The sequence below is a fragment of the Chitinophaga sp. CF418 genome (genome assembly GCF_900142925.1).
GTDB lineage: Bacteria > Bacteroidota > Bacteroidia > Chitinophagales > Chitinophagaceae > Chitinophaga.
Window position 1 is genome coordinate 115,344 of the sequence record NZ_FRCN01000002.1, and the last position, 57,671, is coordinate 173,014.

General features: G+C 45.7%; 55 protein-coding genes (2 of these 55 cut by a window edge). 27 read left to right on the forward strand and 28 right to left on the reverse strand.

Annotation, left to right across the window (positions count from 1 at the left end; all coding sequences use genetic code 11):
• The 5 genes from F3I09_RS04990 to F3I09_RS05010 all read right to left on the reverse strand — a co-directional run.
• A protein-coding gene (locus F3I09_RS04990; protein WP_149693953.1) for a pitrilysin family protein crosses the window boundary here: on the reverse strand, nucleotides 1-1,738 show its 5' portion. The gene continues 1,208 nt to the left of window position 1, outside the view; only the first 1,738 of its 2,946 coding nucleotides appear in the window; it begins with the start codon at nucleotides 1,736-1,738; the stop codon falls past the left edge of the window.
• Nucleotides 1,739-1,842: 104 nt separating this feature from the next.
• Nucleotides 1,843-2,088 carry a hypothetical protein gene (locus F3I09_RS04995; RefSeq protein ID WP_149693954.1) on the reverse strand — a complete coding sequence of 82 codons (246 nt, stop codon included), beginning with the start codon at nucleotides 2,086-2,088 and terminating at the stop codon, nucleotides 1,843-1,845.
• Nucleotides 2,089-2,121: 33 nt separating this feature from the next.
• On the reverse strand, nucleotides 2,122-3,036 hold the full coding sequence (locus tag F3I09_RS05000; RefSeq protein WP_188133695.1) for an outer membrane beta-barrel protein: 915 nt from the start codon (nucleotides 3,034-3,036) through the stop codon (nucleotides 2,122-2,124).
• Between the two features lie 23 nt (nucleotides 3,037-3,059).
• Nucleotides 3,060-4,202 (reverse strand): hypothetical protein, encoded by a 1,143-nt coding sequence (locus F3I09_RS05005; RefSeq protein ID WP_149693956.1) that lies wholly within the window; start codon nucleotides 4,200-4,202, stop codon nucleotides 3,060-3,062.
• A 51-nt stretch (nucleotides 4,203-4,253) separates the two neighbouring features.
• On the reverse strand, nucleotides 4,254-4,739 hold the full coding sequence (locus F3I09_RS05010) for an RNA polymerase sigma factor (RefSeq protein WP_149693957.1): 486 nt from the start codon (nucleotides 4,737-4,739) through the stop codon (nucleotides 4,254-4,256).
• Between the two features lie 371 nt (nucleotides 4,740-5,110).
• Between F3I09_RS05010 and kbl the strand changes: the two genes are divergently transcribed.
• The 7 genes from kbl to F3I09_RS05045 all read left to right on the forward strand — a co-directional run bounded on the left by kbl (nucleotide 5,111) and on the right by F3I09_RS05045 (nucleotide 13,661).
• Complete coding sequence (kbl, locus tag F3I09_RS05015) at nucleotides 5,111-6,307, forward strand: glycine C-acetyltransferase (RefSeq protein ID WP_149693958.1); 1,197 nt, start codon at nucleotides 5,111-5,113, stop codon at nucleotides 6,305-6,307.
• A 391-nt stretch (nucleotides 6,308-6,698) separates the two neighbouring features.
• Nucleotides 6,699-7,502, forward strand: coding sequence for a class D beta-lactamase (blaOXA, locus tag F3I09_RS05020; protein ID WP_149693959.1), 804 nt, complete (start codon nucleotides 6,699-6,701; stop codon nucleotides 7,500-7,502).
• Between the two features lie 430 nt (nucleotides 7,503-7,932).
• Nucleotides 7,933-8,970, forward strand: coding sequence for a VWA domain-containing protein (locus tag F3I09_RS05025; protein ID WP_149693960.1), 1,038 nt, complete (start codon nucleotides 7,933-7,935; stop codon nucleotides 8,968-8,970).
• The gene (locus tag F3I09_RS05030) at nucleotides 8,967-9,740 is read left to right on the forward strand and encodes a tetratricopeptide repeat protein (RefSeq protein WP_149693961.1); all 774 of its coding nucleotides are present in this window, start codon (nucleotides 8,967-8,969) and stop codon (nucleotides 9,738-9,740) included. The genes F3I09_RS05025 and F3I09_RS05030 overlap by 4 nt, the downstream gene beginning before the upstream one ends.
• A 76-nt stretch (nucleotides 9,741-9,816) precedes the next feature.
• Nucleotides 9,817-11,760, forward strand: coding sequence for a (E)-4-hydroxy-3-methylbut-2-enyl-diphosphate synthase (gene ispG / locus F3I09_RS05035; RefSeq protein ID WP_149693962.1), 1,944 nt, complete (start codon nucleotides 9,817-9,819; stop codon nucleotides 11,758-11,760).
• A gap of 511 nt (nucleotides 11,761-12,271) precedes the next feature.
• Nucleotides 12,272-12,652 (forward strand): hypothetical protein, encoded by a 381-nt coding sequence (locus tag F3I09_RS05040; RefSeq protein WP_223233138.1) that lies wholly within the window; start codon nucleotides 12,272-12,274, stop codon nucleotides 12,650-12,652.
• Between the two features lie 76 nt (nucleotides 12,653-12,728).
• The gene (locus F3I09_RS05045) at nucleotides 12,729-13,661 is read left to right on the forward strand and encodes a LysR substrate-binding domain-containing protein (protein WP_149693963.1); all 933 of its coding nucleotides are present in this window, start codon (nucleotides 12,729-12,731) and stop codon (nucleotides 13,659-13,661) included.
• 67 nt (nucleotides 13,662-13,728) lie between these two features.
• Here F3I09_RS05045 and F3I09_RS05050 read toward each other — a convergent pair whose 3' ends face one another.
• From F3I09_RS05050 to F3I09_RS34345, 5 genes are all read right to left on the reverse strand, one after another.
• Complete coding sequence (locus F3I09_RS05050; protein WP_149693964.1) at nucleotides 13,729-14,226, reverse strand: lipocalin family protein; 498 nt, start codon at nucleotides 14,224-14,226, stop codon at nucleotides 13,729-13,731.
• Nucleotides 14,227-14,313: 87 nt separating this feature from the next.
• A complete protein-coding gene (locus F3I09_RS05055) occupies nucleotides 14,314-14,700 on the reverse strand; it encodes a hypothetical protein (protein WP_188133696.1) in 387 nt (128 codons plus the stop codon).
• 291 nt (nucleotides 14,701-14,991) lie between these two features.
• Entirely contained in the window at nucleotides 14,992-15,450 is a 459-nt protein-coding gene (locus F3I09_RS05060; protein WP_149693966.1) for a hypothetical protein, read from the reverse strand.
• Nucleotides 15,451-15,960, reverse strand: a complete 510-nt coding sequence (locus F3I09_RS05065) for an RNA polymerase sigma factor (RefSeq protein WP_149693967.1) — start codon at nucleotides 15,958-15,960, stop codon at nucleotides 15,451-15,453.
• Between the two features lie 269 nt (nucleotides 15,961-16,229).
• Nucleotides 16,230-16,508 carry an SRPBCC family protein gene (locus F3I09_RS34345; RefSeq protein WP_223233139.1) on the reverse strand — a complete coding sequence of 93 codons (279 nt, stop codon included), beginning with the start codon at nucleotides 16,506-16,508 and terminating at the stop codon, nucleotides 16,230-16,232.
• A gap of 48 nt (nucleotides 16,509-16,556) precedes the next feature.
• On the opposite strand from F3I09_RS34345, the gene F3I09_RS05075 reads away from it, so the two are divergent.
• The 3 genes from F3I09_RS05075 (at nucleotide 16,557) to recR (ending at nucleotide 21,926) form a co-directional block, all read left to right on the forward strand.
• Nucleotides 16,557-19,730 carry an ATP-dependent DNA helicase gene (locus tag F3I09_RS05075; RefSeq protein ID WP_149693968.1) on the forward strand — a complete coding sequence of 1,058 codons (3,174 nt, stop codon included), beginning with the start codon at nucleotides 16,557-16,559 and terminating at the stop codon, nucleotides 19,728-19,730.
• A gap of 83 nt (nucleotides 19,731-19,813) precedes the next feature.
• Nucleotides 19,814-21,292: an Ig-like domain-containing protein gene (locus F3I09_RS05080; RefSeq protein ID WP_149693969.1), complete on the forward strand. Its 1,479-nt coding sequence runs from the start codon at nucleotides 19,814-19,816 to the stop codon at nucleotides 21,290-21,292.
• A gap of 16 nt (nucleotides 21,293-21,308) precedes the next feature.
• Nucleotides 21,309-21,926, forward strand: coding sequence for a recombination mediator RecR (gene recR / locus F3I09_RS05085; protein ID WP_149693970.1), 618 nt, complete (start codon nucleotides 21,309-21,311; stop codon nucleotides 21,924-21,926).
• A gap of 190 nt (nucleotides 21,927-22,116) precedes the next feature.
• Here recR and F3I09_RS05090 read toward each other — a convergent pair whose 3' ends face one another.
• Together F3I09_RS05090 and F3I09_RS05095 are read right to left on the reverse strand one after the other, a co-directional pair.
• A complete protein-coding gene (locus tag F3I09_RS05090; protein WP_149693971.1) occupies nucleotides 22,117-22,308 on the reverse strand; it encodes a hypothetical protein in 192 nt (63 codons plus the stop codon).
• Nucleotides 22,309-22,589: 281 nt separating this feature from the next.
• Nucleotides 22,590-22,892, reverse strand: coding sequence for a hypothetical protein (locus tag F3I09_RS05095; protein ID WP_149693972.1), 303 nt, complete (start codon nucleotides 22,890-22,892; stop codon nucleotides 22,590-22,592).
• 655 nt (nucleotides 22,893-23,547) lie between these two features.
• Between F3I09_RS05095 and F3I09_RS05100 the strand changes: the two genes are divergently transcribed.
• The 6 genes from F3I09_RS05100 (at nucleotide 23,548) to F3I09_RS05125 (ending at nucleotide 29,388) form a co-directional block, all read left to right on the forward strand.
• Nucleotides 23,548-24,564, forward strand: coding sequence for a homocysteine S-methyltransferase family protein (locus tag F3I09_RS05100; protein WP_149693973.1), 1,017 nt, complete (start codon nucleotides 23,548-23,550; stop codon nucleotides 24,562-24,564).
• Between the two features lie 44 nt (nucleotides 24,565-24,608).
• The gene (gene metH / locus F3I09_RS05105) at nucleotides 24,609-27,359 is read left to right on the forward strand and encodes a methionine synthase (protein ID WP_149693974.1); all 2,751 of its coding nucleotides are present in this window, start codon (nucleotides 24,609-24,611) and stop codon (nucleotides 27,357-27,359) included.
• Between the two features lie 101 nt (nucleotides 27,360-27,460).
• A complete protein-coding gene (locus tag F3I09_RS05110) occupies nucleotides 27,461-28,225 on the forward strand; it encodes an exodeoxyribonuclease III (RefSeq protein ID WP_149693975.1) in 765 nt (254 codons plus the stop codon).
• A 15-nt stretch (nucleotides 28,226-28,240) separates the two neighbouring features.
• Nucleotides 28,241-28,543: a DUF4286 family protein gene (locus F3I09_RS05115; RefSeq protein ID WP_149693976.1), complete on the forward strand. Its 303-nt coding sequence runs from the start codon at nucleotides 28,241-28,243 to the stop codon at nucleotides 28,541-28,543.
• Nucleotides 28,544-28,849: 306 nt separating this feature from the next.
• Nucleotides 28,850-29,119, forward strand: a complete 270-nt coding sequence (locus tag F3I09_RS05120) for an HU family DNA-binding protein (RefSeq protein ID WP_029465307.1) — start codon at nucleotides 28,850-28,852, stop codon at nucleotides 29,117-29,119.
• 152 nt (nucleotides 29,120-29,271) lie between these two features.
• Nucleotides 29,272-29,388 (forward strand): 30S ribosomal protein THX, encoded by a 117-nt coding sequence (locus tag F3I09_RS05125; protein WP_089829760.1) that lies wholly within the window; start codon nucleotides 29,272-29,274, stop codon nucleotides 29,386-29,388.
• A gap of 77 nt (nucleotides 29,389-29,465) precedes the next feature.
• On the opposite strand, the gene pdxH is transcribed toward F3I09_RS05125, so the two are convergent.
• The gene (pdxH, locus tag F3I09_RS05130; protein WP_223233140.1) at nucleotides 29,466-30,110 is read right to left on the reverse strand and encodes a pyridoxamine 5'-phosphate oxidase; all 645 of its coding nucleotides are present in this window, start codon (nucleotides 30,108-30,110) and stop codon (nucleotides 29,466-29,468) included.
• 107 nt (nucleotides 30,111-30,217) lie between these two features.
• Between pdxH and F3I09_RS05135 the strand changes: the two genes are divergently transcribed.
• Nucleotides 30,218-31,300: a DUF3298 and DUF4163 domain-containing protein gene (locus F3I09_RS05135; RefSeq protein ID WP_149693977.1), complete on the forward strand. Its 1,083-nt coding sequence runs from the start codon at nucleotides 30,218-30,220 to the stop codon at nucleotides 31,298-31,300.
• Between the two features lie 81 nt (nucleotides 31,301-31,381).
• On the opposite strand, the gene pyrH is transcribed toward F3I09_RS05135, so the two are convergent.
• From pyrH to F3I09_RS05165, 6 genes are all read right to left on the reverse strand, one after another.
• Nucleotides 31,382-32,095 (reverse strand): UMP kinase, encoded by a 714-nt coding sequence (gene pyrH / locus F3I09_RS05140; RefSeq protein ID WP_110053295.1) that lies wholly within the window; start codon nucleotides 32,093-32,095, stop codon nucleotides 31,382-31,384.
• A 197-nt stretch (nucleotides 32,096-32,292) separates the two neighbouring features.
• Complete coding sequence (gene tsf / locus F3I09_RS05145; RefSeq protein WP_149693978.1) at nucleotides 32,293-33,120, reverse strand: translation elongation factor Ts; 828 nt, start codon at nucleotides 33,118-33,120, stop codon at nucleotides 32,293-32,295.
• A gap of 130 nt (nucleotides 33,121-33,250) precedes the next feature.
• A complete protein-coding gene (gene rpsB, locus F3I09_RS05150; protein ID WP_149693979.1) occupies nucleotides 33,251-34,279 on the reverse strand; it encodes a 30S ribosomal protein S2 in 1,029 nt (342 codons plus the stop codon).
• A 74-nt stretch (nucleotides 34,280-34,353) separates the two neighbouring features.
• The gene (gene rpsI / locus F3I09_RS05155) at nucleotides 34,354-34,743 is read right to left on the reverse strand and encodes a 30S ribosomal protein S9 (protein WP_149693980.1); all 390 of its coding nucleotides are present in this window, start codon (nucleotides 34,741-34,743) and stop codon (nucleotides 34,354-34,356) included.
• A 14-nt stretch (nucleotides 34,744-34,757) separates the two neighbouring features.
• Nucleotides 34,758-35,201, reverse strand: a complete 444-nt coding sequence (rplM, locus tag F3I09_RS05160; protein WP_110053299.1) for a 50S ribosomal protein L13 — start codon at nucleotides 35,199-35,201, stop codon at nucleotides 34,758-34,760.
• Nucleotides 35,202-35,650: 449 nt separating this feature from the next.
• Nucleotides 35,651-36,346 carry a zinc metallopeptidase gene (locus tag F3I09_RS05165; protein WP_223233141.1) on the reverse strand — a complete coding sequence of 232 codons (696 nt, stop codon included), beginning with the start codon at nucleotides 36,344-36,346 and terminating at the stop codon, nucleotides 35,651-35,653.
• A 627-nt stretch (nucleotides 36,347-36,973) separates the two neighbouring features.
• On the opposite strand from F3I09_RS05165, the gene radA reads away from it, so the two are divergent.
• From radA to F3I09_RS05190, 5 genes are all read left to right on the forward strand, one after another.
• Nucleotides 36,974-38,344, forward strand: a complete 1,371-nt coding sequence (radA, locus tag F3I09_RS05170) for a DNA repair protein RadA (protein ID WP_149693981.1) — start codon at nucleotides 36,974-36,976, stop codon at nucleotides 38,342-38,344.
• A gap of 56 nt (nucleotides 38,345-38,400) precedes the next feature.
• A complete protein-coding gene (locus F3I09_RS05175; protein WP_149693982.1) occupies nucleotides 38,401-39,090 on the forward strand; it encodes a ComF family protein in 690 nt (229 codons plus the stop codon).
• Nucleotides 39,091-39,228: 138 nt separating this feature from the next.
• Nucleotides 39,229-39,720 carry a glutathione peroxidase gene (locus tag F3I09_RS05180; protein WP_223233142.1) on the forward strand — a complete coding sequence of 164 codons (492 nt, stop codon included), beginning with the start codon at nucleotides 39,229-39,231 and terminating at the stop codon, nucleotides 39,718-39,720.
• A gap of 9 nt (nucleotides 39,721-39,729) precedes the next feature.
• Nucleotides 39,730-40,869: a DNA polymerase III subunit delta' gene (locus tag F3I09_RS05185; RefSeq protein WP_149693984.1), complete on the forward strand. Its 1,140-nt coding sequence runs from the start codon at nucleotides 39,730-39,732 to the stop codon at nucleotides 40,867-40,869.
• 127 nt (nucleotides 40,870-40,996) lie between these two features.
• Nucleotides 40,997-42,454 carry a stage 0 sporulation family protein gene (locus F3I09_RS05190; RefSeq protein ID WP_149693985.1) on the forward strand — a complete coding sequence of 486 codons (1,458 nt, stop codon included), beginning with the start codon at nucleotides 40,997-40,999 and terminating at the stop codon, nucleotides 42,452-42,454.
• Nucleotides 42,455-42,629: 175 nt separating this feature from the next.
• Here the strand turns inward: F3I09_RS05190 and F3I09_RS05195 are convergent, their stop codons facing one another.
• Together F3I09_RS05195 and F3I09_RS05200 are read right to left on the reverse strand one after the other, a co-directional pair.
• Entirely contained in the window at nucleotides 42,630-43,682 is a 1,053-nt protein-coding gene (locus tag F3I09_RS05195; protein ID WP_149693986.1) for a nucleoid-associated protein, read from the reverse strand.
• 22 nt (nucleotides 43,683-43,704) lie between these two features.
• Nucleotides 43,705-45,174: a hypothetical protein gene (locus F3I09_RS05200; RefSeq protein WP_149693987.1), complete on the reverse strand. Its 1,470-nt coding sequence runs from the start codon at nucleotides 45,172-45,174 to the stop codon at nucleotides 43,705-43,707.
• A gap of 204 nt (nucleotides 45,175-45,378) precedes the next feature.
• Between F3I09_RS05200 and F3I09_RS05205 the strand changes: the two genes are divergently transcribed.
• Nucleotides 45,379-46,269, forward strand: coding sequence for an SMP-30/gluconolactonase/LRE family protein (locus tag F3I09_RS05205; RefSeq protein WP_149693988.1), 891 nt, complete (start codon nucleotides 45,379-45,381; stop codon nucleotides 46,267-46,269).
• Nucleotides 46,270-46,342: 73 nt separating this feature from the next.
• Here the strand turns inward: F3I09_RS05205 and fabG are convergent, their stop codons facing one another.
• From fabG to lptB, 3 genes are read right to left on the reverse strand one after another with little or no spacing between them, the layout of a single operon-like run.
• Nucleotides 46,343-47,092, reverse strand: coding sequence for a 3-oxoacyl-[acyl-carrier-protein] reductase (gene fabG / locus F3I09_RS05210; protein ID WP_149693989.1), 750 nt, complete (start codon nucleotides 47,090-47,092; stop codon nucleotides 46,343-46,345).
• Nucleotides 47,093-47,122: 30 nt separating this feature from the next.
• A complete protein-coding gene (locus F3I09_RS05215) occupies nucleotides 47,123-48,655 on the reverse strand; it encodes a GH3 auxin-responsive promoter family protein (RefSeq protein WP_149693990.1) in 1,533 nt (510 codons plus the stop codon).
• A gap of 24 nt (nucleotides 48,656-48,679) precedes the next feature.
• Nucleotides 48,680-49,444 carry an LPS export ABC transporter ATP-binding protein gene (gene lptB, locus F3I09_RS05220; protein WP_149693991.1) on the reverse strand — a complete coding sequence of 255 codons (765 nt, stop codon included), beginning with the start codon at nucleotides 49,442-49,444 and terminating at the stop codon, nucleotides 48,680-48,682.
• Between the two features lie 213 nt (nucleotides 49,445-49,657).
• Between lptB and metF the strand changes: the two genes are divergently transcribed.
• Nucleotides 49,658-50,611: a methylenetetrahydrofolate reductase [NAD(P)H] gene (metF, locus tag F3I09_RS05225; protein WP_149693992.1), complete on the forward strand. Its 954-nt coding sequence runs from the start codon at nucleotides 49,658-49,660 to the stop codon at nucleotides 50,609-50,611.
• 292 nt (nucleotides 50,612-50,903) lie between these two features.
• Here the strand turns inward: metF and F3I09_RS05230 are convergent, their stop codons facing one another.
• From F3I09_RS05230 to F3I09_RS05245, 4 genes are all read right to left on the reverse strand, one after another.
• Complete coding sequence (locus F3I09_RS05230; RefSeq protein WP_149693993.1) at nucleotides 50,904-51,605, reverse strand: outer membrane beta-barrel protein; 702 nt, start codon at nucleotides 51,603-51,605, stop codon at nucleotides 50,904-50,906.
• A 233-nt stretch (nucleotides 51,606-51,838) separates the two neighbouring features.
• Entirely contained in the window at nucleotides 51,839-52,453 is a 615-nt protein-coding gene (locus F3I09_RS05235; protein WP_188133697.1) for a porin family protein, read from the reverse strand.
• A 134-nt stretch (nucleotides 52,454-52,587) separates the two neighbouring features.
• Nucleotides 52,588-53,283 (reverse strand): porin family protein, encoded by a 696-nt coding sequence (locus tag F3I09_RS05240; RefSeq protein WP_149693995.1) that lies wholly within the window; start codon nucleotides 53,281-53,283, stop codon nucleotides 52,588-52,590.
• Between the two features lie 117 nt (nucleotides 53,284-53,400).
• Nucleotides 53,401-54,807, reverse strand: a complete 1,407-nt coding sequence (locus tag F3I09_RS05245; protein WP_149693996.1) for a redoxin domain-containing protein — start codon at nucleotides 54,805-54,807, stop codon at nucleotides 53,401-53,403.
• An 82-nt stretch (nucleotides 54,808-54,889) separates the two neighbouring features.
• On the opposite strand from F3I09_RS05245, the gene rlmD reads away from it, so the two are divergent.
• The 3 genes in view from rlmD to F3I09_RS05260 are tightly spaced (at most 19 nt apart) and all read left to right on the forward strand, a layout consistent with a single transcriptional unit that may run on beyond the window.
• Nucleotides 54,890-56,302, forward strand: coding sequence for a 23S rRNA (uracil(1939)-C(5))-methyltransferase RlmD (gene rlmD, locus F3I09_RS05250; RefSeq protein WP_149693997.1), 1,413 nt, complete (start codon nucleotides 54,890-54,892; stop codon nucleotides 56,300-56,302).
• 13 nt (nucleotides 56,303-56,315) lie between these two features.
• Nucleotides 56,316-57,146 (forward strand): rhomboid family intramembrane serine protease, encoded by an 831-nt coding sequence (locus F3I09_RS05255; protein WP_149693998.1) that lies wholly within the window; start codon nucleotides 56,316-56,318, stop codon nucleotides 57,144-57,146.
• Nucleotides 57,147-57,165: 19 nt separating this feature from the next.
• Nucleotides 57,166-57,671, forward strand: partial view of a rhomboid family intramembrane serine protease gene (locus tag F3I09_RS05260; protein ID WP_149693999.1) — the 5' portion only. The gene runs 247 nt beyond the window's last position; the window shows 506 of its 753 coding nt (coding positions 1-506); its start codon is at nucleotides 57,166-57,168; its stop codon lies off the right edge, out of view.

Consider the following 57,671-nt stretch of genomic DNA (forward strand, 5'->3'; position numbering starts at 1 on the left):
AGTACAGACGGAACAGGCCGTTGTCTTTATTCTGTACATACAGCACGTCTGCAGCGCCCAGTTTGCCCTTCTGGATATCTTTATTGAAGTCCAGCCACAGCGGTTGGATCTTAGCCGCAGGCATTTCGTTGATCTCTTTCAGGAAGGTGGATTGTGCTTCACGGTTTACTTCCACCGGTGTAATAGCTGGTTTCTCTACCTTCTGAATATTTTTGTCTTCCCCTTTGCGTTTATAAATTAACACATAGTTGTTGGCCAGGTATTTATTGGCGAAATCAACGATCTGTTGTTTCGTCACCTTACCCATATCATCTACAAAAGAAACATCCGTCAGCCAGTTCTTCCCCCTGTGTTTGATAAAGCCATCCATCAATGAATTGGCACGGGTGTCATTACTTTCCAGTCCCTGTAGTTCAGACAGCTTGGCGTTATTCACAATGGCTTTTACCATTGTCTCGTCAAACTCTCCTTTCTTCAGGATTTCCAGCTGTCCCAGTAACAGGTCTTTTACCTCTTCCAGGGTCTGTCCCTGTTTGGCGGTACCGCTCAGGCTAAATACAGAGTAGTCTTTCCAGGGCATTACACCTGCACTTGACCTCAGCACTTTCTGCTGTTTATTGATGTTCAGGTCAAGCAATCCGGCTTTACCGTTGTTCATTACTTCGGATACTACTGACAGGAGTACATTGGACTTTACATCCAGTGCTCCGGGCATACGGAATGCAATCATGACATTTTCCGCATCAGGACCGAATACTTCCTTTACAATAGGTGCTGTAATTGGTTTCTCTACCGGAGCTTTGTACTCATTAACCGGTTTTGGGCGCATGTAAGAGAAGTTCTTCTCTACCTGTTTGATCACCTGGTCAGGATCGAGATCACCCGCCATTACGATGGCCATGTTATCCGGCACATAGTAGGCGTTATAGAAATCGCGGATCGCTTTCAGCGAAGGATTCTTCAGATGCTCTATCGTACCAATGGTACTCTGCTGACCATAGTTGTGTGTTGGGAACAGGGAAGACAGCATCAGTTCATAAGACTTACGGGCGTCATTATCCAGGCCCCTGTTCTTTTCCTCATATACTGCTTCCAGCTCGGTATGGAACAAGCGGAAAACCGGATCTTTGAATCTTTCCGCCTGAACCGCCAGGAATTTGTCTACCACATTGGAAGGAATATCTTCCTGATAGATCGTTTCTTCCACCCAGGTATGCGCATTGGTACCCTGTGCGCCCATACCTGCCATCAGTTTGTCATACTCGTTGGCAATAGCATACCTTGCCGCCATTCCGGATACGCTGTCTATCTGATGGTATACCGCTTTACGGGCGGTCGCGTCGCTGGTATGATTGTAGGCATCATACAGCCCCTCGATCTTATCGAGATAAGGTTTCTCCTTTGACCAGTCCAGTGAACCGAACTGCTGGGTACCTTTAAAGAGAAGGTGCTCCAGGTAGTGGGCCAGACCGGTGTGATCATGCGGGTCGTTGTTACTACCAGCACGGGTACCGATCAGGGTCTGAATACGTGGATCCTTCTTGTTAACGCTGAGAATAACGGTCAACCCGTTTTTCAGGGTGTAGAAGCGTGCCTTCATCGGATCGTTGGTGATATACTTATAAGTATATCCTCCGGATGTGCCCTCCTTCCATTCATACTTTTGTTGTGCACCTGCAATATTAGAAATAGCACAGGCTACAAGCAATGAAGAGATTGCTTTTTTAATGAGGTTCATGTATTGGTTTTTGAAAATAAAAAAAACATTACCAAATATAATGGTAATGCCCGGATGTGAGGCAACAGGAATTTGTTAAATGGAACTAAAAGATGAGCAATGGCCTATCTTTTCCAGTCGCGCTCGGGGTTAGGTCCGTACTCGATATTAACAAACAGCGCATCAATGGCCACTGGGGCTTCCGTATTAGCTAAAAACAATGGGCGCTCATAAGAGAGGCCGTTAAATGATAATCCAACATTCTGTCCCGGCTGATGGGCATAAACTTTCACACCTACTATTCTCTTCTCACATGAATGTGCCCATACAATAAATCCGGTACAGGCCAGAAAAGCAATAAAAGAACGCATACTTAAAATAGATTTTGATCCCCCAAAAAAACGTTAAAAGCTATTAAAACGTATCCCTATTGAAAATGGATACTGTTCCAGGCCATAATCATGTAAAGGAGTTAACGCAAAATTACCATAAAGTTTGAAAGGTCCATAACCGACATCTCCTGTCAGGCTTAATTTCCATTTGTTGAGGTTGAATTCATCCACTTTCTTCTCCTTTCCCCGCTCCCTGCTGATTTGTTTTGTCCTGGCCTTTACCAGGTATCCTCCCATCACTCCCATTCCCATTTTGAATGCTCTGGAAGGGCGGGCCGGATTACTATTAAAATTCAGCATTAATGGTACGCTCAGGTACTCGGCGAACAACTTGTTCTTGGAAAAATTCACATTATCACGTATGATCTGGGTGGGGTATCCTGGTACATAGGTAATATTTCTCGCAAAACGGTAGTTATTCATTTCAACTCCTAAGGCATAGATCAGGTTCAATTTGTGTTTATAAATGTTCAACCGTTGCTGGAAAAGCCAGATATTGACATTGATCGACTTTCCGGTAATCAGTTTAAACTCAGATGGCGTAAGTGGTGCGCTTCCTCCACGTGGGGCCAGGGTATTCAAGCCGGCTGCAGAATAAGTAAATGACTTATTATAGACATCAGACACTCCATTAGGCGCATAATAAGATAAAGCAACAGCCCCGCTATAATCACTGCGGTCTATATAATTATTAAACCCAAGATCCACAACAAACCACCTGGTCTGCAGGTTCTTTTTCAACCGCTCCCTCGCATATGCAGTATCGTTATAGACCTTGAAGATGCGCTTACCCTTTGTGTCTTTTCCCTTCATGATGATCAGCCCTTTGATCTGGATAGTCTCCACCAGGCTGTCGGCGATCTGGGCTTTTGCACCAACGCTTACAATAAGTAGTAACAATAAATAGCGTAAAACTTTACACTTCATATCAAAAAAGTTCATTCATCGGATTATTTCTTTTTACGGGACAGGAACCTGGCTACGTTGGCCACTCCATTGAGCAGTTTGCTGTCTCCGTTCATTGTCACGGCCACCACCAGTTCACCATTCGCCGGCGCCGCAGGTACAGGGGGCGCATCATTGATCTTCTCTGCATTTGCCATAACGGCTGTTTTTTCCGGTACAGCTGTGACATTTTGCGCCAATATCTTTTCCTGTTGTGTTGTCTTGTCCTGTAGCTGCTGCACCACTTCTCCGGAAGTAGACGCTGGTTGCGGTATCTTGGCCAGTACCGGCAGGCGGCTGTCTGGCAGATGGTCAATACCGTTTTCCTGTTTCTGCTCACTCACAGTTACGTCAGATACGGCATTTTTATTTATCCTGTTATCTATACCATTCTGAGCGATGACATTACCCTGAGAAATTTTGCCAGGGGTATTGCCTGCTGTATGGGCAACCATTTCTGCTTCCTTTTTTTCTTCAGCGGCAGCGGCTACCGACATTTCTTCGGCTGCATTGCCACCTGGCCTACCCACATCCGCAAGAGATGAAGTATTCGCCTGTTCCTTAGCCGGCTGCTCTGCTTCTGCCACAGGTGAATTACCCTTAGTGGATGACTGATTAACAGCCACTTGTGGTTTTTCTCCTGAACGCTGACCAGGAAGAAGCCAGACGCTAAGTCCGACTACCACAGCGGCGGCAGCACTCCACCACCACAATGGACGTACGGTGGTACCTTCCCTTCTTCTATATAGCGATGCTTTATTACCAAATGTTACAGAAAGATCAGGAGTTAATCTGGCCGCCTGTAAGAGCGACAGGTCCTTTTGCATATGAGGGTGCTGGCTGATCAATGCCTCCAGCTCTCTTTTCCCGGATACACTCAGTTCATTATCAACATAATCCAGGAGGAAACGCTCATAATTTGTGGCAGACAGTACGCCTGTGTTCTTATAGAGCATTTCTTTGGCATCAAACTTCATTCCCTCTTCGGGGCGCAGCTTTGTGGCCTCCAGCAGCGCCAGTTCCTTCCGGACCTCTGGATGTTGCTGCATAAAAGCTTCCAATGCGGCCATTTCCTCCCCGTTCAGCTCACCATCAATGGCGCTGAGCAGGAATTCCTCGTAGTTCGATATGTTTATATTAACGACCAAATCAAAAACATATAATTAATATGCAATATTACTCGATTCCCTCCAGCTGTGCTAGATCACATTTTCCATCTTCACCAGGTACTGTTTCAGGTGTAGCCTCGCTCTGTGCAGATAAACCTTTACCTGTGAGGGGTTTAGCTGCATAATGTCTCCTATTTCCTCATAGCTGTAGCCTTCGTAGTCCTTCAATAGTATCAGTGAACGCTGAACATCCGTGAGTTTGTCCAATGCTTTCTCCAATACCTTTTTTGCGTCATGGATCCTTTGCTCCGAGATCTTCGTCTCTTCTTTAAACTCGTCTACCAGTGTAATACGCTTCACCTTACGGACATGATCTATCATATTGTGGTAGGCAACAGTAAACAGGTATGACTTGCCTTTCTCAAAAGGCACATCGTTACAGTGCTTCCACAATATTTCAAACGCATTCTGTACAACATCTCTGGCGTCCTCGGTATGGTCTAAATTTTTAACAATAAACCGGAAGAGATTGTCCGCGTACAGGTCCACGCATTGATTGTACTCCTTTTCCGTCATCCGGGTGTTGCGGGATTTTAGTGCTAATGTCCGACAATTACTTTATATCCACCACATCTCCTTCTCTTTTCCAATCCCACTCTTTGTCTGTGCGCCCCTGTCCAGCACGTATCGCTTCCGGACGGCAAGTTCCCGCATGGCACGTTGCCTCCTTCAATAGCGCGGAAATTTAAACTCAGTCCGGACCCCGTTACTACACAATGAACAATCTACCCGGGATCGACGTGCAGACATTACTATGACGCAGAGCAGTCCCCAAATGTTACACCCCCGTCAAACTTTTTCCGGCCTGCCAGAAAAGCCCCTATAGGTGACAGAATCGCAATACTTTTATTGCCATAACTTTGAACCAGGTTATAAAATCTGCTACTATGAACCAAAAATTCATTGCCCGCCTTCAACAGGAACTGGATGAAATACGCTCCGCCGGACTCTTTAAGAATGAGAGAGTGATTACCTCTGAACAAGGAGCTGAGATTCAGGTAGGTGGAAACACCGTTATTAACTTCTGTGCTAATAACTACCTGGGCCTTTCCAGCCATCCCGACGTGATCAAGGCGGCCAAAGATGCCATTGATACCCATGGATATGGCATGAGCAGTGTCCGCTTTATATGTGGTACCCAGGATATTCACCGCGAGCTGGAACAGAAACTGGCGGAATTCCTTGGTACTGAAGACACTATCCTGTATGCTGCCGCCTTCGACGCTAACGGTGGTGTGTTCGAACCACTCTTCAATGAACAGGACGCCATCATCTCCGATGCCCTCAATCACGCTTCCATTATCGACGGTGTACGCCTCTGTAAAGCACAGCGTTACCGTTATGAACATAACAATATGGCGGACCTGGAGGCCAAACTGCAGGAGTCTGCTCACCTCCGCAGCCGTATTATCGTAACCGATGGATCTTTCAGCATGGACGGCACCATCGCCCAGCTGGACAAGATCTGCGATCTGGCCGACAAATACGATGCGATAGTGATGATCGATGAAAGTCATTCCTCCGGCTTCCTGGGTAAAACCGGCCGCGGTACCCATGAATACCGTAATGTAATGGGCCGTATCGATATCATCACCGGTACTCTGGGTAAAGCCCTCGGCGGCGCATCCGGTGGTTTCACCAGTGGTAAGAAAGAGATCATCGACATGTTGCGTCAGCGTAGCCGTCCTTACCTCTTCTCCAACTCCGTAGCCCCCAGCATCGTAGGCGCTTCTATCTCTGTACTGAAAATGTTAAGCGCTACTACAGCTCTCAGGGATAAACTGGAGTACAACACCCGTTACTTCCGCACCAAAATGACAGAAGCCGGCTTTGATATCAAACCAGGCGACCACCCAATCGTTCCGGTAATGCTGTATGATGCAGTACTGAGCCAGCAGTTTGCCGACAAACTCCTGAAAGAAGGTATCTACGTGATCGGCTTCTTCTTCCCGGTAGTTCCCAAAGGTCAGGCCCGTATCCGTGTTCAGCTCAGCGCTGCCCATGAACAGGCTCACCTGGATAAGGCCATCGCAGCCTTTACCAAAGTGGGTAAGGAACTGGGAGTAATCAAGCAACTAGTTTAATAATATACAGCAAGCTGTCTTTCCCTACCGGGAAACAGCCTTCAGAGAAATCAAAAACGAACTTCGATGGGCTGGTCTGCGGACCAGCCTTTTTCTTTTTCCAGGCGCCACATCAGGACGCCATACAGACCACTATGTTGAAAAAAGTCGATCATTAGCCTTCAGTTCCTTTCTGGTAGCATCTTTTCTTTATACTTCCATATCGCTATATCGTCATCTCTATATCACTTCATCGTCATTTCTATATCGAATCGATATACATATGCCCTTGAAGCGATATCCAGATGACGATATAGCGATATAGAGATATAGAAATCAAGACTAACGCAGCGCGGTTTTAAGAGCGAATTTTGCCCTAATTAGCTACTTTTGCAGCACTAAAAAGATGTATATGAAACGAACTGGCTGGATACTCCTGCTGGTAGCCATTCTGACGAATGCCTGCGCTCCGAACAACGTCAAGATCGAAAATGACTGGGAAAAGTATTTTACTGAATACAAGGTTGAGGGATGTTTTATGCTGTTCAACAACAGCCAAGGCACCTTTAAGGCATATAATATAGACCGGGCGAAAGAACGCTTCCTGCCCGCCTCCACCTTCAAGATCTTTAATTCGCTCGTAGGACTTGAAACAGGTGTACTGAAAGACACCTCCACTGTTATTCCCTGGGATGGCGTTGTACGCTCCGTTCCGGAATGGAATCAATCCCTGAGTATGCAGCAGGCTTTCCGCCTTTCAGCTGTGCCTTACTACCAGGAAGTAGCCCGCCGCATTACCAAACCTGTCATGCAGCACTGGCTTGACACTGTCAAGTATGGCAACATGAAGATCAGTCGTATAGACACCTTCTGGCTCGATAATAGCCTGCAGATATCCCCTGATGAGGAACTTGGCTTTGTCAAGAAACTATATTTCGATCAGCTGCCCTTCCATAAGCTCACCATGCAATGGGTACGTGCCATTATGCTCATGGAGAAAACAGATAAATATGAGTTGAGCTACAAAACCGGTATGGCAACGGTTGGCCCTAAAACCATCGCCTGGATAACTGGCTGGATTGAAGAAAATGGTCATCCCACTTTCTTTGTGCTGAATTTTGACACGGAAAATAAAGCGCTCGATATACCGAAGGTTCGTATGGATCTGCTGAAAAACCTGCTGAAAGATGCCGGTTATATGGAAGGTATGAAATAAAAAAAAACTATTCAAGGCCATAGTTGAACAGGTCAATACCTGCTGAACTATGGCTTTTTTGGTGCCTTTTCAAATAGTTGCCACAGTCAATTATCAATCGCCGGCAAAGAAATCCCTACTACTCACATATTTGCCAAAGTCAATCAACTAGTGTTCAATCCTTTATCACAAAGGCTCTCATAACCCGAAGCGTTCGGTATTAATCACCCGGCCCGCAACAAGCTCCTCTTTAGAGCCCTTTTTCCAGTTTTTGGGCCCGCCCTTACCCTTCCTGCCTACCGGTAACTGCTTATCTATCATCACTCCTGCCTCCATAGCGTTAAAAAACTCCTAAATCACCACCTACATATGATGTAAAACGTACTAAAAAAATTATATTTGATCCCAGTGTCCGGTCTCCCTCACGACGGGCAGAAGAAATCTTTATTGGATGATGTTACGTTTTCAGCATAGCGAATACTTATGGGCACTGGTTTTATTACTGGTACTGCAACTGGCGTTCCTCAGCATATCCTGGTGGAAAAGGCGCTCCGTTCGCAAACTGGGTGACCCTGTACTTGTAGAAAAATTATTTACCGGCTATTCACGCAGGCGCTTTACGTTCCGCTTCCTGTTGATCTTCCTGGCCTTCCTTTTCGGGGTGATTGGTCTTGCCAACATTCAGAAGGGCAGCCGGATGGAAAAGATCACGCGGAAGGGAGTAGATGTGGTGATTGCCCTCGACGTCAGCAAGAGTATGCTGGCCGGCGATGTGAAACCTGACCGTCTGACCAGGGCCAAACAACTCATCTCTAAACTGGCCGACAAACTGGATAATGACCGTGTAGGCCTGGTGGTATTTGCCGGCAACGCCTATCTCCAGATGCCGCTAACCATAGATTATTCCGCCGCCAAGATGTACCTGTCTACTGTTGGACCAGAAATGATCCCTACACAGGGTACCGCCATCGGACAGGCTATCCAGGTCGGCAACGATGCTTTTAACAAAAAGGAAAGGAAACATAAAGCCCTCATTATTATTTCTGATGGTGAAGATCATGACGAAGCCGCCATCTCAAAGGCTAATATGGCTTTTGACAATGGTGTTGTGATCAGTACCATCGGTATAGGTTCCCCTACAGGCGCTCCCCTACCAGACCCGGAAACAGGCACCTACAAAAAAGATAAGGAAGGCAATACCGTTATTTCCAAGCTGAATGAAGATGAGCTGAAGTCCATCGCTGCGGCCGGCAGGGGTATTTACGAACACCTTGATAACAATACTGAAGAGGTGGTGAATTCACTGGTCCAGAAGATAGATAGCATGGAGCAGAAAGAATTTGGAGAAAATATCTTCACAGACTATAACAGCTACTACCAGTACTTCCTGGCTATCAGCGTGTTATTGCTCATTGCTGAGTTTTTTATTCCTGAAATCAGGCGCAGTGCACGCCCAAATGTTGTTGTTACCGCTACAGAAAAACCATGACGAAACTACCATTCACATATCAAACCTTACTGGCTGGCCTGTTTATCTGCCTTTGCCAGAACGCTTTTGCCCAGACCGGAAATAAATATATCCGTAAAGGCAATGAGCTGTATAAGAACAAACAGTATACTGACGCTGAGGCCAACTATAAAAAGGCGCTGGAGGTAAACAAGCAGTCTGTGGAAGGCCGCTATAACCTGGGTAACTCTCTCTACGAGCAGAAACGTTTTGATGATGCCCGCACCCAGTATGCCAATAGCTTTAAGATGGCGCCTACCCGGGAGGGCAAGGCCGATGCCAGCTACAATATCGGCAATACCTTCATGGAGGGAAAGAAATGGGAAGAGAGTATTAAAGCATATAAAGAAGCGCTGAAACAGAATCCTACAGACGAGCAGGCCCGCTATAACCTGGCTTATGCCCAGGCCATGCTGAAAAAGCAGCAAGGCGGCGGAGGTGATAATAAGGACAAAAAAGACAAGGATAAGAATCAGCAGAATAAAGACCAGCAGAACAAAGACCAGCAAAATAAGGATCAGAACAAGGATCAGCAGAACAAGAACAAACAGGACGAGAACAAGGATCAACAGAATAAAGACAAGAATAAGAATAAAGAACAGCAGGACGAGAAGCCTGAACCACAGCCAAGCAAACTGAACAAACAGGAAGCAGAGCGTTTGCTTCAGGCATTAGGCCAGGAAGAGAACAAGCTGCAGGATAAAATGAAGAAGGCTAAAGGACAGGCAGTGCCTGTTGATAAAGACTGGTGATCTTTGGGGGCTGCGTAATTGATCCATTCGCGATTCTATTCATTACCTTTGCTCCATATTTATTTGGATTTCTTTTATGCAGCTATATTGTAATTCACTGACGGAGTATAAGCGACTGGCCACTTTAGAAGTAAAGGTTGGAGACCTGCTGATAGGTAACAATAATCCCATACGTATCCAGACCATGACCACTACGGATACCATGGATACCAAAGGTACTGTGGAACAGGCCATCCGTTGCATAGAAGCCGGTGCAGAACTGGTGCGTATTACCGCACCCAGCAAAAAAGAAGCAGAGAACCTGTTGCCCATCCGCAATGAACTGCGCAAAAGAGGATACACCACTCCCCTGGTGGCAGATATACATTTTACACCGAACGCTGCTGAAATAGCTGCCCGGATTGTAGAAAAGGTGCGTATCAATCCCGGCAACTACGTCGACAAAAAGAAGTTTGAGACACTCACTTACACAGACAGCGAATACCAGGAAGAAATAGACCGTATCCGTAAACAGTTCACCCCCCTGGTGAAAATATGCCAGGAACATGGCACTGCGATGCGTATCGGTACCAACCATGGCTCCCTGAGCGACCGTATCATGAGCCGCTATGGGGATACTCCTATGGGAATGGTGGAAAGTGCAATGGAATTCCTACGTATTGCGGAAGACCTGAGCTACAGGAACATCGTACTCAGTATGAAATCCAGCAATCCGCAGGTGATGGTGCAGGCCTACCGCCTCCTTATCCACACCATGCAGGAGCAGTTGGGTCACTGTTATCCGTTGCACCTGGGTGTAACAGAAGCGGGTGATGGAGAAGACGGCCGCATCAAATCAGCTGTGGGTATCGGCACCCTGCTGGAAGATGGTATCGGCGATACCATCCGCGTATCTCTTACTGAAGATCCGGAATTTGAACTGCCCGTATGCCGCGACCTGGTGAAACGCTATACTACCCGGCAGGATCATACACCTATCCCTCCGGTAGAACAGCTGCCTTATTCTCCTTTTGATCATAAACGCCGTGAAAGCATTGCCGTAAATAACATAGGCGCTAAGCAAGTGCCCGTTGTAGTGGCTGACTTCAGCACCACAACAGGTATTACACCGGAACATCTGCAGACAGTTGGCTATCACTATGACGCCAATACAGATAAATGGAATATTGCTGATGCTGCGGCCGATTACATATTCTCCCGTGAACTGCTGTCCTTTTCACTGCCAGGCACCCTGAAGGTGATCGTACCACATGATGTATGGAATGAGGCTACAGACAAGGAGAAATACATGCCGCTCTTTTCTGCGGAAGAATACCTGCAATCCAGAGAGCGTTCGACTATAATCAACTTCATTGACCATAATACCGGGGTAGACATACCGGAAACCTTACTGCTGCGGATGGCCAATGACCATACCATCGTGCTCTGCCTGCATTCTTCCAATGAGCACGCGATGCCGGAAGTAAGACGTACTATGATCACCCTGCTGGACCGGCAGATACAGCAACCTGTAATATTGAAATGCTTCGCGGAAGATAATACTGCGGATGAGCACCTCATACATTATGCCACTGAAACCGGCGCCCTCCTGCTGGATGGTTTCGGCGACGGTATATGGCTGATCAGTGAATCGACCGGTGCACAGGCTCCCGGTCATGCCCTGCTCAATAACATCGCCTTTGGCATTTTACAGGCCACCAGAACGCGTATTTCCAAAACAGAATATATTTCATGCCCTTCCTGCGGAAGGACCTTATTTGACCTCCAGGAGACCACTGCGAAGATCCGGGCGGTGACCAACCACCTCAAAGGTGTTAAGATCGCCATCATGGGTTGCATCGTAAATGGCCCCGGTGAGATGGCCGATGCTGACTTTGGATATGTAGGCAGCGGTGTTGGAAAGATCACGCTTTACAGAGGAAAAGAGGTCGTAAAACGGGGATTGAATAGTGAGGTGGCTGTCGACGAGCTGATCTCCCTTATCAAGGAGAACGGTATGTGGGTCGACACAGCGAATTAAAAGGATCAAATTGAAGCCTTGGGGAAAGGTCGTGTATATCAGTCACGCCTCAGGCGGGCTGTGTGTTTGTAGCCCGGGCTGACAACCCCGGGACATAATGAATTAAAACCGCGAATTAACAATAACAGGATATTAAATGAAAAGGTCTCGCAAATGCGAGACCTTTTTGATCAAGGTTAACAGGATGATTCATAAATCAATAAAGGGGGTCACTATATGTTCGTCAGACAATCGAATTGTTCGCTTCATCAACATTCACACTCCTTAACCACTTATAATAAGTTAAGGGGTTATCAAACATTTTGGGGTTAACTGTTATACTTTGTCAGGTGATACAAAGGTACGTCCACTCTAAGCCCTTTGTCAAGCGTATCAATACGCAATCTCTTGCGGAAACTACGTTTCAAGAAATTGCAAATCACTACGTTAAAACATCCGAATAAATATTATAGGTGAGCGTATCTACCTATTAAAAAAATGACTAATTTTTCGCCTTAATCCAACATTGAAAATGAAAAAGATTTTAACAGGAGTGTTAGCACTTTTCATGGGCGCATCGGTTGCTATGGCCCAGACTCCGGCAACCCAGCAGGCACCGGCAAAAGCTGAACACAGAGCAGAAAAGCCAGGTCAGAAAGCAAATCGTCCGGCACTGGACAGTGCCTCCGGCAAACCAGTGAAGAAAGACGGTACTCCGGACAAACGTTTTAAAGAAAACAAAGACGGAAAAGACACTAAAGCACAGGGTCCGTTAAAGAAAGATGGTACCCCTGACAAGCGTTTCAAAGAAAACAAAGACGGAAAACCAGAAGGTCCTAAAAAGGCAGATGGTACTCCTGACAAACGCTTCAAGGAAAATAAAGAAAAGAAAGCTGAAGAGAAAAAAGCTTAATAACGATTCACATTTTTCATCAGCGGTTATCCTGCCCCGGTAGGATAACCGCTTTTTTTCTTCGTACATTTAACTAATGTTGGACTTCAGGTTAAAAGTTTTCTACACAGTAGCCAGGCGCCTCAGCTTCACCAAAGCTGCTGAGGAGTTGTTCATATCACAACCGGCCGTGACTAAACATATTCACGAGCTGGAACAGCAATTAGGTATGGCGCTGTTTGAACGTATTGGCAATAAGATCAAGATCACCCGTGCCGGTCAGGTGATGCTCAAACATGCAGATGATATCTTTACCAGTTATCGTAACCTTGAGTATGAGATCAACCAGCTAAAGCATGAACAGGGCGGCCTGCTTTCTCTCGGAGCCAGTACTACCATCGCACAGTATTTCATTCCCCCCCTGCTGGCGCAGTTCAACCAACGCTACCCCGAGATAACCGCCTCCCTCATCTCCGGCAATACAGAACAGGTGGAACAGGCGCTCTTCGACAAAACTATCCAACTGGGATTGATAGAAGGCCGTTCAAAAAATCCGGTGCTAAAATATGTGGAGTTTGCAAAAGACGAGATAGCCCTTATTGGGAACGTAAAATATAACTATGGCGATGGCGATCCTGAGACCCCGCTGACAGCTGCCGAACTAAAATCTATTCCACTCCTGATGCGTGAACAGGGTTCCGGAACACTGGAAGTGATCACGGATGAACTCAAGCGGCTTAAACTGAAGCTCACTGACCTGCAGATAGCCATGTACATGGGCAGTACTGAAAGCATCAAGTCATACCTGCATTATGCGCCATGTGCCGCCTTCCTTTCCCTGCATGCCGTAAAGCGGGAACTGGAAGCAGGAGAATTCAAGATCCTGCCGGTAAAGAACTTCAAACTGGTAAGAAAGTTCCACTTCATTTATTTACAGGGGCAGCAGGATAAACTGGCGCAGTTATTTATGCGTTTTGCCAGGCAGCACGCCGGCACTCAAACCACAGATACTGAAAACAAAAACGCTTAACACTTCACACGGCTTTAGCCATGTAAATGTTAAGCGCTGTACTATATTAACGTATAACCTGTATCGCTTAGCTACGTTGCAGGGTATATATGATGTAAGCAGTCTTGCCTTCGAAGTTCACCGCTGCTCTCCATACCATAGAAGTATTGTTCAGAGAGCTGATCTCTACACGGTAACCTTCCGTTACATTCTTGGCTTTTACGCCGGAACCGACTTTCTTGAACTGGAACATGTCAACACCACCCTGTTTGTATATGGCCCATACGATGGGTTGTGTAGCGGTAGCACAACCATCCTCGGTAGAGGATAACGTATAAGAACCATTGTTGTTGGATGGGAGGACCCACTGACTGCCTTTGAAGCAGTTGTAAGATGCCTCATCAAAAACTGTCACCTTAGAACCTCTCGGAATACCGTCAAAACTAATATCTGTAATAACCCAGTTTCCTTTAACGGAACCTTTGCTGGCGCTTTGTTCTGTGTTGGTGGCTCCCGATTGTGTTTTACAGGATATGGCAAATACAGATGCTACCAGGCATAATACTGCAAGTGTAAGGTGTTTCATGTTCAAAATAATTTGATGTTTAAATTGTCAGAAATGCAATGCATTACGGACGCAAGGTGGGAAAAAACAAGAAACGTACCAAATCGCTTAGTGTACACCGGGAGGCGACATTTCCGTATGAGTTGGGTATAAGCGCATTAAACGCTCCTCCATATTCCGGAACTGCTGGTAAAAATAAATGGTACTGGCCACTAGCGCCATGATGATCACCATCATAGCAATAACGGTACAACGCCACCATATACTGACAGTGATAGTATTATTACGTGGTTGTAGAACATACGTGTAAGGCCCGCCCGTTTGCTGCCTGCCCGCCCCGGAATAATAGCCATCCCGTCCATGGGACGTCAGCCGCTCAGCAATTTTGTTCCATACGATTGCCGGTGGCGTAATGCCGCCATCGTCCATTACCTTTTGCAGCCTGTATTCTGCCGCCGATATTTCGGTGTTCAACTCAGGATACAAATTGCGCATATGCTCGAATAACTCAGCCTCCTCCTCGGAAGCTAAGCCCAGCAGATAAGTTTCAATAATGCCACTTTCTATGTAATCATTAAGGTCCAAGGCTAAAACGTATCTAATTTAATTACGGCAAATATTCCAGTTGCAGCATATTTTCTGCACATCCTTCAAATGTCAAATTAAGCTAATTCATTTCCAAATAAAAATCACATGATAATCAAGCTCTTTTTACAGCAAATTGATAATGAAGTGTTTATTTTGAACAGCATAAGTATATACACCTATGTTACCACAAATATCTGATTATTTTGGGGACCTAACCTGCTCTGTATGTGATGACTGCAGTTCTGTTTTTCTTTCCCGTGACTGCTGGTATTTGAGAAAAAAATAGATCGCAAAGAAAAGACAGATTTTGGAGAGGATAAAGGTGATAATAAAGAACAGGCGCCACCACTTGTGAACAGTAATGTGTTGTTCATCCTTTGAATGTATATTGATAAAGGTATAACGGGATTTATCGTCTGGAGGTATTTTATCGCGCCAGTTGATATGTTGGAATATACGTTGTTTGAGATGGGGAGAGGGTAGCACTGCCTCTGCAAGGGCCGTTTTCTCCATTCTGCGCTCCACGGCCATCACCTCAGCATTCAGTGATGGGTACAAACGCCGCATCTGCTGCAATTCATCCATCTCACTGGTTGTTGCGATCCCAAGCACGTAGCTCTCAATGATCCCACTTTGTATGTAGTGATTAAGTTCCAATTATTCCCCTAAAAATTTTCTGAATGCAACCATGATGTCTTTCAGTTTTGCCATTACTTCATCAGGTTGTGCCCCTAGCATGCGGGCCACCGCTTCTTTGGGCAGTCCTTTATAATAACACAAATGGAATATTGTCCTGCTTTCTTCCGGGAGCTTGTTTGCGAAACGCTGTAACAAATTACTGTCATGTTTCATAATGTCATCACCGTTACTTTCGCTTTCCTCCATTATTGCGGCTTCCTTAACGGCCTGCTCGCGGGCCATTCTCATCAGCCATCCGAATAAAGTGGCACTCCCTGTGTCTCTGAATACTACAACGTTCTTAAATACATGAATAAAGGTCCTGGCCAGCACGTCTTCTGCTGTTGCCGTGTCACCAACCACCTGTAATATGATACTGTACAATGCGGGGCCATAATAGTCATAGACCAGTTCCTGGGCAACGGGATCTCCTGCTATCAATCGTTCAGTGATAATGTATTCGTCGATATGTACAGCTGCTTGCTGCAAATGTTATAGGTTTAAGAGTAAACTAAGATAAACTATTAATTAGTAACGATCAATTTCTTGTTATAACATCTTATTTTACCTTAGCCCTTTCCGAATAGCCGTTCAATTGCCGCTTTACGGAAAGCAAAGATGTCCCGCAGCTGCCGCTGCACAAAGAGTGCATGGGCGATATTACCTAATATTCCTAACGGCATGGAATAATGTACAATGTCCGTCATTCTGACCCCTTCCGGCACAGTTTCAAAATGATGCTGGTGGTGCCATAACCCCTACGGCCCCTGCCGCTGCTCATCAATAAAGTATTTACCTTCCACTACATGCGTGATCTCTGTCATCCAATTCAACGGGATGCCAAGTACAGGATGGATCACATAGGTAACGATCTGCCCCGCATACACGGGCTTACCTGTTAAAGGTGAAGTGATTGTATAACACATATACGATGGCGTGATCTTTTCCAGGTTCTCCACCCGCGAAAAGAATGTCCAGGCATCATCCATACTGGTGTTTAATATCTGCTCATACTGCAAACGATAGATTTTTCCCATAACTTCATATATGTTTTGTATGGCCCGATGCCATCTTCAAATATAGTCATGTCCAGAGATCAGTACCAACGTCATTTCAGGGAAGTCTATGCCCGGCTGAACGGGCAGCAGCGCGCAGCCGTCGACCAGACGGAAGGCCCTGTCATGGTCATTGCCGGCCCCGGCACAGGTAAAACACAGATCCTTGCCTGCCGTATCGGCAAAATACTCCTGGATACCGACTATCTGCCTCAGAACATCCTCTGCCTTACCTATACAGATGCCGGAACAGTGGCCATGCGGAAACGGTTAACAGACTTTATCGGTCCCGATGCCTACCGCGTCAATATCCACACCTTCCACTCTTTCTGTAACGAAGTGATCCAGGATAACCTGGGCCTCTTTGACAAACACCACCTCGATCCCGTTTCAGAACTGGAAAAGATCCAGTTGCTGAAAAAGCTGATCGACGGCTTCACAAAGGATAATCCCCTGAAACGCTACCGGGGAGACGTGTACTTTGATATGAAGAACCTGGCCCATCTCTTCTCTATCATTAAAAAGGAAGGCTGGACTGTGGAATATATCACTCATGCTATCTCTGCCTATATTGAAAGCCTTCCCGCAAGGGATGCCTTCATCGCAAAGAAAGCAGGCAGGCACTTTGCCAGGGGGGATATCCGTACAGATAAGATCGCCCAGGAAAAGGAAAAGATGGTACGCCTCCAGGCCGCTGTAGAGCAGTTTCCCATATTTACCGCTTCCATGCATGCTGCAGGCCGCTATGATTTTGATGATATGATCAATTGGGTGATCGGGGCATTTGAAACTAATCCCAATCTGCTGGCCGACTACCGGGAACGGTTCCAATACATCCTGGTAGATGAATACCAGGATACCAGCGGCACCCAGAACAAACTGGTACAACTGCTGATAGGTGAACAGGAAAGCCCCAACATCTTTGTTGTGGGTGATGACGATCAGTCCATCTACCGCTTCCAGGGCGCCAGTATTGAGAACATGGCCCAATTTGCAGACACTTTTGCGGATACGCTGCAAACCATCGTGCTGACACATAACTACCGCTCCGTACAGTCTATCCTGGATGTATCCATGTCCCTGATAGAAAACAACGGAGACGCCAGGCTGGTAAACCAGTTACCAGGACTTAGCAAGCACCTGACCGCTGCTGCCAGTCACCTGATACCACTGGATATTCCGCCTGTTATCCGGCGTTACAATACGCCCCGGGATGAAATGATAGACATTACCCGGCAGATCGCTCAGCTACTGGATAACGGCGTAGCTCCCGGCAGGATCGCTGTTATTTACCGGGAAAATAAATACGGGGAAGAGCTGGCCCGCTACTGCCGGTTCCAGCATATCCCCTTCTATTCAAAACGGAGCATCAACCTGTTTGAAATACCGTTTGCCCGGAAGGTGCTGACTATCCTCCGCTATATCGCCTGTGAAATAGATACACCTTATAGTGGAGATGATCTGCTGTTCTCCATCCTGCATTACGACTTTTATAACATCCCTGCCATAGAGGTGGCCAAGATCAGTATAAGGGCCGCAGAGAAAGGTTACAGGGAAAAGTCTTCCATACGCCAGTACCTCCAGGAATGGCAACATACCCGCAATCTCACTCTTTTTACGGCGGCGCCGGAACAGGCCCTGATCGATTTTACCCGTATCATGGAGGCGCTGATAAAGGATGCACACAACCTCACCCTGCAACAGCTTTTTGCTGCCATTATCAATGAATGCGGAATACTTTCGTATGTAATGCAGTCGCCGGAAAAGCCCTGGTTCATGAAAGTACTGCAGTCACTCTTTGACTTTATAAAAGCGGAAACACACCGGAATCCGGATCTGACACTGGTCCCTTTTATGGACATGACGGACCTGATGGAACATAATAAGATCACTATTCCCATCGTCCAGGTTTCAGGGAACGAAAAAGGGATCAATCTGCTCACAGCCCATGGCGCCAAGGGACTGGAATTTGAGTATGTATACATTGCCGGCGCCAACTCCCACCTGTGGGAAAAGAAAGCCAGGAGCAATACCGGCTTTGCCTTCCCGGATACCCTCTTTACCACTGCGGTAACCAGCACTGATGAACAGGAGCTGCGCAGACTGTTCTATGTGGCAATGACCCGGGCGGAGAAATACCTGTATATCAGTTATCCTGAGTTCAGAACAGATGGTAAACCACTGGAACCCAGCCTGTTCATCACAGAAATACTGGAACAACATACGCTGCCTGTTGAGAAAGTAATTATTCCGGAGGATGTCCTGTTTACATTTGAGGCCCTCCAATATACCCATGGCGTGGCGCCGGAAATAGCGAGAACCGACCAGCAGTTCATTGATACTCTGCTGGCCAGTTTTGTAATGAACGTGACCGCCCTCAATAACTATCTGGACTGCCCATTGGGCTTTTATTATAAAAACCTGGTACGGGTACCTTCCGGCCGCTCGGAAAACACAGAGTTTGGCTCTGCCGTGCACTATGCGCTGGAAAAACTGTTCCAGAAAATGCAGGAAAGCAAACAATATGAATTCCCCTCCAAAGAAGAATTCATCCGTGACTTTACCTGGAGCATGCTGCGCAACCGGGAAAGCTTCACCAGGGAATCCTTTGAAAGAAGGCTGGAATACGGAAAAGATATCCTGGACAGCTATTACGACACCTATCTGTCGCAATGGAACAAGGTGGTCAGCGTGGAACGGAACGTCCGGAATGTAGTGGTCAGCGGCGTACCGCTGAAAGGCAAGATTGACAAGCTGGAGTTTGAGGGTAAGCTGGTGAATGTAGTGGACTACAAAACCGGCGATTATGAAAAGACCATCAGGGAATACCAGAAATTTGCCCGCCCTGACCAGCAACACCCTGACGGCGGGGACTACTGGCGGCAGGCGGTGTTTTATAAGGTCCTGCTGGACAATTACCACCAGAAGAACTGGAAAGTGGTAAGTACCGAGTTTGACTTCATTGAGCCGAACAGACAGAAAGTATATCATAAGGAAAAGGTGGTCATCACTCCGGAGGATGTCAGCCTTGTTACGCAGCAGATCGTTTCCACCTGGACAAAGATCCAGAACAAGGAATTCTATACCGGTTGCGGTAAAAAGGACTGCGTATGGTGCAATTTTGTGAAGGATAATAAACTGTATGTGGCGCTTCACGAGCCAACGGAAAACGAAATGGAACTTCCCGCCCGTTTGGGAGACTGAATAAGGGTTATGGCAGACTGATTTGGATTTTACTGTTTGGAATTTGATCTTTGGAGCCGGTTTTTGGTATAATACTATAGATAATGAATCATAACTTCCGTGGCTGGGCCTACTGGCTGATAATGATAAGTGCCTCCATCTTTTTGTTCCCAGGCTGCGCCAACATTGTTCCACCCAGCGGCGGACCTAAAGATACACTTGCTCCGAAGCTGGCTGGCATTACGCCACCGGATTCGACCCTCCACTTCAAGGCGAAGAAGGTCACCTTTACATTTAACGAATATGTGCAGCTGGACAACATCTTCGAAAAGCTGATCGTATCTCCTACCCTCAAACGTATTCCCACCGTGACTTCCAAGCTGAAAACCGTTACCATGGTGATCAAGGATACGCTGGCCGAGAATACCACTTACACTTTTAACTTTTCAGACGCCATCCGCGATAACAATGAAAACAATCCTATACAGGATTTTCAATATGTCGTATCTACCGGCGACTACCTGGATTCTCTCCAGGTTAGGGGCTTTATCATAGATGCAGAAACCGGGAAACCTGACAGTAATGTGTCAGTGATGATCTACCGGAATAACATAGATTCTGTGGTGTCCAAAGAGAAACCCGTCTATTTTGCCCGTTCAAAAGGAAGTGGGGCCTTCTGGTTCAGGAATATGGCTCCGGGAAATTACAAGCTGTTTGCCCTGAAAGAAGAAGACAGGGACCTCCAGTACAATCAGCCAAAAGAGTTGATCGCCTTCAGCGACAGTCTACTCCACCTAACTGATAAGAACCTGAAAGACATCACCCTGCTCATGTTTATGGAACAGGACAGTACGCTAAAGAAACCTGAAGGGGCCGCGCAGGAGCAACAACCGGCGGAAGAAGAAACTGAGAAGGAAAAAAAGGACAAGGAAAAAGAAAAGAAAAAGAAACGCACCCTGAATATTTCCCCTGACCTGGCCGACAATAAACAGGAATTGGGCAAACCTTTGCTGCTCACCTTTAGTGCGCCTGTCAAAACGCTGGACAGTACAGCCTTCCATCTGACACAGGATACGGTGTTCACGCCGGTGGCGTTCACCACTTCCTTCGATTCCACCCGTACCAAACTATCGGTACATTTTGACTGGAAAGAAGGTAAGCCCTACAGGCTCATCATACCTAAAGAATCTGTGGCCGATACAGCCGGTATTCAACCGGCAAAAGCAGATACGATCAGCTTTGCCGCCAAAAAGGAATCTGATTATGGCAAGGTTATGCTGACCCTGACCCTCAGCGACAGCACCAAAGCCATGGTTAGCGATACCATGCATTATGTGGCCCAGCTGGTCAGTAATAAGGAAGTGAAATACTCGGGGAAAATTGAACGGAACTCCTGGGTCCAGAAACGTATTACCCCCGGGGAATATGAGGTATGGATACTCCTGGACGACAATAATAACGGGAAATGGGACCGTGGCGTGTACTATGGTACGCCTAAAAAACAACCGGAAAGAGTAGTCAGCTTCCCTAAAAAAGAGAATATTAAAGCCAACTGGGGAGTAAAGATCCCGCTGACATTATAATTCCTAATTTTACATCATGATATTTTCCTCCGCCCTGATAGAAAATGCAGTTAATGAGTTTGCGCGGTTGCCGGGCATTGGCAAAAAAACGGCGTTACGCCTGGTATTGCACCTGCTGAAGCAGGATCCCGCACAGGTAAAGCTGTTTGGTGAAGTAGTGACCCGTATGCGGGATCAGATCAAATTCTGTAAGATCTGCCATAATGTTTCCGACCAGGAGATCTGCAGTATCTGCGCCAATCCCTCCAGGAATAAGGCGCTGGTATGTGTGGTAGAGAATATCCGTGATGTGATGGCCATCGAAAATACCCAGCAGTTCAACGGGACTTATCATGTATTGGGTGGTATTATCTCCCCTATTGACGGTGTAGGCCCGGACCAGCTGAATATCTATACATTGGTGGACAGGGTGCAGCAGCAAGGGATCGAGGAGATCATTATGGCGCTCAGCCCAACAATTGAAGGAGATACAACGATCTATTATCTGTCTAAAAAACTCAAGGAATTCCCGGTAAAGATCACAACAATTGCCAGGGGTATTGCCTTTGGCGGTGAGCTGGAATATGCGGATGAGATGACGCTTGCAAGGTCTATCTCCAACAGGTTGCCGCTGGAGAGCTATGTACAGAAGTAATGATAAAACTGATCAGTCAGCCGGCAGGCACATCTGAACATTATAAAAAAAGCAAAACGCTTAACGCAGAATGGTCGCCCATTTCGTGTTAAGCGTTTTGCTTAAAAAGATACGAGTGCTGAACAACACCCGTGTGTGTTTAACCTGTAATTCCACGTTATGAAAAATCGTTATGGTTGGTTAATGCTTTTTATGTTAAATGCTCATCACGCTGTTCACCTTCTCTTTCTCTCAGTTCTCTCCAGCGCTGCATCTCGTATTTATTCAAAAAACAGATCTTAAATACCTCTGAACCCTCCCTGTCAGCATCCGCAGGCACCGGGTACAGTCCATACTGAGCCAGGTGTTGCTGCAAGCTTTGTACATGCTCGGCAATACTCATTGTAATAATGATTTAATGCAGGTTAAAAACTAAACGGTCAAATGGTGGTAATGCGCCGGTTAGCAGCAACAGGCCTGGTTATAATGGCAATTGCCTGTAAGCATGTTCTGGGTGTTGAAATGCCTTAACGATTGTTGTACGTCTTTTTGCATCGTAATTCTCATTGCGGAAGCGTTGCTTCCTATTACCCTACAAATATAGTAGACTTTACAAATCAAAACAAATTTTTTCTGCGTACCTCTTATAAATCAAAAAGGGAGGTTATCAATCCCTCCTCGATTTTATGCTGAAGTTATCTTTTCAAAATGTTTTAGCAACTCCTCAACTGTAGACAACTTTGTTTTCTCTCTTTTTTCTCTGAGCTTGATTTTCTCCTCCTCACTAATAGAACGATCTATCAATAGATCATCAATTTCCTTAATTACCTCTTCCCTTGTTCTATCAATGTCCTTTTGTTCATAATACGCAGAAATCTTAGACCAGATAAATTTTATGCCCAAAGCTAAAGCCGGCGCTAAAATTATAAGCCATGATTTAAGAGGGTTCTCTTCTGGTAAATTACGTGCGAGACTTGCGATTAACATTCCTCCACCGGCTCTATTATCTTTCTTTACATCTTTGGAGGTTATGGAATTTTTTGGGGGACGAAACCTTTGCCAAAAATGTATTTATTTAAGTCCTAAGAATATATCAGTAAACCGATTGACTGTATTTATATCGTTTTTCTTCTCAAGATCAAGTTCAACGATCTCCCCGCTTTTGCTCGTAATCTTGATTTTCCTTGTCTTTTTAAAGTTGCTGATAAAAATTCCACCGAACTTTGAAACGACCGATACAGCAAATACAACGGCAAACGCTATCGTGATTATTGAATTAGTCATAAATATGGTTTGAGTCTTTATGCAACAAAAGTAAATATTTTATTGACAATCTTTTGTTTTTAAATAGAATAAAATAAAGTTATACTAATTGAATATCATTTACTTACGGTTATTAAAATGATAATGAATAGATATTCTTGTCAACCATTGTATCACGCTTTACATTTAGGTTAATTTTTCTTTATACATCATTTCCATTCTTCGTGCTTCATATTCCCGTCAGCTCTTTCGCCATGCTGCCCACTCGCGTAATAAGGTAATTATTAAGTACCTTTGTTTATTAGTTTCCGCGGGTGGATTTGTTTATTGTTCGACCTGCGGGTATTATTAAACCGTAACTAATAAACGTATCACAATTATGAAATCATTATCCCAATGCGCCGCAGAGCGCATTCTGATCATTGATGGGGCAATGGGTACCATGATCCAGCGGTACAAGCTGGAGGAAGCGGATTACAGGGGTGAACGCTTTAAAGATTATCATCTGGATGTAAAAGGTAATAATGACCTGCTCTGTCTTACACAACCCCATATCATCGAAGCAATACATAAAGAATACCTGGAAGCCGGCGCCGATATTATCGAGACCAATACTTTCAGCAGCACTACCATTGCTATGGCAGACTACGATATGCAGTCGCTTGCCTATGAGCTGAACGTGGCTGCTGCGCGTATCGCCAGGAAAGCTGCAGATGAGTATACTGCCAAAAACCCTGATAAACCAAGGTTTGTGGCAGGAGCGATAGGCCCGCTGAACAAAACGCTATCCCTCTCTCCCGATGTAAACAATCCGGGCTTCCGTTCCGTTACTTTTGATGAGGTAGTAGATGCCTACTATGAACAGATCAAAGGATTGCACGAAGGAGGAGTAGACATTCTGCTTATTGAGACCATCTTTGACACACTGAACAGTAAAGCGGCCATCTTCGCCACAAAGAAATACTTCCGTGATATTGCCAGGCCGGAACTGCCGGTAATGATATCAGGCACCATCACGGATGCTTCCGGAAGGACCCTGAGCGGCCAGACGCTGGAAGCGTTCTATATCTCCGTGATGCACGCAAGGCCATTCTCAGTAGGGCTCAATTGTGCGCTGGGTGGAGAACAGATGCGGCCTTATATTTCCGAGCTGTCGCAGATAGCAGCCTGCAATGTAAGCTGCTACCCTAATGCGGGTCTGCCGAATGCATTTGGAGAATATGATGAAACACCAGATCATACGGCGCACATCATTGAAGATTTTGCCCGTGAAGGTTTTGTGAATATCGTAGGTGGCTGTTGTGGCACCACACCAGACCATATCCGTCATATTGCAGACCATGTAAAGAAGTTGCCTCCAAGACCTCTGCCCGTACAGGTGGAAGAACTGGCGTAAATCCGTACTGATTAAAGGAGTATTCTAATTACTACAGCAACACAATGAGCGAAACAATCACTTCAGCAGATACTTTACAGGCACCCGGAATCAAAGTCATAAAACCTTTCCTCCGACTGAGTGGTCTGGAACCACTGGTGGTAAGGCCTGAGACCAATTTCATTAATATCGGTGAGCGTACCAACGTAACCGGTTCAAAGAAATTTGCCCGCCTGATCCGGGAAGGCTTATATGAAGAAGCCCTCTCCGTAGCCCGCCAGCAGGTGGAAAATGGCGCACAGGTATTGGATGTGAACATGGACGATGCCCTCCTGGATGGAGAAAAGGCCATGACCACCTTCCTGAACCTCCTCGCTGCCGAGCCGGACATCTCCAGGATACCTGTGATGATCGACTCCAGTAAGTTCAGCATCATAGAGGCCGGCCTCAAATGCCTGCAGGGTAAATGTATCGTAAACTCTATCAGCCTGAAAGAAGGCGAAGCTAAATTCATCGAGCAGGCCCAGATCTGTAAAGCCTTTGGCGCCGCCGTGGTAGTGATGGCTTTCGATGAATACGGACAGGCTGATACCGAAGAGAAAAAGGTCAGCTTCTGCCATCGCTCCTATAAGATATTAACAGAAAAGGTAGGTTTTGACCCGCAGGATATCATCTTCGACCCTAACATCTTTGCGATCGCTACGGGTATAGAAGAGCACAACAACTATGCGGTAGACTTCATCAACGCTACCCGCCGTATAAAAGAACTGATGCCCCTTACCAGCATAAGTGGTGGGGTAAGTAATATTTCCTTCTCCTTCCGTGGTAACGATCTTGTGCGTGAGGCTATGCACTCTGCATTCCTCTTCTATGCCATCAAGGCTGGTATGAACATGGGTATCGTGAATGCCGGCATGCTTCAGATCTATGACGAGATAGAGCCGGAGCTGCGCGAACTCTGTGACGACGCTATCCTGAACCGCCGGGAAGACGCTACAGAACGCCTTATCGCCTTTGCCGAAACGGTAAAGAGTAAAGGTAAAGTGATCGAAAAGGATGAGACCTGGCGTCAGGGTACCGTAGAGGAACGCCTGAGCCATGCCCTCGTAAACGGCATTACAGATTATATCGAGGCCGATACAGAAGAGGCCCGCCAAAAGTATCCACGTCCGCTGGATGTGATTGAAGGCCCTCTCATGGCCGGCATGAACATCGTGGGAGACCTGTTTGGCAGTGGTAAAATGTTCCTTCCCCAGGTGGTGAAAAGCGCCCGTGTGATGAAGAAATCCGTGGCAGTGCTCACTCCTTTTATTGAGGAGGAAAAGCAAAAACTGGTGGAGCTGAATGGCGGTGTGGTAAAATCTGCCGGAAAGATCCTGCTGGCCACGGTAAAAGGCGACGTGCACGATATCGGAAAGAATATCGTGGGCGTAGTATTGGGCTGTAACGGCTATGACATTATTGATATGGGCGTAATGGTGCCCGCTGAGAAGATATTACAGACCGCCCGCCAGGAGCAGGTGGACATTATTGGTCTCAGTGGCCTGATCACCCCCAGCCTGGATGAGATGGTAAATGTGGCCAGGGAAATGAAACGCCAGCATTTTGAAGTGCCCCTGATCATCGGAGGTGCTACCACTTCCCGTACGCATACAGCCGTAAAAATAGCCCCGGAATACGAACATGGGGTAATACACGTACTCGATGCCTCCCGTAGCGTAACAGTTACCAGCAGCCTGCTGAACAAGGCGCTCAAGAAGACCTTTCTGGACGATATGAAGATCGAGTACCAGAAACTGAACGAAAACTTCCGGAACAAGAAACCGGTAAAACAATACCTCCCAATCGCAGAAGCCCGCCAGCATAAGGCCATCACAGACTGGAGCAACTATAAACCCGTTGTACCCAAAAAGTTGGGTGTACAGGTGTTCCAGCACTATAACCTGGCCGAAATAGCTGAATTTATTGACTGGCAACCCTTCTTCATCTCCTGGGAACTGCATGGTAAATTCCCGCAGATCCTTACAGATGAAATAGTAGGGCAGGAAGCATCCCGCCTGTTTGAAGATGCGAAAGCGATGCTGAAACGTATCGTGGATGAAAAATGGCTTACCGCCAATGGCGTGATAGGCCTGTTCCCTGCCAACAGAAGTGCGGATGATACCATCTCCGTATTGTCGCCCAGGCCCGGCGCAGGTACTGTTCACCTGGAATGCCTCCGCCAGCAGATCAAAAAGGCGCCCGGTCAGCCGAACCTTTCCCTGGCCGATTTCATTGCTCCGGCAGAAGCAGGCATCCAGGACTATATGGGCGCTTTTGCGGTTACAACCGGCGGTGATATAGAAAAGTGGCTGGAAAAGTTCAAAGCAGACCATGACGATTATAGCAGCATTATGCTGAAAGCCCTTGCTGACAGGCTGGTAGAAGCCTTCGCAGAGTTAATGCACAAACGTGTAAGACAGGAGTTCTGGGGGTATGCGACAGATGAACGACTGGACAACAACGCCCTGATCCGTGAGGAATACTCCGGCATCCGTCCTGCGCCAGGTTATCCGGCATGCCCTGAACATACCGAGAAATATAAGCTGTTCGATATGCTGGATGCTACTGAAAATACAGGTATCATCCTTACCGAATCCCTCGCAATGTACCCTGCATCCAGCGTTAGCGGCTGGTATTTTGCCAATCCGGAAGCCAAATATTTCGGCCTTGGCAAGATAGAGAAAGACCAGGTGGAAGACTATGCCGCCCGCAAGGGATGGACCATTGAGGAAGCCGAAAAATGGCTGCGCCCCGTACTTGAATACGACATGTAATCATTCAATATGCGGTAGTCCATCCCAACGTGGACTACCGTTTTTTTTATACTTAACACCAATATTGTCCACAGACGGTGGATGAAAGACCTTACCACACCATGAGAATTGTTTCCTATAATGTGAACGGACTGCGTTCCGCCATGACCAAAGGCTTTACAGAATGGCTGAAAACTGATCCCGCGGATATCGTATGCCTGCAGGAGATCAAAGCCCACAAAGACAATGTGGATTACCGCCAATTTGAAGAACTGGGTTACGAGCACTACTGGTACCCCGCAGAGAAAAAAGGGTATAGTGGAGTAGCCGTGCTGACAAAGATCACCCCTAACAACGTACAATATGGTAACGGCTTCATGCAGAGCGATGCAGAAGGACGTGTTATAAGGCTGGATTTTGGCGATATTACCCTTGTCAATACTTACATCCCTTCCGGTACCAGTGGAGACGAAAGACAGACCTATAAATACCAGTGGCTGGATGAATTTTACGGTTACCTGGACCAGCTGAAAAGCTCAAGACCCAACCTTGTAGTATGTGGCGACTATAATATATGCCATCAGCCGATAGACATCCACGACCCGGTGGGCAATAAGAAATCATCAGGCTTTCTGCCGGAAGAGCGGGCATGGCTGGACAAGCTGTTCAACAACGGATTTGTGGACACATTCCGCCATTACCACCCGGAACCGCATCAGTACAGCTGGTGGAGCGTACGGTCCAATGCCAGGGCCAATAACAAGGGCTGGCGTATCGATTATATCAATGTAACCGCTCCCCTGCAGGAAAGGCTGAAAGATGCCCAGATCTGGCAGGAAGTGAAACATTCAGACCATTGTCCCGTATACCTGCAATTGGGATCTTAAAGCCGTTTTCAGCACATGATAATCTACAATGTCACGACCAAGGTAACACACTTCATCAACGACAGGTGGCTGCAATGGATGAAGGAAGAGCATATTCCGGCTATTATGGCTACGGGACTTTTCCACGATTACCGCATCTGCAGGCTGCTTGAGCAGGATGACCAGGATGGTCCGACTTACTCAGCTCAGTACTTTACAGACACGCTGGAGAACTATCAAACCTACCTGGAAGAGCATGCACCGGCCCTCCGGAAGGCCTCGTACGACCTGTTTGGGAACCAGTTTGTAGCCTTTAACACAGTAATGCAGGTTGTATAGATGTTAAACTTATCCACAGGAAATCCACTGATCATACGGGGTTTAGACTTTGGTACAATACTTGGAACACATACGCGTTTATATCAAATAGTACAGCAAATGGCCTGTCATAGCGGTTTTCAATGGAACAAGGGGTTGCCCCTATCGCTGCCGTGTCGTGTGTTAATCTGCTGTAACCGTTACCTGTAGGCGTTTTCAGCCGATGATTTTTTGATTAAAAAAGATTCAAAAAATTTGGTAATCTGATAAAACGCGCTATATTTGCTCACATCAAACATTTTATTCACTAGTTAAATCTTACTAGCTATGAACAAAGCCGAATTAATCGACAAGCTGGCAAAAGATGCCGCTATCACTAAAACCCAAGCTAACGAAGCGCTGGATTCTTTCACTAAAGCTGTTGCTGATACCCTGAAAAAAGGTGGTAAAGTAACCTTAGTAGGTTTCGGTACTTTCTCTGTTTCTAAACGTGCTGCTCGTAACGGTAGAAACCCACAGACTGGCCAGATCATCAAGATCAAAGCTAAGAAAGTTGCTAAATTCAAAGCTGGTAAGGCTCTGTCCGACAAGCTTTAATCTGTTAGCTTAACTTATTCAAGCAAGGAACACTACTGTTTCTTGCTTTTTTTTTGCATTTAACAGCGGCTATTACGTAATTTGCGGCTGATTAGCGGGAGTTACATCCTCAGATTAACAAACATCAAACAATAAACATCAAACTGTTTACAATGGGTAGAGGTGATATCAAAACCAAAAAAGGCAAGATTTCTAACGGTTCTTTCGGCAAGTCAAGACCTGCTAAACCAAAGAAAGCTGCTGCTGCTAAAGCTGAAAAAAAGGCTTAAGGCAACTGGGAATTAGGAATTAAGAATTCGTCCGAAACGCTAATTCCTAATTCCTAACTTCATAATTACTATGCTCATCAGGGCGCCAGACGCTCTATCTTCCACTCGTTACCTTCCAGTGTGTATACTATCCTGTCATGTAAACGGCTGCTGCGTCCCTGCCAGAATTCCATTTGCAGAGGTTTCACCACATAACCACCCCAGTATGCCGGACGTACCGGATCCTGTAACACATATTTTTCAGCGACTATTCTCACCTGCTCTTCCAGGAAACTACGGTGTGGTATCACACGGCTCTGGGGAGAAGCGATAGCGCCTATACGGCTGCCCGGAGGCCTGCTGTTATAATATTCATCACTCACGTCAGGGGCTACCTTGCTAACAGTGCCGTCTATACGCACCTGTCTTTCCAGCTCCTGCCAGAAGAATAACAACGATACGTTCGGGTTAGCCGCCATTTCTGCACCCTTACGGCTTTCATAGTTTGTAAAGAATACAAAACCATCCGCATCAAAACTTTTCAGTAATACAATACGTGCTGAAGGATGCCCGTCAGGCGTACTGGTGGCCAATGTCATCGCATTGGGCTCATTCAGTTGTCCACTGGTTACCTCTTTCCACCAGCGATCAAATTGTTCTATGGGATCCTTTGCCACATCCCCCTCATCGAGGGAAGCCAGCCGGTAATCTTTGCGCAGATCTGCTACTTCTTTGTTCAACATGGTCCTGATTTTAACTGCCACAAAGATACTTATAAACATAGCATATCTCCGGCTACAGCAGTAGATTGACATATGACAGTGGTCAGTTTATTTAGTAATTTTAGCGCATGAGAACCATATTATTATTAGCAATCACCTGTTGCGTATTCGTCTCCTGCGGCAAGAAAACAAAGCAGACGCAGACATCAAAGGTCCCTGATCCTACCAGAACTGCTTTCTATTATCTCCACCTGAAAGGCACTATCGGAACAGAACCTGTGACCATGGATCTTGTTAAATCAGGACTCTGGATCTTCCGCGGATATTACACCTACGACAAGATCGGGGAGCCTATTATGATATGGGGTAGTCCTGAAGGTGATAAAGTGATTCTGTATGAGAATACTGACAGGAATGAAGAAAGGCTGTTTTCGGGCAAACTGGACAGTCTGGGGCACTTTACAGGTAAATGGAGGGGTAAGGGTACCTCCTATCCTTTTGAGCTCAAACCAAGCCTTGAGAACATCCTTCCGCTCGATGTATTGTATGCTTCCGACTCGGTAGATCTTTTCCCGGGCAATCCCAATACGCCTACCGGCCAGGCAACCAACAGTATTGTATGGCCTGCTGCCGGCGTTGATGACGCTACATCCGCTTTTGTACGCAATTGCATCACCGACGGCAAGCCAGCCAATGATGCGAACAAATATATACGCCGCGATATTGACTCTTTCCTGGTGACCTATAAGGTGAATGAAAAAGACCTGGACACTACGGGAGGTATTCCCGCTACCGCCAACTGGGGCGCTGATGCTGATATAAAAGTGGTATGGAACCAATATCCCTTGCTGGTACTGGAATATTTCAGTTATGAATTCACAGGTGGCGCACATGGCAATTATGGTGCACACTACCAGGTATTGGACCTGGAGAAAAAGAAGATCCTGAAACCTGAAGACTTCCTGAAACCGAACTATAAAACAGACCTGATACCCGAACTGGAAAAATCCTTCCGGGGCATCTATAAACTAGCAGACGGAGAGAACCTGGAAACAATGCTGCTTACCAAAGAGATCGTTCCCAATGACAATTTCCTGGTAACGGACAAAGGTATCGGATTCAGTTATACACCCTATGAAATCGGGCCTTATGCATTAGGTCAGGTAACCTTGTTTGTACCTTATAAGAATATTAAGCCCCTGCTGAAATAAAAACAAGGATCAGGGATTAAGAATAACATTATTCGTCGTTCTTAATTCCTGATCCCTGATATTAGTAACTCAGTACTCAGATTAACCCTTTACGAGCGTACCCACATTTTTACCCATTATTACCTGCAACAGGTTACCGCCCTTATTCATATCAAATACGATAATCGGCAGTTTATTCTCCTGGCAGAGGGTGAATGCGGTCATATCCATCACATTGAGTGATTTCTGATACACTTCAGAGAAGGTGATGGATTCGAAACGGGTAGCGGTTGGATCTTTCTCAGGATCTGCAGTGTAGATACCATCCACACGGGTTCCTTTAAGGATCACATCTGCCTGTATTTCTATAGCACGCAGGGATGCGGCGGTATCTGTGGTGAAGTAAGGGTTACCCGTACCGGCGCCAAATATTACCACACGGCCTTTCTCCAGGTGGCGGATGGCACGGCGGCGGATGTACGGCTCAGCGATCTGTTCCATTTTAATGGCAGACTGAAGACGGGTGTAAAGCCCAACTTTTTCCAAGCCACTCTGCATGGCCATACCGTTGATCACTGTTGCCAGCATACCCATATAATCACCCTGGGCCCTTTCGATGCCGGTTTCTGCCTCATTCATACCACGGTAAATGTTACCTCCCCCAATTACCACGGCTACCTGTACACCCAGGTCGGTCACAGCTTTAATGTCGTACGCATACTGCGTGATCACTCTGTGATCGATACCATAATTACCTTCTCCCATCAGGGATTCACCGCTCAATTTGAGTAAAATACGCTTATACTTTGGCAACATGACTATAGAAAAATGATATGAAAATGTAGTTAGTAAATGGTTTACAGGGCTCGAATATATAAAAAAATGCGGAACACCTTACTTTCGGTGTTGAGGAAGGGGAAGTATTGACAATGTCCGGCCCGTTTGCATTCCCGATATAAAGCACAAAAAAAAGGAGAGAATTGTGATTCTCTCCTTTTAAACAGATAATAAAATTATCCTAAAGCGATTCTTGTAAATCCGGTTACTTTCAGATCTGCGTTAACAGACTTCAGGTAATCGCCAACAGATTTGTTGTTATCTTTTACGAATGCCTGAGGTAACAGGGTATTTTCTTTGAAGAATTTGTTCACTTTACCGATAGCGATCTTTTCAGCCATATCGCCGGTTTTACCTTCAGCAGCGATCTGCTCGATAGCGATAGCTTTCTCACGGGCAATCAGCTCAGGAGAAACGCCATCAGCGTCTACTGCGATTGGGTTCATTGCTGCAATCTGCATAGCGATATCTTTACCTACTTCATCAGAAACAGGAACAGAGAAGCCAACCAGTACACCCATACGGTAGTTACCGTGGATATAAGCGGTTACAGAAGCTGCAGTGATTTTTTCAAATTTAGCCAGGGTGATTTTTTCACCGATCTTAGCTACCTGATCGTTCACTTTATCATTTACGGTAGCGCCGTCCAGGGCAGCTGCACCGAGTTCTTCCAGAGTATTAGCGCCTGTGCTCAGGGCCAGGTCAACGATAGACTGAGCGAATTTTACGAAATCTTCGTTTTTAGCAACGAAGTCAGTTTCACAACCCAGTGCCACTACTACGCCGGATTTACCGTCGGCAGAAGTTTTAGCGATGATAACACCTTCTTTGGTTTCGCGGTCAGAACGCAGCGCAGCTACTTTCTGTCCTTTTTTACGCAGGTAGTCTACTGCTTTTTCGAAATCACCATCACTTTCTACCAATGCTTTTCTGCAATCCATCATACCTGCACCAGTTTGCTGACGCAGTTTGTTAACATCAGCGGCTGTAATTGTTGCTGCCATAACTTATAATGAGTTTAATATAGATTAATATTTATCCTTTATCAACTATTAGCTGAATTGCGAATCATGGAACAAAGAGTCTAAGTCCACGATTCGCAATTGCTTTATATTGTTGTCTGTATACGGGAGATTATCTTCCGCCACCGCCTGGTCTAGGGCCACCGGAACCAGCAGGACGACGCTGTCCGCCGCCGCCACCACCTGGACGGTTACCACCGCCACCACCTGGGCGATTACCACCGCCGCCAGGACGGTTACCACCACCGCCACCTGGACGGTTGCCACCGCCACCACCTGGGCCACGGCCACCACCGCTGCCAGGACCACGGCCACCGCCGCCACCTGGGCCACGGCCACCACCTGGTTTACGGCCTCTTTCACCACGATCATCGCCACCTTCCAGTTCAAATTTCATTGCCTGGTTGTCAGCTTCTTCTTCTTCAATTACATCGTCAGTCTTCTCATTTGCTCTTTCCGCCAGACCTTCTGCGATTGCAGCTGCGATATAGTTAGTGATGATAGCGATAGATTTAGTCGCATCATCATTTGCAGGAACTGCGAAGTCTACTTTAGTAGGATCGGAGTTAGTATCTACCATACCGAAGGTAGAGATACCCAGACGACGGGCTTCTGCCAGTGCAATGTGCTCGTGGCTGATGTCAACCAGGAACAGTGCAGCAGGAACACGTGCCAGCTGAGCGATACCGCCCAGAACTTTCTCCATTTTTTCCTTATCGCGGGTTAAGGTCAGACGCTCTTTCTTGGTGATGCTATCCAGGGTACCATCAGCCAGCATCTTTTCGATGCTCTGCATCTTCTTAACGCTCTTACGGATAGTAGCGAAGTTAGTCAGCATACCACCTAACCACCTTTCAGTAACGAAAGGCATGTTAACGCGTTTTGCAGCTTCCGCTACGATTTCTTTAGCCTGTTTTTTAGTGGCTACGAACATGATCTTTTTACCGCTCTTAGCGATAGATTTCAGGGCAGCAGCTGCATCCTGTAAACCTTCAACGGTTTTATTCAGATCTATGATGTGAATACCTTTCTTTTCTGCGAAGATGTAAGGCAGCATCTTCGGGTTCCATTTTTTCTTCAGGTGACCGAAGTGTACACCCGCCTCCAGTAACTGCTGCTGTAATGAGGTATTATTTTCCATGTTATTATGCTCTGTTATAAAAGGTCAATGTTAATAATCTGCGTATCACATATAGCTCCACGCATTCATCACTATTAGCGTTTAGAGAACTGGAAGCTTCTTCTAGCTTTAGCTTTACCTGGTTTCTTACGTTCAACGCTTCTCGGATCACGTTTCAGCAGACCTGCTGCTTTCAGCGCCGGACGGTATTCGATGTTCACTTCGCAAAGTGCACGTGCAATACCCAGCTTAATAGCTTCTGCCTGACCCTTGATACCACCACCGGCAGCATTTACCTTTATATCAAATTTATCTGTAGCGTCGATTGTCTTCAACGGCAGTTCTACCTGGTTCTGCAGGTATACCAGCGTGAAGTATTCTTTATAGTCTTTGTCGTTCACAACAACGTTACCAGTACCCTTGCTGATGTACACACGGGCTACGGCTTCCTTACGACGACCAATAGTATTTTTTTGCTTTTCCATGTATCAGAGAAAAATTAGAAAGTTAATGTTTTCGGTTTCTGCGCAGCGTGTGGATGCTCAGCGCCTGCATATACAAACAGTTTTTTGTACATGGCACGTCCCAGACGGTTCTTAGGCAGCATACCTTTTACAGCTCTTTCTATGATCAGTTCTGGTCTGCGACGAACCAGGTCTTTAGCAACTTCTGCTTTCTGACCACCTGGATAACCAGAGAAAGTCAAATATTCCTTGTCATTCCATTTATTACCAGTAAACTGAACTTTCTCAGCATTGATAACAATAATGAAATCACCACAGTCAGTGTGAGGTGTATAGTAAGGTTTGTTCTTACCTCTTAAGATTGCCGCAATCTTAGCGCTCATCCTACCCAATGTCAGGTTGGTGGCGTCTACGATGTGCCATTCACGCGTTACAGTAGCGTCATTGGCCGATTTAGTCTTGAAGCTTAAAGTGTTCATTATAGTATATAATAAAGTTTTTACGTTCTGATATAACTATCCCAAACAAATTGGGAGTGCAAAACTAATCCTCTTAATTGATATTACCATACTTTTGAGGAAGTTTTTTGAATGACACCTTTGTAATAGATTGATTTTCAATAATAATTTTGACACAGAATTATTAACACAGGCAGTGAATAATTTATCCATGTCATTTTTTCGTTGCAAGTCATATGATAATATATATTTCTATTTATTAATAAGACGTAAGGCCTGAAAAAGCAGCGCCTCCTTCTGAAACATTCGACTGCTTCCAGATCTGTAGTACGTTTCAAGCTACATCACTTTACATGGCCAGACTAAGGAATAACATACTACCACCTGGGCCGGAAGCCTCCGGGCATAAAAAAGGCCGGGAAAGAAGTCCTCCCCGACCTTTGCATATTGATTAACAGATGATAATAAGATTAATCCCTGTTCCTTGAGCTTGCGCCGGCATAGATCATTATATATTGCAGCAGGGTCACTAAGGATGCGATCGCTGCTACCAAATAGGTCATGGCCGCCCACCAAAGGGCATCCTTCGCCTTATCATGCTCTTCCCTGCGCATCAGGGTCGTGTTATCCAACCAGGCGAGCGCCCTTCTGGAGGCGTCAAACTCGACCGGTAGTGTTACCAGCGCAAAAAGCGTGGTCACTCCAAACAGGATAATACCACCCAGTAATAAAGCCGGGAAGACATTTATCAACAGTATACCGCCCAACAACACCCACTGTACCAGGTTGGAGCTGAACTGTACCGCCGGTACCAGTTTGGAACGCAGGTTGAGCCAGGGATAAGCCCGCTGATGCTGTACAGCATGGCCACACTCGTGTGCAGCGACTGAGGCAGCCATTACATTCGCCCCGGAATACACATCGGGGCTGAGATTGACCGTTTTATTGGTTGGATCATAGTGGTCAGATAAAAAGCCATCTACGGAAACTACCTGTACGTCATATATTCCATTGTCTTTCAACATCTTCTCTGCTATCTGCTTACCAGTCAGCCCCGAAGAGGTTGGTACAGCGCTATATTCCCTCATTTTGCTTTTCAATCTCCAGCTTACCAACATGCTGATCCCGATAAAGATCAGCGAAGTAAACATAATGCCAGTTGTCATACTATAAAATGAAGTTTAGATTAATACAAAATTACTGGTAACCATGATCAAATTGTCGTCCAAACCATCCCTCCCAAGGGGATTTAGGATTTCCTTAAGAATTACTCCGGGGCCCTTCATTTTTTACTGCCAATTAGGAAATTTAACACTGCCAATATGGCGTTTTACAAAATTTTGAATTGTCATTCCCGACGTTATGACAGATATATTTAATGCTTTTATGACGCCGATTTCATATATAATTTATGGCGGCATCATTCCTATTTATCAACCCTTTACGCTCTTTCAATGAAAGTATAATTGGATGCCTTTAACCGCTGAAACGTGCTATGGTGGCAGATCTGTCACATTATGAAAAGTCATCAAAAGTTATTCACATCAATTAAATAAACTTTTTTATTCTGTAGCCATTTAGTAATTTAGACGTGAATTTAATGGGTTAGTAAGTAGAAAGAGTCAGCAGAAATTTCTGTTGGCTCTTTTCTTTTTTATCCCATTTTTTCCTGCCCCTTTTTCATGAAAATTTGAATGTCTTCAACTCCCTTTTCTCTCATTTTTTTTACCATCACTTCATCGTTTATTTTTTCTTTTTTACGGAGCCGATGATTTCCGTTTTAAATTTGCTGCATGAAAATTAAAACTGCGTTCTTCTGTCAGAATTGTGGATACGAATCAGCTAAATGGACTGGTAAATGTCCTAGTTGTGGTCAATGGAATACATTCGTTGAAGAGAAAGTACAAAAAGATATCCCTCTACGTAATGCTGGTTGGCAACCTGAAAAAGAGAACGGCAGATCAGATAACATCGTGAACCTTTCCGAAGTGAGCGGAATAGAGGAAGACCGCCTGCTGACGCCCGATGCAGAATTGAACCGTGTATTGGGCGGCGGTATAGTACCCGGCTCCTTAGTACTTGTAGGAGGTGAACCTGGTATAGGTAAAAGCACCTTATTTCTGCAGAACGCATTGCAACTCAAAGACATCACTACCTTGTATATCAGTGGTGAGGAAAGTGCGCAGCAAATAAAAATGAGAGCAGACAGATTACAGATAAAAAATGATCTGTTCTATCTGCTGACCGAAACATCCACACAAACCATCTTCCAGGAAATAAAGAAACTACGTCCACAACTCGTTATAGTTGACTCAATTCAAACTTTACAATCACCTTTCATTGAGTCTGCTCCCGGCAGCGTATCGCAGATCAGGGAAACAACAGCTGAAATGCAACGTTTTGCCAAAGAAAGCCATACCCCTGTATTCCTTATCGGCCACATCACCAAAGACGGCTCCATTGCCGGTCCGAAGATCCTGGAACATATGGTCGATACTGTGCTGCAGTTTGAAGGTGATCAGCACTATGCTTATCGCATACTCCGTACTATCAAGAACCGTTTCGGATCAACAGCGGAACTGGGTATTTATGAGATGACCGGAGCAGGATTAAGACAGGTTACCAATCCTTCAGAGATCCTGATATCACAAAGGGAAGATCAACTAAGCGGTGTGGCTATTGCTGCTACCATGGAAGGCATGCGTCCCATGCTTGTGGAAGTACAGGCGCTGGTCACACAGTCTGTATACGGTACCCCTCAACGTACTGTCACCGGTTTTGATCTGCGCAGGCTGCAATTGCTGCTGGCCGTGCTGGAAAAACGTGGCGGGTTTCACTTCGGTGTAAAAGATGTTTTCCTGAACATTGCAGGCGGTATCCGTGTGGAAGACCCTTCTATTGATCTGGCTGTATTGTGCGCACTTTTATCTTCTTATGAAGATGCCGCGATAAGCAGCAAGATCTGTTTTGCCGGTGAGGTAGGCCTCAGCGGAGAGATCCGTGCAGTGAACAGAATAGAACAACGTATAGCAGAAGCAGAAAAACTGGGCTTTGAGAAAATCTTCATCAGCCGCTACAATAAAAAAGGAACAGATTTCAGCAAGTTCAATATTGAGGTAGTACCTGTAGGCCGGGTCGATGAAGTATACAGAAGCCTCTTTTAATTTTCCCGTTAGCGGGTTTTCATTATTTTCAGTTAACTAACGCTCTATATCTGAAAATGAAAAACCTGTTAGCCTCCCTGCTGGATCTTCTTTATCCGCATACCTGTGATGGATGCGGCATAGATCTTACACATACCGAAAAAGTTCTTTGTCTTCGCTGCCAGCGCCGGCTGCCCCTTACCGGTTATCAGCACCTGCCGGATAACCCGGTGGAAAAGATCTTCTGGGGAAGGGTTAACATCCGGCATGCCATGGCTGCTTACTATTACCGCAAGTCTTCTTTACTACAACAACTCATTTATCAGTTCAAATACAATCAACGGGAAGACATTGCCACCCATTTAGGCCAGCAGATGGGAAATATCCTCTTGCAGAGCAGGTGGCTATACGAAATAAACAGTATCATTCCTGTTCCCATACATCCTACCAAATTACAGCAAAGGGGATATAACCAGGCAATACTCCTTGCGAATGGTATTGCCACAGTAACAGGAAAGCCCGTCATGGAGGAAATACTTTTCAGAAACAACTATTCTCCCTCTCAAACCAATAAGGGCCGCCTGCTCCGCTGGCAGAATGTGTCCGGCGTCTTTTCCATCAGGCCAGGCAACTACCTTAAGGATCAACATATCCTGCTCATTGATGATGTGCTCACGACAGGCGCAACCCTCGAAGCATGCAGCAACCTGTTGGTAGGCGCCGGCGCTGTTGTAAGTATTTGCACACTCGCCTTTGCTCACCATTAAAATAGCAAGGACTCCGCTTATCATTAACACCTTATATACAATATTTTACTTAATTTTATTTGCTCACTTGTTTTTAAATCACTCTACAATTCTAATTATATGACACTGAAGACACTGTTGATTTCAATATTATTATTCATGAAAAGCGGAGCTATATATGACTTCAAAGTAGATGGCGTTGATGGAGGTAAGATCAATTTTGCAGATTATAAAGGAAAGAAGATCCTGATCGTAAACACTGCTTCTATGTGTGGAAACACTCCTCAGTACGCTGAACTGGAAAAACTGTACAAGAAATACGAAAAGAACCTCGTAATCATCGGCTTTCCTGCCAATAACTTCGGTTCACAGGAACCAGGTTCCAACGCTGAGATCCATGAATTCTGCACCAAAAAATATGCAGTAACCTTCCCGATGGCTGCCAAGATCTCTGTAAAAGGCAATGACATCCACCCGATCTATAAATGGCTGCTGGCTGAAAGTAAAGCCAAACACCTCGAACCATCAGAAGTACAATGGAATTTCCAGAAATATCTGCTGGATGAAAAAGGTAACCTGGTAGCCGTATTCTCACCTAAAACCCAACCTCTTTCCCCTGAAGTAACGGCCGCGATAGAAAAGAAATACTAATTTGCGTTCATGCTTTTTTCGAATGTCATAGGTCAGGAAGATATACGACAACAATTAATAAAGTCCACGGAACAACACCGCCTCAGTCACGCCAATATCATACTGGCGCCTGAAGGAACCGGTGGACTTCCGATTGCACTTGCATTTGCGCAATACCTGGTATGCGAAGACAGACAGCCGGATGGCGCCTGCGGTAAATGTGCTTCCTGCCTGAAAGCAGGTAAGTACATACATCCTGATATACATTTCTCTTACCCGGTCATTCCCCGTAAACCGGGCGATAAACCGGTAAGTGCTGATTATGCAGCCGAGTGGCGGGAATTCGTCGATGCCCAGCCTTATGGCAATGCATATGACTGGTTACAGTTTATCGGGGCAGAGAATAAACAGGGGAATATTACCGCCACCGAATGCCAGGATATCATCCGTAAGCTGAGTCTGAAAAGCTTTGAGAGTGTCTATAAGATACTGCTGATGTGGATGCCCGAGTACCTGGGCAACGAAGGGAACAGGCTGCTGAAGTTGATAGAGGAACCACCAGACAATACCATTTTTTTGCTTGTGGCTGAAAACCAGGAGCAGATCCTGGCCACTATCCTCTCCCGCACACATCTGATCAAAGTGAATCCACTGCCGAAAGAGGTGATGATAGACGCGCTCATAAACCGGGCGCAGATACCAGCCGCTAAGGCAAGACAGGCGGCAACCATCGCTGCCGGCAACTACCGGGAGGCGTTGTACATGCTCCAGCATTCTGATGACGACTACCATGAACTTCTGCGCAACTGGCTCAACTATATTTTCACAGGCAATCGGGTGGCCCTCCAGGGATGGATTGAAGGCATCGCCAGCACCAAAATGGGGCGCGAGAACCAGAAACAGTTCCTTCGCTATTTTATCAACCTTCTGGAACATACCCTGCGACTGAAGTATATAGACAAAAGCCAGCTGGCCTTTTCAGATGAGGAAACAGACTTTGCAGCGAAACTGCAAAAGCTGGCAGACCTTCAGCAAATGGAACTGATCATGCAGGAAATGGACAATGCCTGCTATTATATAGAGCGCAATGCGAACGCCAAATTGCTGTTTCATGCACTTTCTGTGAAATTGCAGTATATCTTTAAAAAGAGGCCGATTCCGGCAATATGACATATTAAGGGCATTTTCCGTTATCTTTGTTTATTCCGGCCCTTATGTAATAAGGAGGAATTATATATATTAAGGCATCCGGTCCAATGCCCGGATGTATTTCATTTAATAATTTAAATCGATTAATATGGCTTGTGCCGGATGTGGTACAGGTGCAGAGGGGAAGCCGTCAGGATGCAAAAGCAATGGAGGATGCAGTAGTGGAGGCTGTAACAGGCTGAATGTATTTGACTGGCTGGCCAATATTCCCTTAAGTGACAGCTTAGCACCATTTGATATAATAGAAGTAAGCTTCAACAACGGTAGCAGAAAGGATTTTTTCCGTAACACCACCAAACAGTTGCTCGATAAAGGAGAAATGGTAACTGTAGAAGGCGTCAGTGGTTTCGACATCGGACAGATCAGCCTCACAGGCGAACTGGTTAAATTACAGATGAAGAAAAAGCGTATCGAAGATACCCCAGAAGTAAAGAAGGTACTTCGCCGCGCTACAAATGAAGACCTTGCGCGGATGAATGATAACAAAGCCCGCGAAAAGGACGCCCTCATCAAAGCCAGGGCTATTGCCCGCAGTATTGGCCTGGAAATGAAACTCGCAGAAGTAGAAATCCAGGCTGATGGCCGTAAAGCCACTTTCTTCTACACCGCTGACGACAGGGTGGATTTCCGTGAGCTGATTAAACTCTATGCCGGTGAATTCCGTGTAAAGGTGGAAATGCGCCAGATAGGCGCCCGCCAGGAAGCCGGAAAAGTTGGTGGTATCGGCAGTTGCGGAAGAGAACTTTGTTGCTCTACCTGGTTGACTGACTTCAAGAGCGTTAATACCACCGCTGCCCGTTATCAAAACCTGTCTATTAATCAGGCAAAACTTTCCGGCCAGTGCGGTCGTCTGAAATGCTGCCTGAACTATGAACTTGACACTTACCTGGATGCATTGAAGGAATTCCCTGAAGATGCAGACAGTATTGAAACTGCCAATGGCGTGGCTACCCTTCAGAAGAGAGATATCTTCAAAAACCTGATGTGGTACTCTTACGGCGACAGTAATAAGCAGTATCCGCTTACCATTGCCCGCGTGAAAGAAATACGCCAGCTGAACAAACAGAATATCAGGCCGGAAGACCTGAAACCTGTGGAAGTAGTGACAATTAAACCGAAAGAAACAGATCTTGGCTTCGCAGATGTTGTAGGACAGATCAGCCTGCGTTCCCTGGAAAAAGCTTCCCAGAAACGTAAACACAAAGACAAGGAAAAACAGAAGCACAAACAGAAACAGGAACAACCGCAGCAGCAACAACAGGGCAAAAAGCAGGAAGGCAAAGGCGACAGCCAGAACCGTCCGGCACCACAACAAAAGCCGCAGGAAAACAAGCCGCAGAAACAACAGGATAATCGTCCACAGCAGCAGCAACAAAAGCCTAAACAGGAACAACGCCCACAGCAGAATGCTCCCAAGCAGAAGCAGGACCAGCGTAATCAGCCTAATGGGCCTAAACCGCAGCAGGACAAGAACAATCCTAACAATCCTAAACAACAGGGAGGCGGAGGAAACAGGCCACCGAAACCCCGCGAAAAACAGAAATAAACTTCCGTTTTAATACCATTGAGAAGGCGCATCAGTAATATGATGCGCTTTTTTTCATTTATAATATTCTCCTTTTTTACTGGTGGGAACGTTCCCGGTTTCGAGACACTAAAAGGCCGTCCGAAAGAACAGCCTTTGTTTAATAATTGGTTTTTGCTTATGAAAAAAAGATAGATCAAGTTTCGTTTTCAAACAATAACTTATAGTAATACAAATTGGTAGACTCATCAAATCCACGCTCAATCATTTCCCTGTTACCATGAATATATATGTGAAAGTTCTTGTCCAACTTCAGTATGCTCTTAAAAACCTTTTGCTGTTTCTTCACCGCAGGAGATGATATATCAAACTCGTCGGGGAACTCTTGCTGAAACTCCTGTTGGAACTGCTCTTTGTATTCCTTGAATGACGCTATAGCATCGGGATGCCCCAATACTTCCTGTGCGAAATCATCCAGCTGAAACTGCTCTTTCTCCTTGAAATAGGTTGCTGATTTATTAAGAAGATCCACCTGATCTACACGGCTTATCTCGTATTCGCCGGGCAGTTTATCATGGATAAACTTCTTACACATGTTCACTGCCAGTTCTGTCTGGTGATAGCTGTCCTCACGGCGTTGCACCTGCAGGAATGCATCCTTCCAGTAAACTGCTTCATTTTGTTTGCTGATGCTGTCTATAATGCTGACTTTGTACCCATTCTCTTCTTCGGTGTTAAAGACCAGGCAACCTTTATCAAGCTTATTGATATTGATCCCATCTTCATAATTCACCTCATAGTTGTCATTGGCTAGAAATACTTTGAGATAAGTATCCCTGTTCTCGGATTTAAAAATACCTATCGCCTCGACGTCTTCTCCATCCACCTGACACTTACTAAAGTAGGCAATATATAGTTCTCCACCTTTAATCTTTGGATGAGTGGAATGCTTGTACAGATGCCTGGCAATATTTACTGATTGCTCGTGAAAATTGTCCCTGTTTTCAAAGATACGCCGACAGTATTGAAAAATCTCATTTAATTGTAAATCAGCCTCATGATAAAAACGGAAGTACTCCGCGCTGTTGGTAAACGGCTGTATAAAATACGTCAGCAATAGCTGGCTGATTGTTTCGTCCTGCAATTCCAGCGGGGCCTGAGAACAAATCAGCGGTTCTTCCTGTGAGGCATTTCCTACCTTGTGTATCGAAAGGTGTTCAAGGTCTTTAAAATCTGAAACATGTATCATGGCCCGGCGAAAATAGTGAAAACTATTTCACAAATTTCCCCCCTGGTGTAATGTGCAGCTCTTTGCCTGTCAATTTGATAATTGCATCGCAGGTAAGCCGGCCCCTCCTGTCATTATAATCATCTTCCCTGTTTTCCATCTGCTTCGCCTTTACGTCTGCCAGCTTCAGTTTCTTCAGATTGTTATACACCGTGTACCTGTCAATAATCTTATTATCCCTGTTCACGGTTAAAAACTCCAGGAAATTTTCCCCACCCTTGTTAAACTCATGCAATCCTACAAGAATATTGTCTTTTGCCCGGATATGGAACAGTGATGCATAGTGATGATTCCCCCGTTTGCCTTTGAAATATTTAATAAGCGCTTTTTCATTGTACAGTTTTGAACTATGTACAATAGATGTGGCCTGCCGGCCGATGATCTTGCCACCGGGCAGCACCTCATATTGCATATTGTACACCGTCTTGAAGCGGAAACTACTATCCAGTTCTCTTGTATCTTCCTCCTTCAGGTTAATGCTGGCATCTTTATCCACCATACATTTCCTGTAAATGGTCTCTGAATGTTCGCCCAAAGTACCTCCGTATACCACAATCCTGTCCACCTCTTTTCCTTTCTTGTAAGTGATCAGTTTTACCTCTGGATATGTTAATCCCTCATCCAGGTAAATAGTATCTCTCGCATATAACAGGGCTGTTGCTCTTCCCGCAATCTCCAATCTGCCTAATGCGTATAAAGGATCCGGGCTTTCTTCCTTAAAATCGTAATAAGGAGTAAGCCTCGATATCGCTTTCAGCTCTTTTGTGCTGACAGTATCCAATGTTGCTGGTAACTTATATTCCGGAAAACGGGCAGCATATTTCTCAAAGGATTCTTTATCCTTTGGTACTTCCTTAATCGTTCCTTTACGTCCTATCCTGTAAAAACGAAGGGAAGTATTCACTTTCTGACTACCCTGCACATAAGTGGAATGACGGGCCCTTACTTCAATCAGGGAATCCAATCCTATATAGAACCACTGATTGGTAAACTCCGTTGAGGTAGTATCCTTTACTGCAACGACTTCTTCTTTCTCCTCTCCCGGCTCCCTGCTCACATTAGCAGCTATCTGCAGACGGGACTTCTCTGTCCCGTTGTCGTTATATACTACCAGGTAGGTCCTCTTTTCGTGATCATTTACCTCACAGGCATAGATAACGGGAGTAAATCCATTCACAGTAGTAAAGCGGCCCGCCGTTACCCGCTGAAAAGTATCGGTACCCAGGTAATGGGCATAATCTTTTATCTCCTTCAGCTCATAGGCATTCGGATAGGGTAACTTCAATTGTGTCAGCCCGTTGATGAAATCTAAGTGCTTCATCACACTATCCGGCACAATGGGCGCTATATTGATGCTCTTATTCTGTTTAACGGTAGCGGGTTGAGGGCCGTTGTTACATGATGAGTGAAGTATGAGCCCCAACAGGCAAACAATAGGTAGAACTCTAAACATAATTGGACGTTTACACAGGACTAATAACATCACAAATATATAAGTACTTCTGTAATATATTAATAGTTTGATTACCAAATTTTTGAACGGTAGTTATTTGACATATTTTAGCCTCTGCGGGCTTAACAACGGTCAATTTTGTCTCATTAACCGTTTAATACTCCTATCTTTTCTTAACTTGATAACTCAACGTAATTTTTTATCATGAAGCAGCATATCTGTTTATTACTGGCGTTATCAGCCGGTTGTGCGGTCATGGCACAGGACAAATCCACGGCATTGTACCAGGCACAAGATCTTACGAAAGAGAATATGTTCTCTGTCAACATTGAGGGACCCAACTTCGATAAAACAGGCAATCTCTATGTGGTGAACTACCTGCGGGACGGAACCATCGGAAAGATCAGCACGAAAGACGGCAGCGGAGAAGTGTTTGTGACATTGCCGGATAGCAGCATCGCAAACAGTATCCAGTTCAACAGCAAAGGCAATATGTATCTGCCGGATTTCAAAGGTCACAACGTACTGGAAGTGGACATGAAGACCAAAAAGGTAAGCGTTTATGTGCATTCTGATAAAATGTTCCAGCCCAATGATCTCTGCATCAGTAAGAAGGACGTACTCTTCGCTTCAGACCCTGACTGGAAAAACAGTAAGGGACAGATCTGGCGTATCGATAAAGGCGGTAAAGCCGTACTCCTGAATGGCAATATGGGCACCGCCAATGGCATTGAACTAAGCCCTGATGAAAAGACCCTGTACGTAAATGAAAGCGTTCAGCGTAAGGTCTGGAAATTCGATGTGGATAAGGATGGTAATATCAGCAATAAAAAGCTGTTTGCTGAATTTCCAGACTATGGCTTTGATGGTATGAAATGTGACAAGGCCGGCAATCTGTATGTAGCCCGCTGGGGGAAGGGAGCAATCGTGGTATTAGCGCCGGATGGCAAGCAGGTAAGGGAGATTCCGCTGAAAGGCAAACAGTGCAGCAATCTCACCTTTGGAGGTAAAGACGGTAAAACCGTATATGTGACATTGCAGGATAGGAAGTGTATAGAGACATTCAGGGTGGAGATCCCCGGAAAACGATATTAAACAATCAGGGCTCAGGAATTGAAATAGCAGGCAGATGCCGCATTCAATTCCTGAGCCCTGAATAATATTATAATTACATATTCAGTCCACCGCAGGCGCTGATCACCTGACCGGTTACATAAGCTCCCATGTTGGAAGCCAGGAACAGACATACGTTAGCGATATCTTCAGTGCTACCGAAGCGGCCCAGCGGAATCTGCGTCAGATAGTTTTTCGCACCATCTCCATCTTTCAGGTAGTGGGTCATATCAGTCTCAACGAAACCTGGCGCTACCGCATTACAACGGATGTTGCGGCTACCCAGTTCAGCTGCGATAGATTTGGTAAAACCGATAATACCTGCTTTGGAAGCAGCATAACTGCTCTGGCCCGCGTTACCTTTCATTCCGATAATGGAGCTCATATTGATAATGGAACCGCTTTTTGCTTTCATCATCGGGCGGATCACATGTTTGGTCATGTTATAAACACTCTTCAGGTTCACATCCATTACCTCATCCCACTGGTCGGGGCTCATACGCAGCAGCAGATTATCTTTAGAAATACCGGCATTGTTCACGCAGATATCGATGGCGCCAAATTCTTTCAGCACATCATTTATCAGCGCCTCACTCTCTTCGAAACTGCCTGCATTGGATTTATAGGCTTTTGCCTTTACACCCATTGCCTGTAACTTTTGTTCCAGTGCTTTGGCCTTTTCGTCAGAACTAAGATATGTGAATGCAACGTTTGCACCTTCTTCTGCAAATTTGATCGCGATAGCTTCCCCTATACCTCTGCTGGCTCCCGTTACAATAGCTACTTTGTTCTCCAGTAATTTCATATAGACGTAATAGTTGTTAGATAATTAAATTTAGATTTTGCCAGTGATGCCGGCGAATTTAAGAATTTCTTCCACATGCTGCCGCTCGTTATTGAGGCGGGGTACCTTATGCTGACCACCCAGTTTACCCTTACTCTTCAGCCAGTCTGTAAAGGTGCCCTTGGGCAATACATGTACTACAGGGCGGCGCAGCGCCATGTCTTTATGACGTTTGGCTTCATAGTCAGAATTGATGGACTTAAGGGTGTTATCCAATACATCAATAAACTGTTCAAGGTTTCCAGGCATCACATCAAAGTCCAGCAGCCACTCATGACCACCAGCTGCGCTATCGCTGAAGTAGATAGGGGCCGCGGTGTAGTCATTCATCACAGCGCCGGTCACCTCACATGCTTTGGCGATGGCCATATCAGAGTTCTCTACGATCAGCTCTTCCCCGAAGGCATTGATGAAAGATTTGGTACGTCCGCTTACCCTTACGCGGTAAGGCGCGAGAGAGGTGAACTGTACTGTATCCCCCACCAGGTAACGCCATAGTCCTCCGTTGGTACTAATGATCAGGGCATAGTTCTTACCCATTTCCACTTCCTGCAGTTGCAGGGTTTGCGGACATGGTTTTCCGTATTCCTCCATTGGCATGAATTCATAGAAAATGCCGTGGTTGAGGAACAGGAGCAGGCCTTCCTCTCCTATTACGTCCTGTGCAGCAAAGAAGCCTTCAGAAGCATTATAGGTTTCCTGGTAATACATGTCCGGCTTACGGATCAGTTTTTTGAACTGCTCCCGGTAGGGCGTAAAACTTACGCCACCATGCATATATAATTCCAGGTTAGGCCATACATCAGCCAGGTTATCTTTCCCGGTGATCTCGAATATACGTTTGATCAGTACCAGCGTCCAGGTAGGCACACCGGCAATAGAGGTGACATTCTCATGTATCACGGCATTGGCCATACGTTCTATTTTTTCCTCCCATTCGTCCATCAGGGCAATGGAAAGATCGGGCGTACGGATCATGTTACCGTAGAACGGCATGTTCTGCAGCATCACGGCACTCAGGTCGCCAAAGTAAGAATCACTTTCAGCGTCCAGTTTATTGACCTGATGGCTACCGCCTATTACCAGCGATTTGCCGGTCAGCAGGCGGGAGTCAGGGAAATTATTATAGTACAGTGATAATACGTCGCGGCCGGCACGGTAGTGACAGTCATCCAGGCTTTCTACAGAGACGGGTATGAATTTGCTCTTATCGGCGGTGGTACCGCTGGATTTGGCAAACCATTTAATCGGCGTATTCCATAAGATGTTCTGCTGCCCTTCCATTAATCGTTGGATATAGGGCTTGAGGGTATCATAATTATGAATAGGTACCCGCTGCTTGAACTCGTCTATCTTATATATCTGTGAAAAGCCATATTGTTTGCCAAACTCAGTATACTGAGCGGCGCTAATTAGATTCTGGAACACCTGCTGTTGCACCTGCAGGGGGTACTGCATAAAATATTCTATGCGCCCCATACGCAAACGCGCCAATTGTGATATTGCAGGACTTAATATTCTCATAATAGGATCAGGAACGTAGTAGTTTTATTGTTTTTTAGCAGCTTCGTCCAGGTAATTCTTACGACGTAAAATAAAATTCTGGCCAAGATACACTTTTCTTACCTGTTCGTCTTCGGCTAACTCTTCTGCAGTTCCGGCTTTGAGTATCTTACCTTCAAAAAGCAGGTAAGCCCGGTCAGTGATGGAGAGTGTTTCCTGTACGTTATGGTCTGTTATGAGGATCCCTATGTTCTTGTATTTAAGGCGGGCAACGATCGACTGAATATCTTCCACTGCAATGGGGTCGATACCGGCGAAAGGCTCATCCAGCAGGATGAACTTAGGATCGACCGCAAGTGCGCGCGCTATTTCCGTACGCCGGCGTTCGCCTCCACTCAATACATCCCCGGGGCTTTTGCGCACATGGGTAAGACGGAATTCTTCCAGCAGGCTTTCCAGCTTTTCTTTCTGCTCCGCTTTCTTCAGGTTCGTCATTTCCAGTACGGCGGAAATGTTATCTTCCACACTCAGCTTACGGAATACGGAAGCTTCCTGAGGTAAATAACCAATTCCCATCTTTGCCCTTTTGTACATTGGCAGCTTTGTAATATTCACATCATCCAGGTATACCTGTCCCTCGTCGGGCTTGATCAGCCCCACCACCATATAGAATGTAGTTGTTTTACCCGCTCCGTTAGGACCAAGCAATCCCACTATCTCTCCTTGTGTCACTTCTACAGATACATGGTTTGCCACGGTCCTGTGACCATAGCGCTTTACCAGTTGATCTGTATGTATTTTTAATGCCATATGTTCAAACTTAGCAAAAATACACTTTTCATTTAGCTTTCAACGTCTAACTGTCGTCAGCCCCTCAATTCGTGCAAGATCGCTACATTTTTTATCTATTAATGGAGTACAATGTATTAAAATATTCGGCCTTTTCACTAAAATTCAGATGATAATTCTAATGGATGTATTATTTTTGCCCGGCATTAACTTAAGCTCACTTTTATTTCTACTATGAAAGTAACAGAACATATAGCGCAGGCAAAAGATACACTGATCTCTTTTGAGATCCTACCTCCCCTTAAAGGTAAGAGTATCGATTCTATATATGAACACCTTGATCCATTAATGGAATTCAAGCCGGCTTTTATTAACGTTACTTACCATAGAAGTGAGCATATGTTTAAGAAAAGGGCTGACGGCACCTTTGAAAAGGTGGAGATCCGTAAACGGCCCGGTACAGTAGCCATCTGTGCTGCATTGATGAACCATTATGACGTGGATGCCGTTCCACATCTGATCTGTGGCGGCTTCAGCAGGGAAGAAACTGAGAATGCGCTGATCGACCTCAATTTCCTTGGTGTGGACAACGTACTGGTGTTACGTGGAGATGCCCCCAAAAATGAGACCTTCTTTGAACCTGAGCCACATGGGCACCGTTATGCAGACGAACTGCTACAGCAGGTTGTACATATGAACAATGGGATTTACCTGGAGGAAGACCTCCAGGGGGGCGTAAAAACAAGCTTCTGTATAGGTGTGGCCGGTTACCCGGAGAAACACTTCGAAGCACCTAACATGCAGACAGACATGAGCTACCTGAAGAAAAAGGTAGAAAACGGCGCGGACTATATCGTGACCCAGATGTTCTTCGATAACCAGAAGTTCATTGACTTCGTGGCCAAATGCCGTGAAGCGGGTATTACTGTACCCATCGTCCCGGGATTAAAACCCATCACCACCCGTAAACAGCTGACTGTCCTGCCACGTACATTCCATGTAGACATTCCGGCTGATCTTGCCAATGAGATCCTGAAATGTAAAACAGATAAGGAAGTGGAAGCTGTAGGCACTGAATGGCTGATACAACAGTCTAAAGAACTGAAAGCTTTTGGCGTACCCGTACTGCACTACTACACACTGGGTAAACCCAATGTGATCCGTAAGGCGGTTGAAGCAGTGGTATAATAAATAATAATTAAGCGCAGTTTATAAAGTTATAAAGCAAGCGGTCCGCCAATGGCGGACCGCTTTTTATTATTAAATGGTAACCGTTTTTCTTAGTAAAAATGCCATTACGTGGAAACGTAGCAGCATGTCCGAATAACTGTCACACTTTTTGTCTTTTTTGTTGCTGATAATTGTAGTGAATTATCAATCCCTAAGACGGCTATGTCTGGCCTTACCCCTATTACCACAAAAAAAAATAAGGGAGCCCCTTTTCAGGAACTCCCTTATTTTTTTAAATGCCCTTATTCTTTTAGTAATCCTCTCTATTGAGCAGGATGCCCAGACTCATAGAAAAATAGCTATTGGTGATCTTTGCAGAAGATGTACGGTCAAGATTGAACATCCCCCGGCTCAAATTCGCGCCGAAGACCATGAGGTTATTAAATTCTATTCCGAACATCAGATCAGCGCCCGCGTCAAACCGGCGTAACTGCGCACCCGGAGCGATCCCCCGGTCTTTGTAATTAAATTCGATTGAATGTGAATCCGTGCTAACAACAGATCCATTGTACATAAGGTCCAGGTCATAGGTGCCATTCAGTCCATAAGCTACATAGGGACCGGCCCCTACTACGATTTTCCCCAGGGAAACCGGAAATTTGAGTACCATATTCAATGGCACTTCCAGGTAATGCAGTTTAAGCTGGTTGGCAGATTCCACAAATATGCCTTGTTTGGAAGGCAGGGGACGGAGGTAAGCACCTTTGGTAATGTATCTTACCAGGGGCTGAAAATAGAGTCTTTTGTAGACAGGCACGTTGATGATCAGGTCGGCATGCAGACTCGTCAACTGACTGTTGGTGCCAAGGCTGTTACTTTTATACCCCTGGCTGTTTTTAATCTGTGTGGCAGATAAGGTATAGCCACCCCTCAATCCAAGACTTACCTGGGCATGTAGGGGCAATAGGGAAGTTAACAGCGTTAAAATGAAGAGTGTAAAAAATTTACTCATGCGTTTTACGTTGTGTTGTAATAATGTGTGGTATTGTCCTCTTTTAGTAGGGTCTTCCAGGGTTCATAACACGGGATCTCCCCGTCATAAATACGGGCATAAAAATAATCTAAATACTCACAAATAGAATTCAAAGTTGAGCTTTCTCAACAAAAAGGGGGAAACTTTCGAAAAATAAAAAAGTCCCCCCGTCAATAACGGAGGGACTCTCTTTTTATCAAATATTGCTTGCCTTAGAATTTATAACCTACAGACACACCAAAAGAGGTGTTTCTCCAGCTACGATCATTGTCAGTATTGTCATACGCATTCACCAGGCCAAGGTCGGCATTGATACCAAGGTACAGACCGGCTTTCATTTCATAACCAGCCACAATACCCAGACCCGCATCAAAGCGTTTCAGTTTTCCACCAATAATAGTTGATTCATCATCAAAAGCTTTCCACTCAGCGGATGCGTTACCAACAGTACCTTTGTGTTTACCACCCAGCCCATAGGCTATGTAAGGCCCAGCGCCGAGGTTCAGCGAACCGGCGCCTACTTCTGGTTTGAACAGGAAGTTGATAGGCACCTGTAGGTAAGATAATGTCGTTTTCAGGTTGTCATTGGTCTTGCTGCCTTTACCAGCATACAGTAATCCTGTACCGATGTAAAATTCATCTGCCAGTGGTAAATCCGCTGTAACTCCGGCTCTTAAGCCAACTACCAGATCACCGGTTTCTTTGTTACCTGCACTTTTAACTGTTGCACTTGAGAAATTAGGTCCCGCCACAATACCGAATTTTGTTTGGCCGAAAGTAATGCCTGCAATCATCAGCGCGGCAATGGATAATAATACCTTTTTCATATGGTGTTTTAATTTTTGGTATAGCATCCTACAGGCGTTAGAGGATGCTATACCAATTTCTTAGCTGTTTTGTTATTAGTAGACGTTGCCTGTTTACGCCCGGTTAAAAAAGTGACTGAATTACTGTCAGACGATTAGAACAGGTAACCTAAAGACACGCTGAACACTCTGTTCTTGTTCTTGTCATTCCTGCTATCATCTCCACCTGAGTTAATCTTACCAAAGCCGTGTCCATACTGGGCAGAAACCAGGAAGTTCCTGAATTCAGCACCCACCTGGACGTTACCACCCCAATCAAATCTTTTATACTTGTCCAATCCCTGGTTAGGATCGCCGTCGTGGAATGGGGTGTCGTCATCCCATTTAATTTTGGACTCTGTACTGGTTGTTACACCGGCAAGCGTGGTAGACACTTTATTCTTACCTGCTACGCCAAATGCCAGGTAAGGGCCGACACCGGCAAATAGCCTGGTATTCGCACCAACAGGTATCTTACCAACAATGTTTAAAGGAACTTCAATGTACTGGGGACGGGTTGTATATTTCCTGTATGGAACAGTGGCGCTGTTATCTTTATCTCCGGATTCCAGTTTCGCACCTTTGGTTGTATAGAATACACCCGGCTGGAAAGAGAGTATTCTTGGTACCAACGGAACATCCGCAATAAGACCAATATGATAACCTGATAATGACCGGTCTTTATCCACCGAACCATTATTGTCCACAGAAATGGTAGAAAGGTTCCAACCACCTTTTACACCTAGCCGCACCTGAGACATTGCTCCGAAAGAAATTGCAAGGGCTGCAAACGAAAGGATAATCTTTTTCATAATCTTAACAATTTGATTACAACATCAAAATGCCAAAGACTATGCCAAAGAGCTTCGCAGCAAACTTATGTAATTGCAAATAAGTGAATTACAGTAAAAAATAATTTTTATATCTGTTTATTTGCGAACTGTTCCGTCCTTTGTATCCATTTTTTCAAGGAAGTCATTAAGCTGTTCAACCCCCAATCTTTTGGCCAGGATCTTCTTCTTTTCATCCAGCAGATACACCACTGGTGTACTGTATACATCGTACAAACGGCGGTAATTGCTCTGGGCGTCGGGGTCCCATGCATGGATCCATCCGCTGAGCTTATGCTCTTTGATGAAAGCCTGCCATTCATCTTTGGTGCCTTCAGTTTTAAAGCCGATCAGGGCTACCCCTTTGTTTTTCCAGCTGGCATTAAAGGCGGAGTCAAGTTTGGGGACCTCTACCTTACAATGGCCACAGGTGGGATCCCAGAAAACGAGGATAGTATATTTTGCTTTTGTAGTATAAAGGGAAACGGGTTTCAGGGAAGAATCCTTCACTTCCAGCGGAGGTGCCTGTTGTCCTATCAGGTTTGGCGCCATGGAATAGGCCCGGGAAATGATCTTGTTCAATTGATCATCCTTCAGCCAGTAAGCTTCGCCGGATACGTAGTATTTCTCTACCATGTGTACGAATACAGCATCCATACCCATGTATTTGGAAGTTTCGTAGGTATATGTCAGCCACCATACCACGAACTTGAACATCTCTTTATCTTTCCGGGTTTTCGCAACGATATTGTCTGCTTCGGCAATAATGGAATCAGGGTCCATAGCCACCAGCTGTGTAAAGTACCGGTTCAGTTTTTTCTCAATAATATCTGTTCTTACCAACCTGCCATCAGTCAGGTTTACGCTGTCCCAGTAATGCGTCTTGTAATAACGATAGCCGAATGTAGAATCCTCACCGGGAGGGGTGGGTGGCACTTCAGGGTCTTTCATAGCCCTGAAAATGCTGGTCAGCAGGCTTTTCGGGTGTTCCGTCACAATGCTGTTACGGAAGTTCTGCAATTTCTTGCCCAGCTCCTGTTGTAAAGACCTGGCGGTTGCACTGTCTGCCGCAGTATGTTTGGCCATCAGGGCATTGAGTTGCCTGTCCTGTGGCGCTACTTCTTTCGACAGGAATTTATTATATGACTGGAAGATCTCGTTCTCTTTGGAGGTTTTGAATACCGTCTTGTTGATCAGGTCCGTAGTATCGATGCTAACAGAGAATAGCTGATCCTTATCATCGAGCAGCATCTCAAAATAGCGCTGCCTGCCAGGAAGCAGTACGATGTAGATCCCTCCTGGTAATGCTTCCTTATTCTTCATCACAGCAACCCCCTGCGCATTAATTTGGGCGGAATCAGCCATGTAAAAGCTTTTGCCCATATAATGAGCCAGACATAACTGCCCTCCTGTATACTGTTTTAACTGGAAAGTAAGCTGGTAGCCCTGCGCCTGTAACTGCCAGTGGCAGAAAATGCAGGCGAGTAATATCATAAGTTTACGCATAGGATATCGGTTACTGTAAAAGTAGCAAGGAAAAGGGAATTTCACAAAATCAGTGATCAGCTAAAATCCTACCTTTGCACCCGTGAGGAAAAAAAATGTTATTCTTGAAAAAGTCCCTGTAAGCGCTTATGCAGCCGAGGGGAAGGCACTGGCCCGGATAGATGGCAAAGTGATATTCATTGAAGGCGGCGTTGTACCCGGAGATGTGGTGGACGTACGTCTTGGTAAGAACAAAAAAGACTGGGCAGAGGGCAAGGCCATCCGTTTCCATTCTCTGGCGTCTAACCGTGTTGACCCTTTCTGTGAACATTTTGGTAACTGTGGCGGCTGCAAATGGCAGATGCTACCTTATTCCCTGCAACTGGAATACAAACAGCAGCAGGTGGCCGATAATCTCCAGCGTATCGGTAAACTGGAATTGCCTCCCATGCAACCCATCATGGGCTCCAGGCACACCACCCATTACCGTAATAAACTTGAATTCACCTTTAGCAATAAAGCATACCTTCCGGCAGAGGAACTGAATGAAGACGGTAGCATTCCTCAACGGAACGCCCTGGGCTTCCATGTACCGAAGCTGTTTGACAAGGTGCTGGACATTAATACCTGTTACCTGCAGGCAGAACCGGTCAATGCCATCCGGAACACCATCCGCGCATACGCACTGGCCAACCAGCTCTCCTTTTACGACATCCGCGCCAAGGAAGGATGGCTCCGTAACCTGGTGATCAGGATCTGTACCACCGGCGAAGTAATGGTTAACCTCGTGATCCATCACGAGAACAAAAAGGACAGGGAAGCCCTGCTGGACCACCTGCTGGCTACTGTTCCGGGTATTACCTCCGTACTGTATACCATCAATCCAAAACTGAACGATACTATTTTCGACCTGGAACCGAAGGTCTACTTCGGAAAGGGATATGTGGAAGAGAAACTGGAAGACTTTACTTTTAAAATAGGTCCCAAATCCTTTTTCCAGACCAACACTTACCAGGGAGAAGCATTGTACCAGGTAACAAGAGAGTTTGCCGGATTAACAGGAACAGAAATTGTTTACGATCTCTATTGTGGTACAGGTAGTATTGGTATTTTTGTGTCCCGGCAGGCAGGCAAGGTGGTCGGAATAGAGCTGATAAAAGAGGCTATTGATGATGCTATTGAAAACGCCGCCCGCAACAACGTGAACAATGCACAATTCTTTGCCGGAGATGTAGTGGATATTTGCAATGACGCTTTCTTTGCCCAACACGGGCAACCGGATGTCGTGATCACAGACCCGCCAAGGGCCGGAATGCACGAGAAACTGGTTAACAAGCTACTCGAAATTGCTGCTCCCCGCATAGTATATGTAAGTTGTAACCCTGCTACACAGGCCAGGGACCTGGCGCTACTGGACGCTATGTACAGTGTCAAAAGGATACAACCGGTGGATATGTTCCCACATACACACCATATTGAGAACGTGGTGTTACTTGAGAAAAGAATTAATCATTAAAGAATAAGGAGAAATGAGCGAGTTCAGGCCCGGCAGATTTGAAATACTCCCTACGGTGATCAAAAACCTACTGATCATCAATGGTTTAGTGTTCCTTGCGCAGAACACTTTAGGGAGCGCCATCGGGAACAACAGGATTGATGATATTTTCGCGTTGCACTATTGGGGGTCCGATCTCTTCAGGCCTCACCAGTTTATTACACACCTGTTCATGCATGCCACCCTCGGGCATCTGTTCATGAACATGTTCACCCTCTGGATGTTTGGCGCCACACTGGAAAACATCTGGGGCCCCAAACGCTTCCTGATCTTTTACATGGTATGCGGTCTGGGGGCGGCCCTTTGCCATATGGGTGTGCTGACCTACGAAAACGTCCGGCTGGCGCATGATGCCAGGGCATTCCTTAACGATCCTTCCATCGCCAATTTCAGACTGCTGGATAGCCGTTACGACCTCGACTCAGGCAGATATCTATCCGAAGGCACCAAGACTATATTCTACCGGTTCCCGAACGATCCCGGCGTGATTAACGATACCAAAGTGTTCATCCGTCAGTTCGCCCTGGATTACCCGGATAGTGCCACCCTTGGGGCCTCCGGTGCTGTATTCGGGCTGTTGTTCGCATTCGGATACCTGTTTCCCAATAATCTCATTTACCTTTACTTCCTGTTCCCTTTAAAGGCAAAATACTTTGTAGGGATCCTCATCCTCCTGGAACTGTATTCCGGTATTCAGAACTCAGCCGGAGATAACGTAGCCCACTTTGCACACCTTGGTGGAGTGCTCTTCAGCTACCTGCTCCTCAGGATCTGGAACAGGCATAACCGTCGACATTTTTATTAATCATAAAAGATCTTGTGACATGATGCACGTTGAGGAAAGGAATACAACTCCCTTATCCCTGGGAGAAGAAAAGAATATGGTGATGCAGCTGCTGCTGATAAATATCACGGTATTCGTTCTGCTGTTTTTTACAGAAGTCATCTACCGCATTGAGGGTAATCCGCTGGCCCGTTATCATGACGATGTATTGTCGCATCTGACACTATCTGCCAGCTTTGCGACATTGCTGCACAATCCCTGGTCATTGATCTCCGCAATGTTCACCCATGACAGTTTCTGGATGATTGTCAGCAACATGATATGGCTGGCTTGTTTCGGCACCATGCTGCAAAATCATGCAGGCCGTCAGCATATCCTGCCGCTGTACCTCCTGAGCGGAATTATAGGTGCGGTATTTTATCTGCTGGGCATGCAATTCATCCCACCCTTCCGGGAGCTGCAGCCATTTGCCAGCATGACCGGTGCTTCTGCCGCTATTATGGCCCTGGCCATTGGCGCAACAGTAGTGGCGCCCAAATACAGACT

Coding starts and splice junctions, on each gene's coding strand:
- F3I09_RS05195 (WP_149693986.1), bottom strand. CDS start 43,682: ATGATACATGTTTCAGATTTTAAAGACCTTGAACACCTTTCGATACAC.
- kbl (WP_149693958.1), top strand. CDS start 5,111: ATGAACCAAAAATTCATTGCCCGCCTTCAACAGGAACTGGATGAAATA.
- F3I09_RS05180 (WP_223233142.1), top strand. CDS start 39,229: ATGAAAAGCGGAGCTATATATGACTTCAAAGTAGATGGCGTTGATGGA.
- metF (WP_149693992.1), top strand. CDS start 49,658: ATGAAAGTAACAGAACATATAGCGCAGGCAAAAGATACACTGATCTCT.
- F3I09_RS05040 (WP_223233138.1), top strand. CDS start 12,272: ATGAAAAAGATTTTAACAGGAGTGTTAGCACTTTTCATGGGCGCATCG.
- F3I09_RS05090 (WP_149693971.1), bottom strand. CDS start 22,308: ATGAGTATTGCCGAGCATGTACAAAGCTTGCAGCAACACCTGGCTCAG.
- F3I09_RS05245 (WP_149693996.1), bottom strand. CDS start 54,807: ATGCGTAAACTTATGATATTACTCGCCTGCATTTTCTGCCACTGGCAG.
- F3I09_RS05030 (WP_149693961.1), top strand. CDS start 8,967: ATGACGAAACTACCATTCACATATCAAACCTTACTGGCTGGCCTGTTT.
- F3I09_RS04995 (WP_149693954.1), bottom strand. CDS start 2,088: ATGCGTTCTTTTATTGCTTTTCTGGCCTGTACCGGATTTATTGTATGG.
- F3I09_RS05110 (WP_149693975.1), top strand. CDS start 27,461: ATGAGAATTGTTTCCTATAATGTGAACGGACTGCGTTCCGCCATGACC.
- F3I09_RS05175 (WP_149693982.1), top strand. CDS start 38,401: ATGAAAAACCTGTTAGCCTCCCTGCTGGATCTTCTTTATCCGCATACC.
- F3I09_RS05205 (WP_149693988.1), top strand. CDS start 45,379: ATGAAGCAGCATATCTGTTTATTACTGGCGTTATCAGCCGGTTGTGCG.
- rplM (WP_110053299.1), bottom strand. CDS start 35,201: ATGAACACTTTAAGCTTCAAGACTAAATCGGCCAATGACGCTACTGTA.
- rpsI (WP_149693980.1), bottom strand. CDS start 34,743: ATGGAAAAGCAAAAAAATACTATTGGTCGTCGTAAGGAAGCCGTAGCC.
- F3I09_RS05240 (WP_149693995.1), bottom strand. CDS start 53,283: ATGAAAAAGATTATCCTTTCGTTTGCAGCCCTTGCAATTTCTTTCGGA.
- F3I09_RS05115 (WP_149693976.1), top strand. CDS start 28,241: ATGATAATCTACAATGTCACGACCAAGGTAACACACTTCATCAACGAC.
- F3I09_RS05045 (WP_149693963.1), top strand. CDS start 12,729: ATGTTGGACTTCAGGTTAAAAGTTTTCTACACAGTAGCCAGGCGCCTC.
- F3I09_RS05010 (WP_149693957.1), bottom strand. CDS start 4,739: ATGACGGAAAAGGAGTACAATCAATGCGTGGACCTGTACGCGGACAAT.
- F3I09_RS34345 (WP_223233139.1), bottom strand. CDS start 16,508: ATGGGAAAAATCTATCGTTTGCAGTATGAGCAGATATTAAACACCAGT.
- F3I09_RS05120 (WP_029465307.1), top strand. CDS start 28,850: ATGAACAAAGCCGAATTAATCGACAAGCTGGCAAAAGATGCCGCTATC.
- rpsB (WP_149693979.1), bottom strand. CDS start 34,279: ATGGAAAATAATACCTCATTACAGCAGCAGTTACTGGAGGCGGGTGTA.
- blaOXA (WP_149693959.1), top strand. CDS start 6,699: ATGAAACGAACTGGCTGGATACTCCTGCTGGTAGCCATTCTGACGAAT.
- metH (WP_149693974.1), top strand. CDS start 24,609: ATGAGCGAAACAATCACTTCAGCAGATACTTTACAGGCACCCGGAATC.
- fabG (WP_149693989.1), bottom strand. CDS start 47,092: ATGAAATTACTGGAGAACAAAGTAGCTATTGTAACGGGAGCCAGCAGA.
- F3I09_RS05075 (WP_149693968.1), top strand. CDS start 16,557: ATGTCCAGAGATCAGTACCAACGTCATTTCAGGGAAGTCTATGCCCGG.
- F3I09_RS05095 (WP_149693972.1), bottom strand. CDS start 22,892: ATGTTAATCGCAAGTCTCGCACGTAATTTACCAGAAGAGAACCCTCTT.
- F3I09_RS05200 (WP_149693987.1), bottom strand. CDS start 45,174: ATGTTTAGAGTTCTACCTATTGTTTGCCTGTTGGGGCTCATACTTCAC.
- lptB (WP_149693991.1), bottom strand. CDS start 49,444: ATGGCATTAAAAATACATACAGATCAACTGGTAAAGCGCTATGGTCAC.
- tsf (WP_149693978.1), bottom strand. CDS start 33,120: ATGGCAGCAACAATTACAGCCGCTGATGTTAACAAACTGCGTCAGCAA.
- F3I09_RS05215 (WP_149693990.1), bottom strand. CDS start 48,655: ATGAGAATATTAAGTCCTGCAATATCACAATTGGCGCGTTTGCGTATG.
- F3I09_RS05230 (WP_149693993.1), bottom strand. CDS start 51,605: ATGAGTAAATTTTTTACACTCTTCATTTTAACGCTGTTAACTTCCCTA.
- F3I09_RS05100 (WP_149693973.1), top strand. CDS start 23,548: ATGAAATCATTATCCCAATGCGCCGCAGAGCGCATTCTGATCATTGAT.
- F3I09_RS05025 (WP_149693960.1), top strand. CDS start 7,933: ATGATGTTACGTTTTCAGCATAGCGAATACTTATGGGCACTGGTTTTA.
- F3I09_RS05050 (WP_149693964.1), bottom strand. CDS start 14,226: ATGAAACACCTTACACTTGCAGTATTATGCCTGGTAGCATCTGTATTT.
- F3I09_RS05125 (WP_089829760.1), top strand. CDS start 29,272: ATGGGTAGAGGTGATATCAAAACCAAAAAAGGCAAGATTTCTAACGGT.
- F3I09_RS05255 (WP_149693998.1), top strand. CDS start 56,316: ATGAGCGAGTTCAGGCCCGGCAGATTTGAAATACTCCCTACGGTGATC.
- recR (WP_149693970.1), top strand. CDS start 21,309: ATGATATTTTCCTCCGCCCTGATAGAAAATGCAGTTAATGAGTTTGCG.
- F3I09_RS05080 (WP_149693969.1), top strand. CDS start 19,814: ATGAATCATAACTTCCGTGGCTGGGCCTACTGGCTGATAATGATAAGT.
- F3I09_RS05165 (WP_223233141.1), bottom strand. CDS start 36,346: ATGACAACTGGCATTATGTTTACTTCGCTGATCTTTATCGGGATCAGC.
- F3I09_RS05055 (WP_188133696.1), bottom strand. CDS start 14,700: ATGCGCAATTTGTATCCTGAGTTGAACACCGAAATATCGGCGGCAGAA.
- F3I09_RS05135 (WP_149693977.1), top strand. CDS start 30,218: ATGAGAACCATATTATTATTAGCAATCACCTGTTGCGTATTCGTCTCC.
- F3I09_RS05235 (WP_188133697.1), bottom strand. CDS start 52,453: ATGAAAAAGGTATTATTATCCATTGCCGCGCTGATGATTGCAGGCATT.
- ispG (WP_149693962.1), top strand. CDS start 9,817: ATGCAGCTATATTGTAATTCACTGACGGAGTATAAGCGACTGGCCACT.
- F3I09_RS05190 (WP_149693985.1), top strand. CDS start 40,997: ATGGCTTGTGCCGGATGTGGTACAGGTGCAGAGGGGAAGCCGTCAGGA.
- F3I09_RS05185 (WP_149693984.1), top strand. CDS start 39,730: ATGCTTTTTTCGAATGTCATAGGTCAGGAAGATATACGACAACAATTA.
- F3I09_RS05000 (WP_188133695.1), bottom strand. CDS start 3,036: ATGAAGTGTAAAGTTTTACGCTATTTATTGTTACTACTTATTGTAAGC.
- pdxH (WP_223233140.1), bottom strand. CDS start 30,110: ATGTTGAACAAAGAAGTAGCAGATCTGCGCAAAGATTACCGGCTGGCT.
- radA (WP_149693981.1), top strand. CDS start 36,974: ATGAAAATTAAAACTGCGTTCTTCTGTCAGAATTGTGGATACGAATCA.
- pyrH (WP_110053295.1), bottom strand. CDS start 32,095: ATGTTGCCAAAGTATAAGCGTATTTTACTCAAATTGAGCGGTGAATCC.